Origin of the sequence: Paraburkholderia sp. J10-1 (assembly GCF_905220165.1) — a bacterium.
Taxonomy (GTDB): Bacteria; Pseudomonadota; Gammaproteobacteria; order Burkholderiales; family Burkholderiaceae; genus Paraburkholderia.
The window spans coordinates 1-57,671 of sequence record NZ_CAJMYW010000022.1; the positions used below are offsets into that span (position 1 = coordinate 1).

47 protein-coding genes (1 of these 47 running past the window's edge) are annotated in these 57,671 nt (G+C 56.8%); 29 read left to right on the forward strand and 18 right to left on the reverse strand.

Annotated features, from left to right (window positions below; genetic code table 11):
- Positions 1 to 252: 252 nt before the first annotated feature.
- From U5A65_RS36020 to U5A65_RS36025, 3 genes are all read right to left on the reverse strand, one after another.
- The gene (locus U5A65_RS36020) at positions 253 to 1,683 is read right to left on the reverse strand and encodes an APC family permease (RefSeq protein ID WP_321915925.1); all 1,431 of its coding nucleotides are present in this window, start codon (positions 1,681 to 1,683) and stop codon (positions 253 to 255) included.
- A gap of 63 nt (positions 1,684 to 1,746) precedes the next feature.
- Positions 1,747 to 2,412, reverse strand: coding sequence for a TetR/AcrR family transcriptional regulator (locus U5A65_RS41020; protein WP_408602553.1), 666 nt, complete (start codon positions 2,410 to 2,412; stop codon positions 1,747 to 1,749).
- 65 nt (positions 2,413 to 2,477) lie between these two features.
- Positions 2,478 to 3,836 (reverse strand): aspartate aminotransferase family protein, encoded by a 1,359-nt coding sequence (locus U5A65_RS36025; protein ID WP_321915926.1) that lies wholly within the window; start codon positions 3,834 to 3,836, stop codon positions 2,478 to 2,480.
- A gap of 649 nt (positions 3,837 to 4,485) precedes the next feature.
- Between U5A65_RS36025 and U5A65_RS36030 the strand changes: the two genes are divergently transcribed.
- Complete coding sequence (locus U5A65_RS36030) at positions 4,486 to 4,719, forward strand: helix-turn-helix domain-containing protein (RefSeq protein WP_321915927.1); 234 nt, start codon at positions 4,486 to 4,488, stop codon at positions 4,717 to 4,719.
- 124 nt (positions 4,720 to 4,843) lie between these two features.
- Here U5A65_RS36030 and U5A65_RS36035 read toward each other — a convergent pair whose 3' ends face one another.
- The 5 genes from U5A65_RS36035 to U5A65_RS36055 all read right to left on the reverse strand — a co-directional run bounded on the left by U5A65_RS36035 (position 4,844) and on the right by U5A65_RS36055 (position 9,267).
- A complete protein-coding gene (locus U5A65_RS36035; protein WP_321847144.1) occupies positions 4,844 to 5,611 on the reverse strand; it encodes an OmpW/AlkL family protein in 768 nt (255 codons plus the stop codon).
- A 526-nt stretch (positions 5,612 to 6,137) separates the two neighbouring features.
- A complete protein-coding gene (locus tag U5A65_RS36040) occupies positions 6,138 to 7,169 on the reverse strand; it encodes a helix-turn-helix domain-containing protein (RefSeq protein WP_321915928.1) in 1,032 nt (343 codons plus the stop codon).
- 206 nt (positions 7,170 to 7,375) lie between these two features.
- The gene (locus U5A65_RS36045; RefSeq protein ID WP_321847146.1) at positions 7,376 to 7,786 is read right to left on the reverse strand and encodes an ester cyclase; all 411 of its coding nucleotides are present in this window, start codon (positions 7,784 to 7,786) and stop codon (positions 7,376 to 7,378) included.
- Positions 7,787 to 7,829: 43 nt separating this feature from the next.
- Complete coding sequence (locus tag U5A65_RS36050) at positions 7,830 to 8,600, reverse strand: MBL fold metallo-hydrolase (RefSeq protein ID WP_321847147.1); 771 nt, start codon at positions 8,598 to 8,600, stop codon at positions 7,830 to 7,832.
- Between the two features lie 88 nt (positions 8,601 to 8,688).
- Entirely contained in the window at positions 8,689 to 9,267 is a 579-nt protein-coding gene (locus U5A65_RS36055; protein ID WP_321915929.1) for a TetR/AcrR family transcriptional regulator, read from the reverse strand.
- A gap of 891 nt (positions 9,268 to 10,158) precedes the next feature.
- Between U5A65_RS36055 and U5A65_RS36060 the strand changes: the two genes are divergently transcribed.
- From U5A65_RS36060 to U5A65_RS36120, 13 genes are all read left to right on the forward strand, one after another.
- The gene (locus U5A65_RS36060; protein ID WP_321915930.1) at positions 10,159 to 11,091 is read left to right on the forward strand and encodes a cupin domain-containing protein; all 933 of its coding nucleotides are present in this window, start codon (positions 10,159 to 10,161) and stop codon (positions 11,089 to 11,091) included.
- Between the two features lie 104 nt (positions 11,092 to 11,195).
- Complete coding sequence (locus U5A65_RS36065; RefSeq protein ID WP_415766253.1) at positions 11,196 to 12,722, forward strand: sigma-54 interaction domain-containing protein; 1,527 nt, start codon at positions 11,196 to 11,198, stop codon at positions 12,720 to 12,722.
- Positions 12,723 to 12,937: 215 nt separating this feature from the next.
- Positions 12,938 to 13,477, forward strand: a complete 540-nt coding sequence (locus tag U5A65_RS36070; RefSeq protein WP_321915932.1) for an OsmC family protein — start codon at positions 12,938 to 12,940, stop codon at positions 13,475 to 13,477.
- Between the two features lie 44 nt (positions 13,478 to 13,521).
- Positions 13,522 to 14,661: an acyl-CoA dehydrogenase family protein gene (locus tag U5A65_RS36075; RefSeq protein WP_321915933.1), complete on the forward strand. Its 1,140-nt coding sequence runs from the start codon at positions 13,522 to 13,524 to the stop codon at positions 14,659 to 14,661.
- Positions 14,658 to 16,013 (forward strand): FAD-dependent oxidoreductase, encoded by a 1,356-nt coding sequence (locus tag U5A65_RS36080; protein WP_321915934.1) that lies wholly within the window; start codon positions 14,658 to 14,660, stop codon positions 16,011 to 16,013. The genes U5A65_RS36075 and U5A65_RS36080 overlap by 4 nt, the downstream gene beginning before the upstream one ends.
- Before the next feature lie 59 nt (positions 16,014 to 16,072).
- On the forward strand, positions 16,073 to 17,467 hold the full coding sequence (locus U5A65_RS36085) for a CmpA/NrtA family ABC transporter substrate-binding protein (protein ID WP_321915935.1): 1,395 nt from the start codon (positions 16,073 to 16,075) through the stop codon (positions 17,465 to 17,467).
- Between the two features lie 15 nt (positions 17,468 to 17,482).
- Positions 17,483 to 18,352, forward strand: a complete 870-nt coding sequence (gene ntrB / locus U5A65_RS36090; RefSeq protein ID WP_321915936.1) for a nitrate ABC transporter permease — start codon at positions 17,483 to 17,485, stop codon at positions 18,350 to 18,352.
- Positions 18,342 to 19,271 (forward strand): ABC transporter ATP-binding protein, encoded by a 930-nt coding sequence (locus tag U5A65_RS36095; protein WP_321915937.1) that lies wholly within the window; start codon positions 18,342 to 18,344, stop codon positions 19,269 to 19,271. Before ntrB ends, U5A65_RS36095 begins: the two co-directional genes overlap by 11 nt.
- Before the next feature lie 35 nt (positions 19,272 to 19,306).
- Positions 19,307 to 19,756 (forward strand): cyanase, encoded by a 450-nt coding sequence (cynS, locus tag U5A65_RS36100; RefSeq protein ID WP_321890082.1) that lies wholly within the window; start codon positions 19,307 to 19,309, stop codon positions 19,754 to 19,756.
- Between the two features lie 19 nt (positions 19,757 to 19,775).
- Entirely contained in the window at positions 19,776 to 20,573 is a 798-nt protein-coding gene (locus tag U5A65_RS36105) for a sulfite exporter TauE/SafE family protein (RefSeq protein ID WP_321915938.1), read from the forward strand.
- Positions 20,574 to 20,585: 12 nt separating this feature from the next.
- Positions 20,586 to 21,449 carry an MBL fold metallo-hydrolase gene (locus U5A65_RS36110; RefSeq protein WP_321915939.1) on the forward strand — a complete coding sequence of 288 codons (864 nt, stop codon included), beginning with the start codon at positions 20,586 to 20,588 and terminating at the stop codon, positions 21,447 to 21,449.
- 57 nt (positions 21,450 to 21,506) lie between these two features.
- Positions 21,507 to 23,063, forward strand: coding sequence for a methyl-accepting chemotaxis protein (locus tag U5A65_RS36115; protein ID WP_321890079.1), 1,557 nt, complete (start codon positions 21,507 to 21,509; stop codon positions 23,061 to 23,063).
- 998 nt (positions 23,064 to 24,061) lie between these two features.
- Complete coding sequence (locus U5A65_RS36120; protein ID WP_321915940.1) at positions 24,062 to 26,020, forward strand: sigma-54-dependent Fis family transcriptional regulator; 1,959 nt, start codon at positions 24,062 to 24,064, stop codon at positions 26,018 to 26,020.
- A gap of 536 nt (positions 26,021 to 26,556) precedes the next feature.
- On the opposite strand, the gene U5A65_RS36125 is transcribed toward U5A65_RS36120, so the two are convergent.
- From U5A65_RS36125 to U5A65_RS36155, 7 genes are all read right to left on the reverse strand, one after another.
- Positions 26,557 to 27,705, reverse strand: coding sequence for a methyl-accepting chemotaxis protein (locus U5A65_RS36125; protein ID WP_321915941.1), 1,149 nt, complete (start codon positions 27,703 to 27,705; stop codon positions 26,557 to 26,559).
- 256 nt (positions 27,706 to 27,961) lie between these two features.
- A complete protein-coding gene (locus U5A65_RS36130) occupies positions 27,962 to 29,266 on the reverse strand; it encodes an OpgC domain-containing protein (protein WP_321915942.1) in 1,305 nt (434 codons plus the stop codon).
- A gap of 361 nt (positions 29,267 to 29,627) precedes the next feature.
- The gene (locus tag U5A65_RS36135) at positions 29,628 to 30,773 is read right to left on the reverse strand and encodes a porin (RefSeq protein ID WP_321916001.1); all 1,146 of its coding nucleotides are present in this window, start codon (positions 30,771 to 30,773) and stop codon (positions 29,628 to 29,630) included.
- 313 nt (positions 30,774 to 31,086) lie between these two features.
- Positions 31,087 to 32,403, reverse strand: a complete 1,317-nt coding sequence (locus U5A65_RS36140; protein WP_321915943.1) for an NAD(P)/FAD-dependent oxidoreductase — start codon at positions 32,401 to 32,403, stop codon at positions 31,087 to 31,089.
- The gene (locus U5A65_RS36145; protein WP_321915944.1) at positions 32,400 to 33,107 is read right to left on the reverse strand and encodes a S8 family serine peptidase; all 708 of its coding nucleotides are present in this window, start codon (positions 33,105 to 33,107) and stop codon (positions 32,400 to 32,402) included. Before U5A65_RS36145 ends, U5A65_RS36140 begins: the two co-directional genes overlap by 4 nt.
- On the reverse strand, positions 33,097 to 34,827 hold the full coding sequence (locus U5A65_RS36150; RefSeq protein WP_321915945.1) for an ABC transporter ATP-binding protein: 1,731 nt from the start codon (positions 34,825 to 34,827) through the stop codon (positions 33,097 to 33,099). Before U5A65_RS36150 ends, U5A65_RS36145 begins: the two co-directional genes overlap by 11 nt.
- A 375-nt stretch (positions 34,828 to 35,202) precedes the next feature.
- A complete protein-coding gene (locus U5A65_RS36155) occupies positions 35,203 to 35,514 on the reverse strand; it encodes a high-potential iron-sulfur protein (protein WP_321916002.1) in 312 nt (103 codons plus the stop codon).
- A gap of 706 nt (positions 35,515 to 36,220) precedes the next feature.
- Between U5A65_RS36155 and peaA the strand changes: the two genes are divergently transcribed.
- The 15 genes from peaA (at position 36,221) to U5A65_RS36230 (ending at position 54,380) form a co-directional block, all read left to right on the forward strand.
- On the forward strand, positions 36,221 to 37,819 hold the full coding sequence (peaA, locus tag U5A65_RS36160) for a quinohemoprotein amine dehydrogenase subunit alpha (RefSeq protein WP_321915946.1): 1,599 nt from the start codon (positions 36,221 to 36,223) through the stop codon (positions 37,817 to 37,819).
- 99 nt (positions 37,820 to 37,918) lie between these two features.
- Complete coding sequence (gene peaB / locus U5A65_RS36165; RefSeq protein ID WP_321915947.1) at positions 37,919 to 39,346, forward strand: quinohemoprotein amine dehydrogenase maturation protein; 1,428 nt, start codon at positions 37,919 to 37,921, stop codon at positions 39,344 to 39,346.
- Position 39,347: 1 nt separating this feature from the next.
- The gene (qhpC, locus tag U5A65_RS36170) at positions 39,348 to 39,671 is read left to right on the forward strand and encodes a quinohemoprotein amine dehydrogenase subunit gamma (RefSeq protein ID WP_321889423.1); all 324 of its coding nucleotides are present in this window, start codon (positions 39,348 to 39,350) and stop codon (positions 39,669 to 39,671) included.
- Between the two features lie 27 nt (positions 39,672 to 39,698).
- On the forward strand, positions 39,699 to 40,817 hold the full coding sequence (peaD, locus tag U5A65_RS36175) for a quinohemoprotein amine dehydrogenase subunit beta (protein ID WP_321915948.1): 1,119 nt from the start codon (positions 39,699 to 39,701) through the stop codon (positions 40,815 to 40,817).
- 483 nt (positions 40,818 to 41,300) lie between these two features.
- Entirely contained in the window at positions 41,301 to 42,494 is a 1,194-nt protein-coding gene (gene ccsB, locus U5A65_RS36180; protein WP_321915949.1) for a c-type cytochrome biogenesis protein CcsB, read from the forward strand.
- 590 nt (positions 42,495 to 43,084) lie between these two features.
- Positions 43,085 to 44,491 (forward strand): cytochrome ubiquinol oxidase subunit I, encoded by a 1,407-nt coding sequence (locus U5A65_RS36185; RefSeq protein ID WP_321915950.1) that lies wholly within the window; start codon positions 43,085 to 43,087, stop codon positions 44,489 to 44,491.
- Between the two features lie 4 nt (positions 44,492 to 44,495).
- Positions 44,496 to 45,716, forward strand: a complete 1,221-nt coding sequence (locus U5A65_RS36190) for a hypothetical protein (protein WP_321949244.1) — start codon at positions 44,496 to 44,498, stop codon at positions 45,714 to 45,716.
- A gap of 30 nt (positions 45,717 to 45,746) precedes the next feature.
- Positions 45,747 to 46,079 carry a cytochrome c gene (locus U5A65_RS36195; protein WP_321915952.1) on the forward strand — a complete coding sequence of 111 codons (333 nt, stop codon included), beginning with the start codon at positions 45,747 to 45,749 and terminating at the stop codon, positions 46,077 to 46,079.
- A gap of 324 nt (positions 46,080 to 46,403) precedes the next feature.
- Positions 46,404 to 47,339, forward strand: a complete 936-nt coding sequence (gene catA, locus U5A65_RS36200; protein WP_321915953.1) for a catechol 1,2-dioxygenase — start codon at positions 46,404 to 46,406, stop codon at positions 47,337 to 47,339.
- Positions 47,340 to 47,455: 116 nt separating this feature from the next.
- Positions 47,456 to 48,814, forward strand: a complete 1,359-nt coding sequence (locus U5A65_RS36205; RefSeq protein WP_321915954.1) for a Rieske 2Fe-2S domain-containing protein — start codon at positions 47,456 to 47,458, stop codon at positions 48,812 to 48,814.
- Positions 48,811 to 49,299, forward strand: coding sequence for a benzoate 1,2-dioxygenase small subunit (gene benB / locus U5A65_RS36210; protein ID WP_321938043.1), 489 nt, complete (start codon positions 48,811 to 48,813; stop codon positions 49,297 to 49,299). The genes U5A65_RS36205 and benB overlap by 4 nt, the downstream gene beginning before the upstream one ends.
- Positions 49,300 to 49,362: 63 nt before the next feature.
- Positions 49,363 to 50,385: a benzoate 1,2-dioxygenase electron transfer component BenC gene (benC, locus tag U5A65_RS36215; protein WP_321938044.1), complete on the forward strand. Its 1,023-nt coding sequence runs from the start codon at positions 49,363 to 49,365 to the stop codon at positions 50,383 to 50,385.
- Positions 50,382 to 51,158: a benzoate diol dehydrogenase BenD gene (benD, locus tag U5A65_RS36220; RefSeq protein WP_321938045.1), complete on the forward strand. Its 777-nt coding sequence runs from the start codon at positions 50,382 to 50,384 to the stop codon at positions 51,156 to 51,158. The genes benC and benD overlap by 4 nt, the downstream gene beginning before the upstream one ends.
- Before the next feature lie 694 nt (positions 51,159 to 51,852).
- Positions 51,853 to 53,301 (forward strand): sugar porter family MFS transporter, encoded by a 1,449-nt coding sequence (locus U5A65_RS36225; protein WP_321949245.1) that lies wholly within the window; start codon positions 51,853 to 51,855, stop codon positions 53,299 to 53,301.
- Positions 53,298 to 54,380: a LacI family DNA-binding transcriptional regulator gene (locus tag U5A65_RS36230; RefSeq protein WP_321915959.1), complete on the forward strand. Its 1,083-nt coding sequence runs from the start codon at positions 53,298 to 53,300 to the stop codon at positions 54,378 to 54,380. Before U5A65_RS36225 ends, U5A65_RS36230 begins: the two co-directional genes overlap by 4 nt.
- 52 nt (positions 54,381 to 54,432) lie before the next feature.
- Here the strand turns inward: U5A65_RS36230 and iolB are convergent, their stop codons facing one another.
- The 3 genes in view from iolB to U5A65_RS36245 are tightly spaced (at most 55 nt apart) and all read right to left on the reverse strand, a layout consistent with a single transcriptional unit that may run on beyond the window.
- Positions 54,433 to 55,230: a 5-deoxy-glucuronate isomerase gene (iolB, locus tag U5A65_RS36235; RefSeq protein ID WP_321915960.1), complete on the reverse strand. Its 798-nt coding sequence runs from the start codon at positions 55,228 to 55,230 to the stop codon at positions 54,433 to 54,435.
- Positions 55,227 to 57,191: a bifunctional 5-dehydro-2-deoxygluconokinase/5-dehydro-2-deoxyphosphogluconate aldolase gene (locus U5A65_RS36240; RefSeq protein WP_321938049.1), complete on the reverse strand. Its 1,965-nt coding sequence runs from the start codon at positions 57,189 to 57,191 to the stop codon at positions 55,227 to 55,229. The genes iolB and U5A65_RS36240 overlap by 4 nt, the downstream gene beginning before the upstream one ends.
- Before the next feature lie 55 nt (positions 57,192 to 57,246).
- Positions 57,247 to 57,671: the end of a sugar phosphate isomerase/epimerase gene (locus U5A65_RS36245; protein ID WP_321949246.1), read on the reverse strand. Its footprint extends 439 nt past the window's final position; 425 of the gene's 864 nt are visible here — the last part of the coding sequence; its start codon lies off the right edge, out of view; it ends in the stop codon at positions 57,247 to 57,249.

Here is a 57,671-nt window from a genome sequence, read left to right on the forward strand (position 1 = left end):
CAGTGCAGAGAGTGGAAGTGCAGCGATGAGTCTAATTTTCATCGAAATCTCCAATGCTAATTCGTAGTGCTAATATTTATTATAGAAAGCTCGAAAAAAGCGATACAAAATAGTATTACTGCGTCAGTGAACCAAATGATGTGGTGCAGTGTTGTGGACAAATCGCTCCTTGCGCATCAGATCGAACTTGTGAGCAAGGAGCAGGGTGTCCTCGTGACGAAGTGAGCGTTACCCAAATTCTGCGCATATCACTTATGAGGCGTTCTTTTCGGATCTACCTCTTCCTGTGATGCACCCGTACGCAAAAATCAGGATGAATACGAGTGGCATGGAGTTGATAATGGTCGAGCTGGATCCGGAGAGTACGTCGTAGTTGGAAAGGGTCAGGAAGAATGCTGAGCAGATTCCGATGAAGCCGATGAGGGGCAAGATAAAGGTAGTAAAGATGCGAGGATCTTTGCGTCGACGGAAGTAGAAGACCGTAGCGAAAGCCACGATACCTTGCAGGACGATGATGCCCGTTGTGCCCAGCGCAATGGTTGGCGCGAACGCGGTTACATAGTCAACGCGTGAGATGATTAACGCCAGCGTTACTACTGCTACAAACACACTGACCGCGATGCTTGCAGTTGCGGGTGACCCGGCCTTGGCGCTTGCGACACCGAAGCGGCGAGGCAAGATGCGCGCGTCTCCCAGCGTAAAGACGTAGCGCGTTGCAGCATTGTGGAGACTCAGAAAGGCGGCGAACGAGCTAGTCGCGATCATTAAGGAGATGATTTTTTCGGCAATCGGTCCAAGATTTTTTCCGAAGCTGTCAAGGAAAAGGCTCTGCTGAATATTGACGTCCGTCAGGCCTTTCTGTGCGATTGCAGCGACATGGTCAATCCCAATGTCACCGATGAACGCCCAGAAGGTAATGAAATAGAAGAGACCAACGAGGCCCACTGCGATGATAGTTGCTCGCGGGATCGCAGTCTTTGGATTCTTCGCCTCTGCGGAGTAAAGTGCTGCGGATTCGACACCGACAAACGCACTAAGCGCAAACATCACAGAAATTCCAAAACCAGGGGAAAATACCGTGGACGGCGAAACTGCTTCAACCGGAAAGGAATTTATTCCTTTATGAGCAACGATTGCAATAATCAATATTGAAAGAGCGCCAAATTCACAAATAATAAGAGGAACTACTACCTTGGCCGCGACATCAATATTCCTGATACCAAAGGCGGCAACTGCGATCATGGACATAATTATCCACGCCTGAGCGCCAATATGTATGCCGAATGACTGGGCGGAAAGGTCCACAAAATACCCGGTTAAAGTCGCGAGCGCCGCAGTCATCATTAGATATGATGCTAGGGACACGCAGGCGGTTCCCATGCCGACTCGATGCCCGAAGACAACGGTGGTGTAGCGATAAAATGCTCCATTGCCAGGTATCTCTGCCGCAAGAGCAGAATATCCCACTGCGAAGCAGAAGAGAAACAGTCCAGTTAGCAAAAAGGCGCCTGGAAGACCCGCCCCATTGCCGAAAATCACCGCGACGGGACCAACCGCTACAGTTGCACCAAGCGGGGCGGCCGCCGAGATTGTGAGTAGTGCCACCGCGCCAGTACCTAGCGTTCCGAACAGAGATGAGTCCTCGGGTGAACTTGTACCCGAAAGTGCCGACAGCTCTTCCATATTAGTACTCCAAATTGAATCGTCGCAGGAATGTGATTGATTTGTTGAGGCAAACGGCGTGTGCTACCTGCGTGGCATCATGTCAGGTAGGATGTTTTTTAAGTATGCGTTTCTTGCGTCTGAAGCTCGTTGTCTGGCCAGCTCAGATATTTCTCCATGACGATGAAGATGTAGGGTCCATATAGAATCGCTAATGGATATCGACTCCGATACTCTGTCGCAAAGATCGCTTACCTCAGGAACTACGAAATGACTTCTTAGTGCCTCGAGAAGGTAGTTTGCAGCGATTCGATTGTTGTCTATGTCTAGCCTGCGTATCTCAGGCGTGTAACCTAAGCCAAGAAGAACTTTCCGCATGGCCGGTCTCGTTCGGTAGAGCATCAAGACGCGATCAAAATAGGCGTCAAGCAATGTCTCCCATCGAACGAAAATCGTTGCACTTCCCACTGCGCAAACTTCCGTGATTTGCTGAAGGTACCGTTCCGCCAAGGCCACGAACACCAATGAAACGTCGGGAAAGAAGTGGTACACGCTGGGCGGTGCGGTGTTCAGGCTGTAGGCGATATCGTAGATACTTATGTCGCCAGGTTCGCGGAACTCCAGGAAGCTCTCCGTTACTTGGAGTATCTGTTCGAACTTCTTGCGTCCGCGCTCTTGAACAGGCCGCCGGATCGCCGAGCCTTGACGTCGCCAATCGGTATGTCGGGATGTAAGTTTCGGGGTGTCCATGGTCAAGAGCGGCTGAGACTGATGGGGCTGCCTAACCGAACGGTGCCAGCAGCCACGGCAAGTGCTTACACTTTTGCCTCTGCTACGGTGAGAGCGTATGTAGCGTCCAAGGACGACTCCAGAATCGCCATGCACGCGTTGAGCTCGTCAACCGTCGTAATAAGAGGGAAGATCATTCCCAGGACCGGGCCGATCGCCCTTGCAATGAAGCCTCGATTGCGTGCTTCTTGACTCACTGCCTCGCAGAAGGCAGTTTGTTCCTCTTCGGTGTGGCCAAGCGAGAAATCGAGAGCCGCAATGACACCGACCGAACGTGCTTCGCCTACGGCAGGATGACGAGAGAACTTCTGCATCCATGAGTTCAGTGCGGGATGGAGGTCCTTTGTCACATGTTCGAGCAGCTTCTGCTTCTCGATGACATCAATGTTCGCCAGAGCAACAGCGGCTCCCACGGGGTGGCCGCTATTTGTGAAGCCATGAACAAACATCTCATCTGCGGCTGTCAGAACATCGGCGACCTTGGCGCCGAGCCCGACTGCGGAAAGCGGGAAGTACGCCGATGTAATGCCTTTTGCCACGACCAGGATATCGGGCTGGAACCCGTAATGCTGGTAGGCGAACATCGAGCCGGTTTTCCCGAAGCCAGTGATTACCTCGTCAGAAACGAGGAGAATGTCGTGGCGTTTGCAGATCTCGGCAACCTGCTTCAGATAACTTGCGGTCGGCATGATGATACCGCCGGCTCCCTGGATAGGTTCAACGAAAAATGCGGCAACATTTTCAGCACCGAGTTCAAGGATCTTGCGCTCAAGCGACGCCGCAGCTTCGGCCCCTTGTTCTTCCGCCGTTTTGCCATTTCCGTAGCGATACCAGTACGGGGCATCAACGTGGTGAACAACACCGCTGATGGGCAAATCAAATTGCTCGTGATAGTGGTGAATGCCAGAGAGAACAGTTGTCAGGACGGTGTTGCCGTGATATGCATAGTTTCGAGCCAGCAGGATCTTACGCGTCGGCTGGTTGCGCAGCTTCCAGTAGTAGTAGATGATCTTGATGGCAGATTCGTTTGCGTCGGATCCTGTCGATGCAAAGAAGAAGGTGTCGAAGTCTCCATTGGTAAGCTCGGAGAGCTTCTTGGAGAGGAGGGCTGCGTCAGGATTCCCTTGACCCCAGAAGCTATGGCAGAATGAAAGACGCTTCATCGCCGAGTAGGCCGCAGCGGCAACTTCTTCGTTTCCGTAGCCGATAGCTGCGCAACCAAGCCCAGCGAAACCGTCGAAGAGCTCGCGCCCATCAATCGTCAAGCGAATACCCTCGCCCTTTGTCACGAGCGAAGGCCCGTCGCGTCTCAGCTCCGTCGGGCTGGTAACGGGATGGTAGTGATGTTGAATGTCCGCCGTGCGGGCATTGTTGCTCGAATCCATGTCGTGTCCTGTTGGTCTGGTAGTGTGCAACCCAGCACGTCCTCGTGCTGTGCGTGGAAGTTGATAGGCAGTTAGATATCGCTAAGTCAACGTCTCCGTGTTTAACTAGTCTGATATGGGGGCAATCTGACGATTTGAATTGTTAGCGTCCGACTCAGCCATGACCCACTAACCCTGATAGCTTGGAACTTGTTATATTTACCAATGCAACCGGCAACGAGATTTCTCTCACGCGCGGTATATGTTCTTGGTAGACACTCGCGCGCGCTTCTGTGGTGTGCGGCCTTGACGTCTCCCAAGGAAAATTCAATTTCGAAGTCGTTAGGATTCGAGAAGAATATATATTTGTACAAATAGTAGTTGCACCTATCTTCACGAAAAACCCACGCCAATAAATGATCGTTATAGATGGATTGAATAACACCGCGAACGCCTCATCAGCCGGGCATCGGACGCGAATCTAGGTGTTTTCCAGTACGCTGCACTCCTAGCCAGCAGCCCCCGGGGGAGCCCTGGCTGGCAACTTCCGCAAAAAGGCCTCATGCTCGCCCGCAACCGCTTTCGATATCATCTTCCGCGAGAAGTAGTGCGCTCAAGGCGTGCTTTTTTGAGGTTTTCGCGACCTCTCGCAAGTTCCGTCGGATTGAGGTTGGCGAAAGACTTCGTCATTGGGCGGGTGCGCAGTTCGTCTGATATACCCGTTGAACATTCCGGTGATAGCTGCGATGAGCAGAGCGCACTCCAGTACCTGCATCAGCGGCGGCTGCTCGAGGCGAAGCGGAATCTCGTATATACGATGACGACAGTGGCACAGATTTTTGACCTGCTTGGCTTTTCCGAAATCGCGTACTTTTCGCGTTTTTTCCCCCTCTGGAAGGTGTGAACTCCAGGGAGTTCCGCCGACAGCAAGCAGATTGTCAATGAGGCACTTATTGAAGTGCGCCGCGGTATCCGCGGCGCATCCTCGCGAGTTATTGGCACTCACTGAAAGCATTTCCATTCCGGCCTCAGAAGCGATAGCCAATCCCGACGAAAACTGCGATAGGGTCACCTGTGATCTTGCTTGAGTTTGTCAGGGTTGTTTGACCGGACTGAGATACAGCATTAAAGTGTGCATGCGTTACAAGCGGAAGATAGGTCGCGGACGCAGTCATATACCAGCGATCGGAGATCTGATATGACGCACCAAGGGAGAAAACTGGATTCCACGAATTGCTCAGCGACCCTTCGGCATGCCCACCCGGGCCGCCAAACTGGGTCAGCACGCCAGCAATGTTCGGGTTCAACTGGACTGCGGAAAACCAGGTGTAGTTCACGCCTGCACCGATGAAGGGGCGAAACCGGTTGTTAGCGGCACCGAAGAAATACTTGGCAAGAAGAATCGGTGCCCATGCTCGGGCCGTTGCGAAAGGGTGTAGGTCACCCATTTGAAGTGCCGGACCGCCCGAACCCAAAGGAGTTACGTTGCCTTGCGCGTATAAATTCAGTTTTGGCGGCACGCCCAGAATCGCTTCGAGGGCGATGTTATCCGTCACGAAATAGGAAAGCGTTAGCTCGGGGGTGACGACATTGTGTACTTGCGCATCTGTTCCTGCTGACGTGAAGGTTCCAAACGGCGACTGACTTTGAAGTTCCGTAGCACGTGATCTTCCGAAGTCAATCCACGCCGGACCTAGCGACGCGACAAAGCTCCCCACGCTTTGCGAGAATGCCATCGGCGAGGCCGACATTGCGAGCACCATTGCCGGGATGCTCATATTGAAACGCTTTAGCATACTTGTCTCCGATACCCATCGATTGATTCAAACTATTTGGCAGTTGTGGGTCTTTTGATTCTTCTGTCTACATTGTCGAATGCCCCAGATATTTCGAAAAGCGCAGCCAATATTCGAGAGAGCATGTGGACGTGACTATGATTTTCGTCACACCGAATGCAGTGTCGACGACCAATTTCGTGCTGTCTTGTCTGGAAGGGACCAGATTGTTGATGTTTCGTGCCATGCTGGCGGCTAAATCTGGTCTGCTCACTTGCGGAAAGAGAGTGCTCAGTGGCACTCAATTGAAGCGTTCGATATCTTGGCGGCTTATCGTAAATCGCTTGCTCGGTGACGCAACTCAAATTCACTACGGCTCTTCAAGCGACTTTTGCGTAATAGTAGAATCGAGGCGGGCGCATCGCGCGTTGTCCGCAGCATGCCCATATCACAGTGCAAGACCGCGAACCAGTCAACCGATCTTTAGCAATCAAGATCGCGAGCTGAAACGCGCCGCCCAAAGTCCGGCGGCTAGCCTTTCGAGTGTTCACCCTAGTTCGCGCGATTGAATGTTGATCTTATTTGCTATTGACTCTGCGCATGTAATTGAGTTGTCGCCAGTATTCAATCCTAACGTCCGGTACTCGCGTGCCGACATTCCGAAGTGATGTCGAAAGAGTCTGCTGAAGTGAGCAGCGTTGTTGAAACCCCAACTCATGGCGATGTCGGTGATTGATCGATGATGCCAAGCTGGTTGGGCAAGCCAATTCGCACAGCCATCGAGACGCTTATGGAGGATAAAATCGCTGATAGATTTGTCGCTATTAGCAAATATGCGATACAAATAGCGTTGCGATATACCGAGCGCGGCTGCGACTTGGGATGGGCGCAGAGCCGGGTCGCGAAGATTCTCGGAGATGAAGACGTGAGCGCGGCGCAAATGCATTTCCCGAACGTCCGACACGAGTACTGGAGACGTGTTGAAATATTCGGACAGTGCTGCCGAAATGAGATCAGCGGTAGTGCCGCAAAGGTGTTCGATAACTGTTGGGGAGCGTCGAATGTGGCCGAACTCACGATAGATGGTACTGACGTGTTCGACTGCGATGCGCCCGAGACCGCTCTGTGCAGGCACCCGAATGGCAGTATGTCTGCGATCGCAAGGCCCGCGAGACGACAAAAGTGCGCGACGGAAGCGCACTGTGTATTGCTGGCCGGAGAAGTTCCATATGAACGGACGGGAGGCGTCATATATCACCATGTCATTCGGACCGAGCTGGGCAGTGCGGCCATCTTGGAGAATCGTACTGATTCCGCTCAATTGCACGGACAAGAGAACGTGCTCCCCATCCTTGCCTTCCGAAAGACCTTGGCGATGATTTGCTACATGGTCGGTCGCCTGGAGGTGTGAAATGCAGAACGGACCATCATCTATCATGTCAACCCGTGCTTCAAAATGCTGCCGTTGCACATTCTCAGCTGACATTGACATTGGTGCGCAATAGTCCGTGATCCACCTTTCCCATGCGGCAAGACGATCACTGGGCGCGAACTCGGATGTCGTAAATGAACGCCTCATGGTTTGTGTGCCTCATTCGTCGGATTTCGTAGCTATCCGTATTCTTGAAGAGATTTCTGGCATGGCCCACTCGGTTGCGTCTTGAATACCACCCGGGCGGGAAGTGGTGCGCGAGCACCCCTCCCGACGCAGGCTTATCCTGCGCCTGACTGCCCCCCGGAGACAAGTCAGGGGGCACTACACTCGGCTATCTTTAACGACGTGGATTAGACCTGTGCGCCCAGTTGTCGACGAATGTCGAATCGATCAAAGTGTGCCCGTTTCTCGATGATTTTGCCGTCGGCAACTTTCAGGAGCATCATCAGCGAGAAGTGCACCGTCTTGCCAGTAGGTTCCACACCTTCGATCGGTCCGGATTGTTTGCCCTCGAACGTCAAATAGGCGGCGACTTGGTCACCTTCGGCAAGCAACGCCTCAATCGGAAACCGGAAACCCTTGAAGGCGTCGAAGTTCTTCTTCTCCGACTGGACGAAGCCGTCCGTACCGTAGATTGGCGTATCAACCTGCGTGTAGAACACAAAGTTCGGATGACAGAGTTCAGCGGCGGCGACATAGTCTTCCCGCTGGAGTGCGGCGTAGAATTTACGGACAAGGTCCTTGTTCGCTTCAACAGACATGATATTGATCCTTCTAAATAATTTGAGGAGTTTTGTCCGCGGTTTAGAGGACGCAAACCTCGCCGTCTTCCGGGACGAGCAGGTAGTTGACCATGCCTTTCTCTGCCGAGAATTCGCGCAGTTCCTTGCGTGTCAACAGAGCATGGTTGACTGCTTCCATGTGAGTCGCAATCAGAGTGGCGTGCGGCGCTGCCTGATGGACCTTATAGACATCCTCCTTACCCATGATGATCGAACCGAGACCGGGGACTTGGGCATCGCCGCTATTTAGGATGATGGCATCGGGCTGATAGGTTTCTACGCAGCTTTCGACATATTTATTCCACACCGTGTCGCCGGCCAGATACAGCGTTTTTTCTGACGGATGCTTGAAAACGACGCCACTCACCTGACCCAGTAGATCACCAATGGCGTGAATTGCTTCGTCCGACCCGTGTTGACCGGGAGTCTTGATGAGCGTCAGCCCGTTGAATGACGAGTCTTCCGTCAGCAAGCGAACATCTGAAAACCCTGATGCTTTCACAATCTCAGCATCTTCTTCATGCTGGACGAAGATCGGCATGTTCTTCGGGATCAAGGATTTGGCGCCGTCGTCCCAGTGATCCAGATGCGTGTGGGTAACGATGATGGCGTCCACGTCGAGAATCTGCTCGACGGAGATGGGCAACTCCACCGTTGGCCAAAAGAGATGGCTGTTCGCAGTGCCTTCGAATCCGGGGTAAGTGCCTTTCGGGGAGAGTACGGGATCGACCAGGAACCGCGTGTTGGCGAATTCCACGATGACGGTTGCATTGCGGATTTGCTGGATCTTCATGAGGACCTCCTTGTGCGTGGAGAAATTGTTACGGAACGATCGTTACATAACAAAGGAAAAAAATGCATGCATAAAAGCATGCACATCTTCAATCGAGATTCGAGAACAACAGCCTTAAAGCATCGTTCAGCCGCTCGTTATCGTAACCAGCGCGGACCATTACCTGAAGCCCTGGGAATGCCACGACGAGCAGCTGAGCAATGTCTCGCGCGGGCTTTGAGGACCTCACCGAGCCATCTCTTTTACCGCGCTCTATCGCACGTCTCAGCGCGTGCTCAATATGCTGAAAATCGTCCTGCACGCGCTGCCGGACCTCAGGGTCGTGCGGAGCCATCTCAACCGCTTGATTGATGCTCATGCATCCATTCGAAAACTGCGGCGAGTGGGCGTCCGTGACGATCATGCGAAAAAACGTCTCGATGGAGTGGCGTGCCGGTCCATGCTCAAGAATGTTGCGCATGTCGCGAACGCGGTCGTTTCGGTACGCATCGAATGCCGCCAGAAAGAGCTCGTGTTTTCCGCCAAATGCTCCATAGAGGCTGCTTTTTCCGAGGCCGGTCGCCTCTACCAAATCAACGACTGAAGTGCTCTCATAGCCCTTATGCCAGAAAACCCCCATCGCTTTGTGCAAAACTTCTGCGGCATCGAACTCCCGTGGCCGCGCCATAAACTACCCTCGCTTCAATTGCGGTTACGTCTCGCAGTAGGTGCTATTATGGAACATCCGTTACGGAATGTCAATCAGACTGACCGGAGTCCTCGTCGGGAGAGTTTGTGCTGTTCTGACGCCAAACGGGCTGGCGTTCGGGGGTCTTTAACGTCCCTCGTTGGGAACACACGGGGGTGTGCCGTTTCGCGTTTGCGGCAGGTATGGGCGCCCTGCCATCGTGAGCCGCCCCGAATGAAAGGCCGGTCGCATATCCGCCGCAGATGCGAATGTGGTACAGGATCAGTTGCGCTTGGGAGGACGGTGCTGGAAGGCGTGTGTGGGAGGAGGTCGAAGCGGACCGGTGTCGAAGCATCGACTGAGCGCTCACTGGTGCGACCGTCCACTCGTGGGCCTTCAGGACTCAAAGAGTCAGGAAGTGGGAGGAAGACCGGTAGCGCGTCGCTCCCGAGTTGAGCGTTGCTCCACTCAAAAGGTTGCAACCTGCACCCATGCCGACGCAATCCTGAAGTGTGCTTGTTGCGTCACGCCGTTCTATTCAGGAAGCGTACTGGAATTCGCGAGGTGATGCATGTTGGGGGGGGTCTCAGATCTTCCCCCTGGCTACAAACATCGCCGACATCATTTCCATGGAGCGGTCAGCCAGACCGCCTGCATTCTCGCAGCGAGCGAGTCTGTGGGCCGCCTACACGGCCGGGTGAAATACGACACCATTTGCTGTGGGGGGGGCACGCATGTTCAGACTGCCAATGGCCTAAAGCACGTTGTCTGGTCTGTCAGATAGATGCTGTGCTGGCATACAAATTGCTTAATCTTGCCCGATCGCGCGCCGCAGGTGCTGCAGTGCGCTGCGCGGGGAGTCTAGCCCTAAATACTGGACATGTCGGCCGGGTGTCCCAAAGCTTTGGTGATCAAATGAGATTTTTAGCTCATCTCTTGGATGTGATGCATGTGCGCGGTGTGTGCGAATTGCGTCGTTCAATCACGAAATCCGCACAGATCGAAGTCAATGAATACTGCAATGTGCCGGAGCTCAGTTGGCATTATGTCGTCCAGGGGGGCGTGCGTGTCGTTGACGCGGCAGGACGTCGTCGTTCAATGGTCGCTGGCGACATTGCGGTGATGGTCGATGCCTGCGGGCACCGATTGGAGCCATTAAATGCCCGGGATGCTCTTGAACGGAGCTCAGCGGTTGAATCTCGGCCGACGGAGGTACTTAGCGGCAGGTTCTTCGTATCGTCGCTTTATCTCGTACTTCTGCGTCGCTGCCTGCCCTCAATCGTGGTCTTTAGCGTGCAGGGGCAAAGTACACCGCAATTGCGCCTTTCTCGCCTCATTGCACTTATCTTGGACGAAGCCTGCGATCCAGAGACGGGTGGTTCCTATTTCGCAAGCAATCTCGCATCAGCGCTCTTTTTCATGACGTTGCGTTGTGAGCTGGCGAACCAGCATTCCGGAGGTGGTCGGGCGTGCGAGGAGGGGTATCTCGAGCCGGCGTTCGATCACATGTTCTCCAACCCGTCGCATGATTGGACGGCTCACGAACTTGCCCTTGTCTGTCAAATCCACGAGAGTGCCTTCCTCGAATTATTCATGTCCTTCACTGGAGAATCTGTATCTGATTTTCTGGGCGGGATACGCATCGTGTCGGCGATGAAAATGTTATTGGAATCCGATGATGTAGGGAAGGTGGCGTCGAGGGTGGGTTGCAATGATGTTGAGTTTTTTGAAAAACTACTTGTCAATAAATCAGGTTTCGACGTATCGAGCTGGAAAATATGGGGTGGTAATAGGTTGAAGAATTCGTCCGGCGAATATGTTTGATGTACGAGTAGATATCAATGAAGGAACGTGTTTTGAGAAAGGGTAGATAGATGAATTCCCTGCACAGTGAAAGCGATTCGCCCGGATTTTGGAGGGAGCAGGAGATGCTCCTTCTCCAGCAAATCATGAGTCTTGTGGGGAAAAGTCTTTCGACGGACATAGTCCTACGTGAAACGCTCCATCTTATGTCTGAGCTCCTTGGGCTGAACAGAGGGCGTATTGTGCTCATGGATGAAGCGACTGACAGTTGCAGAATCCGCTATGCGTATGGCCTCAAGCCCGACGAAATAGAACGGGGGTGCTACAAGATTGGTGAAGGAATAACGGGGCATGTGCTGCGCCACGGTCAGTTAGTCATCATACAGGATATCGATCGGGACGACGTTTTCCTCGCGCGAGCTGTTCCACGGGATCGCCTTCCGCCGGGCCCCGTTTCATTTATTGCTCTGCCGATCCGGATAGAGGATCGCAGTGTAGGCGTTCTTGCGTGCCATCGAATTCGCGCCCGGAATCGCGCTCTATCGAGCGACGTTTCTATTTTGCGGATCCTGGCGATACTGGCCGGACATCTTCTCCATCTTGATTCGATGATGAGGGCGAGAACGCGGGCGCTTGAGGAGCAGAACGAAATGTTGATGCACGCGCTCGAGCACGAGAGTGCAAAGTACGGAATCGTGGGCACCTCGCCTGCACTGTTGAGGGCCATCTCGGAGTTGGAGCGGGTCTCGGATGCTTCAGCGAGCGTCTTGCTGCTTGGTGAATCTGGAACGGGCAAGGAGTTATTCGCCAGAGCTCTGCACCTGTCCGGCCAACGGAGTGACAAGCCGTTCATAAAGGTGAACTGTGCGGCAATTCCCGACTCGCTTTTCGAGTCCGAATTGTTTGGCTACGAACGTGGTGCGTTTACGGGGGCCACGGGTGTGCGAGAGGGACTTTTCGAACAGGCGACTTCGGGCACTATATTCCTTGACGAAATTGGTGAACTGCCGCTCGCGTTGCAAGGAAAGCTGCTTCGCACATTGCAGGAAGGCACAATAACTAGGCTTGGGGGAAAGCGGGAAATCAAGGTGGACGTCAGGCTTGTTGCCGCGACCAACAGAAGCCTGGAGATAGATGTTGCCAACGGCATGTTTCGACAGGATCTCTATTACAGACTCAACGTTATTCCTATTCGTCTGCCGTCGTTAGCAGAGCGCAAAGGCGACATTCGACCTTTGGCTTTGCACTTTCTTAGCCGTACAAACCAGGCAAACCAACGCAACGTCAATCTTGCGCCTGACGCGCTTGCCAGGCTTGAGGATCATCAATGGCCAGGCAATATCCGGGAGCTTTCGAATTTCATCGAGCGCGTCGTGCTGCTCGCCGACAAGCCAATACTTCACTCGGAAGATGTCGAACGGTTTATGCCCGCAGCTGAATTGGTGCCAGCGCTGGAGACCTCAAGGTCGACGCAGCAGGCGAGAATTCAAGTCCCGGAAGGAGTGCGCCAGTACATGGCGAACGACTCGCATTCTGCTGACGAACTTCGACAAGCGTTGCGGACGGCTGGCGGTAACAAGTCGCGCGCAGCGCAACTGCTAGGTTTGACGACACGCCAGTTTTCGTATCGCTGGCAGAAAATCTGCAGTTAGGGTGAGATGACAATGTTCGACAAAATGTCGACATTGTAAACAATCTGGTATTTGACCGAACTGGCTGGTCGGGCGGGTGGTGACGAAAAACACAACCAATACAAAGCAGTAAAGGGGTTTTTGTGTCTTGGCACGGTCGTTGCTTAGTCTGATGTGCGATCACGCAGATCGTTTTATCCGGCTTTTATGGCACGTCTGTTACCAGGAGAAATACCTTGAGTACCGAAACCGTCACCACCTACCTGCGCCCCATCGACCGCGAAGGCCTTCTGAAATTTGCCGCCGCTGGCCGTGAGAACCCCGAGCGTAAGGGCAGCAACAAGGTCCACACGGTAATGCAGGGGCAGTTCCGCTCGTGGAGCTATGTGGGCACGCACAACCCGGTCGTCGTGGATGAGCCGGTCCACCTTTTCGGCGAAAACACAGTCCCCGCTCCGGGTGAGATCGCATTGTCCGCACTGGGTGGTTGCCTGAGTGTCGGCATCACAGCCGTTGCAACCTACCGCGAAGTCAAACTTTCGCGCCTAGAAATCTTCCTCGAAGCCGATATTGGCAATACCGCCGCGTGGGGCGCCGGCGGCGCCGAACGTCAGCCTGCGCAAATGGGCTTCCAGGCGATTCGCGTAAAGGTCCTCATCGAAGGCGATGCCACGCGTGAGGAACTGGACGATATCGTCAAGCACGCAAACTACTTTTCGCCCGTCGCCAACACGATGCGCAATCCCGTCCCGTTCAGCATCGCGCTCGCTGACTAAGCCGCAGCACGCTCCATCACTCTGATAAACGGGAGTATCGCATCATGATAGCGGTTGATTTTCCTGGCGACCGGATCGATTCGACGTGGACCGATTCGCAGGTCATGTCAAACGTGACGGCCGTCGCCGATGGCCCGCTTGCCGAAGCCGCGCATCGCATTGACGAGGGACATTACCCTCTCGAGATCATGGGGTCGCTCGGCGCCGCAGGCGCATTCGGTGCGCACCTCGAGCGAGGTGGTCGTCGGGTTGGCTTGGCACTGGATGCCATGCGCGCTGTGAGTCGCCGTTGTGGGTCGACCGGGTTTCTCACGTGGGCGCATGACGTCTGTGGGCTTTACATGGAGCAATCCGATAATCCCGCACTGACAGGCGAACTGCTCAATGATCACGCGATGGGGCGTACTTTTGGGGGCACGGCGCTTTCAAATCCGATGAAAGCGCTGGCAGGTATAGAAAAGATGTTGTTGCGCGCAGTGAGGGTGGCCGGGGGGTATCGCGTTAGTGGCGCACTGCCGTGGGTGAGTCATATCGCCCCCGGACAGTACTGCGGTGCCATGGCGGGGGTGTTCCGCGACGATGGCTCACTGTCGCACGAGATCATGTTCCTGTTGAAGTTCGCGCCCGAGGTCGTACTGCGCCAATGCCCCGAATTTTCGGGCATGGAAGGAACGAGCACTTGGGGCATACGCTTGGACAACTACTTTGTTGGAGAGGACGCGATGATTGCAGATCCTGCGCGCCCTCTCATTGCAAAGATACGAGCGGTATTTGTGCTACTGCAAGCTGGAATGGCGATCGGGATTGCACAGGGGAGTATCGACTCCATCCGCGAAGTCGAGCCTGTGCTTGGTCACGTCAACCAATTCCTTGAGGATGGCGCCGCGGAGCTTCAGGCGGAGTACGACGAACTGGGGGGGCGAGTTGCTCGGCTTGCGGAGACGCCTTATGACGGCAGTAAAGACTATCTGCTCCATGTGCTTGACGCACGTGTGCAAGGCGCGCAACTGGCGCTGCGCGCTGCAAATTCTGCGCTTATGCATCAGGGAGCTCGCGGCTACCTCATGAGCGCCGCTCCGCAGCGCCGTGTGCGCGAGGCCCAGTTCGTAGCGATCGTCACCCCCGCCATCAAGCACCTGCGTTGGGAGATGGCTCGTCTGTCGAAAGAGGAGGTCCCCGAATGAACACGCCGACCACGTTGCCGTGGAGGCAATTCCTCTGCCGGGCCTGTGGCTTGATTTATGACGAAGAACTGGGCGATCCAGATAGCGGGCTCGCGCCAGGGACGCGATTTGACGATATTCCGGAGGACTGGGCTTGTCCGCTCTGTGGAGTCGTGAAGGCGGATTTCGAGCCTTATGAGCCGCTTGAGCGAACGGCACTGCAGACTGACGCTGCTGCCGTTGCTCCTTCGCGTGAGCTCGGGGTCGTCATCGTGGGCGGCGGAATCGCAGGGTGGAGCGCGGCTGAAGCGTTGCGAGCGCTCGATCCCGCAGTACCTATCACCCTCGTGACCGCATGCAACGGCGACAGATATCTGAAGCCCGAACTGTCCGTAGCGCTCGGGCGCTGCTTGAAACCTGCAGATCTGGTTCGTGAGTCTGCCGTAAATGCAGCCCGGCGCCTCAACGTGCGGCTGATGACTGAAACGTTCGTCGTCGGTATTTCCCCGTCGCTCAATCAGGTTCGGACGACGCGAGGGGCGATTCGCTATACGAAGCTCGTAGTCGCACAGGGGGCGCGTCCGGCACTGCCAGAGCAGATGCCAGCTTCACTCTGCTGGCGTGTCAATGATTTGGCGGGGTGGTCAGGGCTTCAGGCACGATTGGATGGCGCGAAAAAACACGTCGCGATTGTCGGTGCCGGAATGATTGGATGCGAACTCGCAGAGGACTTTGCGCGCGCAGGTCACGCGGTGTCACTTATCGATGTGAACCCCGGTCCGTTGGCCAGCCTGGTTCCGGCAATAGTTTCTGAAAAGCTCTTGACGAGCTTGCAGGATGGGGGTGTCAGATTTTTGGGGGGGCGTCACATCGAGAAGATCGAGAAAGCGGAAAACGACCAAAAAGACATTCTGCTGCAAGGCACTGAGCAAATTCGCGTTGACGAAGTCGTTGCCGCAACAGGACTCGTTACCGAAACGCGGCTCGCGAAAATGGCAGGACTTGCGTTTGACCGAGGCATTGTTGTCGATCCGTTGTCGATGCAGACAAGCGTCGAAGACATTTACGCGATCGGCGACTGCATCAGTGTCGCCGGGGTGCCGTGCCGTTTCATCGAGCCGATCGTGCGCCAGGCGGGTGTTCTTTCGCATCACGCGCTCAATCGGGAACATGCCGGCTATGTCCACAGCACGCCTATGATCCGCCTGAAAACGAAGGCATTTCCCGTCGTTCTCCACGGGGTCCCACGCTCAGATGGCACGTGGAGCGCTCCGGAGGATCGAGATGGGCAGATTTGCATGGAGCAGAGCCTTGATGGTCGAGTGATTGCACGTATCGAAGCAGGCGTCACTAAGCAGCGGCTTGTTGCTTGAACGTCCTGCCGCCCGTAGGGCGGCTAACCCAAGTCCGGATTGAAGCAGGTGCGTCGAACATGAAAGATGAGAATCCGTATCGTCCGTATAGCCCGGACCACTCGCTGGAGCGCTGTTCATGTGGCATGCACGGCAGCCAGGACGAACACACTGCACGCAGCGGCGCTGCGTCGCGCCCCCAGGGGCAGGGTGACGAAACTCAGTCGCGTCATTTCATCGAAATGGCAGCCGTCCGGGCGCTGTTCCCCCACGATGCGCTGCGCCGCCGATTCCTGCGAGCAGTCGGCGTCAACGCTGCGCGTGCCGCTATCGCAAGTGTGCTTCCCTTAGCTGACCTTCAGGCGATGGCTGAGGAAAAGCGCCCACTGGAGAAGAAAGACCTGAAGATCGGCTTCATCCCGATTAATTGCGCCACGCCGCTGATTACAGCGGAACCAATGGGGTTCTATCGGGAGCAGGGCCTCAACGTCACACTTAGCAAGACCGCTGGGTGGGCCCTGGTTCGCGATCAGATGCTGAATCATCAGCTCGACGCATCGCATTTCCTGGCGCCGATGCCGCTCGCCATTTCGATGGGGCTTGCGTCTGCTGCCCAGCCGATGCGAGTTGCCGCCATTCAGAACGTCAATGGCCAGGCGATTACGCTAGCTCTGAAGCATAAGGACAACCGCGATCCGAAGAACTGGAGGGGCTTCAAGTTCGCCATTCCGTTCGAGTACTCGATGCACAACTTCTTGCTCCGCTACTACCTCGCAGAGCACGGACTTGACCCCGACCGCGATGTTCAGCTGCGAGTGACTCCGCCCGCGGAGATGATTGCCAATTTGCGGGCAGGAAACATTGACGGATTCCTAGGGCCGGATCCCTTCAATCAGCGTGCTGTGTATGACCAGGTGGGCTTCATTCATATCCTGTCGCGCGACATTTGGGATGGGCACCCTTGTTGTGCGTTCGGTGTGGCGCAGGACTTCATCGACAAGAATCCAAACACGTTTGTGGCGTTATATCGTTCTCTGCTGAAGGCCTCCGCGAATGCCCACAAGCTGGAGAATCGTCCTGCGATTGCGCGTGCTATCTCGACGCCGAATTATCTGAACCAGCCGGAAACAGTCATTTTGCAGGCACTCAACGGTCACTACGCCGATGGTCTTGGGCATGTGCGCGATCAGCCAGACCGAACGGATTTTCAGCCGCTGCCGTGGTATTCGATGGCCACCTGGATGCTCACACAAATGCAACGGTGGGGCTACATCAAGAAGCCGATTTCCTACGATGACCTTGCAAAAAAAGTGTTCTTGCTTACGGACGCGCGCGTGCAAATGAAGGCGCTGGGGCAAGAAGCCGACCAGGATGCGATAGCTACGGGGATGCGGAAATTCTCAGTGATGGGCCGTGAGTACGATCCCGCGGACCCTGCCACGTACCTCGCACATTTTGCAATCAAGCGGACCTGACTCAAAGGATATGAGATGAAGTCTTCAATTCGGTTGCAGGCTGCATTTGTGTCACTTGCCATGGTGGCCATCCTGCTTGTTTGCTGGCAGTTCGCAACAACTGCGGGCACGCAAGTTCAGCAGGCACCTACGACACCAGAGCAAAAGGAGTATGCCCGGTTGATGGGGCAGGCTCCGGGCGATCAATCGGCTGAGCCAACAAGTGATGGTTTCCCCACGCCAGCGCAGTTCTTGTCCGTCGCAGCGAAAAACCTCGCGCACCCCTTCTACGATCATGGTCCGAATGACAAAGGGATCGGCATCCAGTTGGGACATTCCCTTTTGCGTGTCGCTGGCGGATATCTGCTGGCTGTCGTCGTGTCGATACCGCTGGGTTTCCTGATTGGCATGTCACCGCTTCTATATCGCGCTTTTGATCCGTTCATTCAACTACTGAAGCCGATCTCTCCGCTCGCGTGGATGCCAATCGCGCTGTACACGATCAAGGATGCTTCTGTTTCCGCAATTTTTGTGATTTTCATCTGCTCCCTATGGCCGATGCTGATCAATACGGCATTTGGCGTCGCAAACGTAAGGCGGGAGTGGTTGAACGTTGCTCGCACCCTCGAAGTTTCGCCGTTGCGCAAAGCGCTCCAGATTGTCTTGCCTGCCGCTGCACCCACAATTATCACGGGAATGCGGATCTCGATGGGGATTGCATGGCTTGTGATCGTGGCTGCTGAAATGCTGGTCGGCGGGACGGGCGTTGGCTATTTCCTCTGGAATCAGTGGAACAATCTTTCTCTGACAAATGTCCTGTTCGCGGTAGTCATCATCGGAGTTGTGGGAATGCTCCTCGACCAGCTTTTCGCGCGCCTGCAAAAGAAGGTGACCTATGCAGAGTAACGACAGTCGCAGCACAATCGGCGGAGCATTCATTGAGATTGACAACCTCTCGAAACGTTACCGCGCCGACCTTCCACCGGTCTTCGAGGACGTGACTTTCAAGATCGACCGTGGAGAGTTCATTTGCGTAATTGGTCATTCTGGCTGTGGAAAAAGCACGATTCTGAACGTGCTTGGTGGGCTTGAGCAGGCAAGTGGTGGCAGTGCCGTCATGGGCGGACGGGAGATAGCTGGCCCAAGCCTTGATCGCGGCGTAGTGTTCCAGGGGCATGCGCTGTTGCCTTGGCTCACAGCGAAACAGAATGTCGAATTTGCCGTCCGGTCACGGAATCCAGACTGGACACGGCAACAGATTCAAGACTGCGCGATGCGCTTTCTCGATATGGTTGGGCTCACGCGAGCGATCGACAAAAAGCCATCGGAGCTATCGGGTGGTATGCGCCAGCGCGTCGGGATTGCCCGCGCGTTTTCCGTCGCGCCTAAGATGCTTTTGATGGATGAACCTTTCGGGGCACTCGATGCGTTGACGCGTGGTGTTATTCAGGATGAGCTTTTGCGCATCTGTCTGGCTACGCATCAGACCGTTTTCATGATCACACATGACGTGGACGAAGCAATCTTGCTTGCTGACCGAATTTTTTTGATGAGTAATGGTCCGCGTGCTCGCCTTGCAGAGATCGTTGTGAACACGATGCCCCGGGAGAGGACACGAGAATCGCTGATTCACGATCCTCAGTTCTATCGGATCCGAAACTATCTCATCGATTTTCTCGTCCGACGGTCCGCAACGATCCAGCAGGATATCGAACAAGGGCGCGACATGCATCAAATGACGCAGATTGTTCGTCCCGGTCTGTGCCAAGACAACGTTACGGAGCTTGAACAGGGTCGCGTGCTCCGTACCGGAAATATGGCTTAATTTTTCTAGTGGTAGATTTTTTTAAGGATAGTCACATGATTTCGAGTCGCACGCAGGTTACCGAGATGATCGTTTCGGCGAAGGTTCGCAAGGGCCTCAAGTGGGCAGATGTCGCTGAAAAAGTAGGCATGGCGAAGGAGTGGACTACCGCCGCATGCCTCGGTCAGATGCAGCTGAGCAAAGAGCAGGCCGCCATCGTTGGTGAAATCTTCGAGTTGTCCGATGAAGCCATCGCGTGGTTGCAGATTGTTCCATACAAAGGTTCACTGCCGACGGCTGTTCCGACGGATCCGCTGATCTATCGCTGGTACGAAATGGTGAACGTGTACGGCACGACCATCAAAGAGTTGATCCACGAAGAGTTCGGTGACGGGATCATGAGTGCAATCGACTTTTCGATGGACATCCAGCGCCAAGCGGATGCGAAAGGTGACCGCGTAAGTGTGGTGCTCTCCGGCAAATTCTTGCCGTACAAGTCCTACTGACCGTAAAAGGGAAGGACCTATGATGTTCACCGGGGCCGTCTACGGCTTGGCAATCGGCGCCGTCCTTGGACTGACTGGAGCTGGCGGCGTTATGGCCGTGCCGGCACTGATGCTGGGTCTAGGGTTGACGCTGCATGATGCAGCGCCAATCTCCCTGATTGCAGTCTCATCTGCGGCCGCAATTGGCGCGGTAACGGCTTTAAGGCGTGGTCATGTGCGCTATAGGGCGGCCATTGCAATGTCCCTTGCGGGAGCAGTCGGCGCGCCAATTGGAGCGCATTTAGCACACGAGATGCCACAGCGATGGCTAACGTTCATATTTTGCGGAGTGATGCTGTTCGTAGCGGTCCGGATGATTGCTCAGGTGCTAGGAAACGCTAACCAGCGCGAACAGTCCAGCAAAAATCTGCTCTGTCGGGTGAATCCTGAAACCGGGCGATTTCATTGGACAGCAGGCTGTGCCGCGTCGATGGCAAGTATTGGTGCCTCGGCTGGGCTGTTCACTGGCATGCTTGGTGTAGGGGGCGGCTTCGTCATTGTCCCGGCATTGCGGCAGTTTAGCGATTTGCCGATGGTTGGTGTTACTGCGACGTCACTGGCAGTCGTAGCGCTCGTAAGTTCCTTTACCGTAGTCGGGTCACTATTAGGCGGCGCTCACATTGCGTCTGTTGGCTGGGTCTTTACCGGGGCGATGGTCGTCGGACTTGCGGGCGGCCGTATAGCGACGCATCGGTTGCCATGGCAGTGGGTCCAGTCGGTGTTCGCTTTGCTCGTCCTCAGCGTCGCTGTGCTGTGGCTAAAGCAGACATTCGCCTGAGGGTCAGAGAAGATGGAAGTTAGAATTGAGCCGTTCTTCGACCCGGCGACGTCGACATTCAGTTACGTCGTGAACGCGAAGGGCTACCGCGAATGTGCAATTGTGGATTCTGTTCTCGGCTTTGAACTGAGGGCTTTGAGAGTCTCGACGGAAGCTGCTGACAAGATCGCAAGTTACATTAGAGAGCACGACCTGCTGGTTCAATGGCATCTCGAGACGCACGTACATGCTGATCACTTGTCCGGCGCAGACTATCTGAAACAAGAACTTGGCGGTCAGATCGGCATTGGCTCGGGCATAGTCGAAGTGCAACGAGTATTCCGGGAAATATTCGATTTTGGGTCCGAGTTTGAGCCCAACGGAAGTGACTTTGACCATCTCTTCGAATGTGGCGAGAAGTTCAACGTCGGCCCTTTGGTCGTTACGGTGATGCACGTGCCGGGCCATACTCCCGCTGATGTGGCATTTCTATTCGGGGAATCTGTGGCATTTGTTGGTGACACGATATTCATGCCAGACGTTGGCTCTGCTCGTTGCGATTTTCCTGGAGGAAGCGCCGAGAACCTGTACAAATCAGCTCGCCGGATCCTCAAACTCGGGGAAGAAACGCGTCTCTTTTTGTGTCACGACTATCCTCCTGACGGACGCGAGCCGATTTGCATGACCAATGTTCGACACCAGAGGCACGCAAACATCCATGTTCGCGACGGAATCAATCTGGCGACGTTCAGAGACATGCGCAACAGGCGAGACCAGAGCCTGTCCTTACCGGGGCTATTCTTCCCTTCCATCCAGGTTAATTTGCGCGCAGGGAAGCTTCCAGTGCAGAACTCGCGTGGGAGGAGATTTATGCAGTTTCCCATCGACTCGATCTGATTGTGTGCGGCTGAATCGCGATTACGACATCTATAAAAATCGATTAAAGGCAAGCCATTGAGAACGATCATCAACAATATGAGAATCGGAGCCCGTCTCGGAGCTGGCTTTTTCGTCGTTCTCTTTCTTTTGGTTGTCATTGTTGTTGTCGGTGCGTACAAGCTCGTCAGCATTGACCGAGATACGCAGTTGCTGGTTGACAGTGACTTTCGCAGCGCAACTGCGGCGCATGCTATAGACAAGCGAACGCAAATGAACGCGCGATACTCGCTGCAACTAATTCTGGCCCGAGACGATGCATCGGTGAATGCTCTTCTGGACAAGATTCACACGAATCAGAAGGAGAACGCGACTTTCCTCGACACGATTCAAAGATCTGACACATCTGATCGGGCAAGAGAACTGCTTGCCACTCTGCGTGAGCGTCGCGATACACTAATGTCGGCGCTCTCGAGCGTTAGCATCGCACTTGAACAGCATAATCAGGATGCCGCAGTCAAAATTACGACGGATAGAACAATCCCTGCCTTGACCGCGTTGAGTGAGACAACTGACCAGCTTGTTGCACTGGAAAAAGCACACGCAGATGTTCGAAGTGCGACCGTTGTCGACAAAATTCGTTCCTCCCTTCACTTCATGTTGGCACTCGGCGCAATTACATTGGTGTTTGGAGCTGCCTTTTCACTCCTGCTAACACGAACAATCACTCGCCCAATCATCCAGGCTGTGGACGTGGCGAGCACGGTTGCATCGGGTGATTTGTCTTTGCACGTTACCGCTCAATCGCTCGACGAGACTGGGCAACTTCTTCGCTCGCTTGATGGCATGAGCAGGAGTTTGGGGGGCATAGTGGCACAGGTGCGTGTGGGTACGAACGCCATCGCTACGGCCGCAACACAGCTGGCCTCTGGAAATACAGACTTGTCATCTCGTACAGAGGAGCAGGCTGCGTCTCTGGAGCAGACCGCTGGGGCAATGGAGGAGTTCACCGCCACCGTAGGCCGCAATTCAGATAGTGCAGAACGTGCGAATAGTCTCGCGCGTAAAGCTGCGGAGGAGGCCAGACGCGGAGGAGATGCCGTCGAGCGAGTGACGTCGACAATGCGTGGGATTTCTAGCAGTTCGCAGACTGTCGAGAGCATCGTTGAAGTTATCGAGGGAATTGCGTTCCAGACGAATATCCTTGCCCTCAATGCTGCAGTAGAGGCTGCGCGGGCCGGAGAACAGGGTAGAGGATTTGCAGTGGTGGCAGGAGAGGTGCGCGCCTTGGCTCAACGCAGTGCGAGTTCAGCGAGAGAAATCAAAGCGCTGATTTCAGAGTCCTCCGCGCGTGTCAGAGAAGGGGCGAAGCTGGTCGAAGATGCCGGTCAGATCATAAGCAGTATTGTACTGTCGGTTGGAGACGTCGCGACGATCACGGAGGAGATCTCGATTGCATCTGCTGAGCAACTGACCGGAATCCAGGAAATGAGTCAGGCGGTCTCCCAGATGGACCACGTTACGCAACAGAATGCCGCATTGGTTGAACAATCGGCGGCCGCGACGCATGCGCTCGCGTCACAGGCTCGCTCGCTCCTGGATGCGGTTGGATTCTTCCGTTTGTCAGAGCTTTGAGCGCTTTTGTGCATCCCTCGGTTATTCCTGCATGGAGGCACCGCTCGCACTACGGATGGGACACGACAAGGAGAAGAAGTGACACCTTGCATTCTGGTCGAGCAACGCCCTGATAACTGAGGTGGGGACTACACCCACGCGACGCAGATATCGTTAAGCGCAGGCACGTCGGTTAAACACGGCGATCAAACACCTGACAAGCGAACCAGTTCTACGCGCTTGAGTGGCCGCATTTCCGTCAGTCCAAACGCTGTGGAGCGGGGCATATGGGAGCGCTGCCGGGCAACACACAACGTCGCGATCGACTGTAGTCGACCGAAGACGCTTACGCGAACGTGCCGAGATGTGCGTCCGGTAGGCGCGACATACGCTAATTCATACGGGGTTGCATGACGCCCTGGAGTGCCTGCTGAAATAGTGGTGCAGCAAGTCGGTGACATTGCCATCCGGTGCGCGCGTTGTGGCAATTCGGACAACACACGCACGAGGTATGCGTAGGTCTCGGCAATGCAGGTCAGACAACACGTAAGCATCTGGCTGTAGATGATCGCACTCGCTTTCGCTGCGGCGATTGTGTCACTGACTACCCTTGCTTCAATTGCGGCGGCACTACGCCGTGTGTGCTATTATGGAACATTTGGTACGGAATTTCAACCTAGCCTGCCGGGGAGTCCTTCGGGCGATATTTGCTTTCTGGGGGGCAGTGGGGAGAGGCTTGCGTGCTTCAAGCGGCACTACGGTGGCGTAGGGCCGCGCGTCGTCTCGCGGGCACGTCGAGTTCAGGGAACTGCCTTGTAGGCCGTGAGGTTTGTGTTGAAGGGCGGCTCTCTAAAGAGCCATCGCGGGTGTGAACCGAAGTCACCGAATTATTGAACAAGTTCGTGTCACTAAGAAGAATTCGGCAAGCTTGTCCTTGAGGCTGAAGGGGGGGTTGCCCTAGTTGTGTGGCTCTGGCGATCATGACAGATTTCGTTCAATAAGCGATAGTGGGATTTCAATTGGCTGCTCAGCTCCTTAGAGCCGTGGTAGGAGTTCACGGCACCACTCATGTCGAGGCATCAGTCGCGTACCAGTTGCAAATTGCGAATTTGGTGCGGGATCAGTTGCGCTCGGACGGGGTGTTGCCGGAGGGCGTATTGCGGGAAGATATCGAAGCGTCTTGGCGTCGAAGCATCGACCAAGGTGTCCGTTGGTACGACCGTTCGTTATTGAACCTCCCGGACGCAAAGAGCCAGGAAGAGATGCGCGAGGTGAACAGCGCGTTACTTGATGCGGCGACTCCGGAACTTCGATTTCTAGCTGAACGTTGCTCGTCTCAAGAGATCGTGATCTTGACTGATGCCGACGCGGCTATCCTGAAGATTGACGGTCATGTAACGCCGTTCAAAGATCACATTGGAATTCGGGACATACGCCCTGGTGCATGTTGGAGCGAGTCCGTGCGTGGAACCAACGCTCTTGGTATGGCGCTCGTCGAAGGCCGGTCTGTACTCGTAAATAGTGGTGAGCACTTCCTTGACAGTTTGAACCGTGTTTCCTGCAGATCGATGCCCATTGCGGATCCGTACGGCAAGATTCTGGGAGTGCTTGACGTCACTCGCGACGGACCTCTGCCGCTACAAGACACTATGTTCATGCTGATGAATACTGTGGCGCGACATATTGAACGCCGCTTGTTCGCTGCCACGTTTCCCGAGCATGTTCTTGTTGCCATACATTCATACGAACAATATATTGATTCAATTTGGGCCGGGCTACTGGCCATTACGGACGAAGGCATAGTCGCTGGCGCAAGTTTCCAGGCGTGTGAACTGTTGAATCTCACGAGAGAGCAAGTTGTTGGCCTCCAGTGCGGTAATGTGCTGCAAATGCGTGGCGCGCCGTTTATGACTGTTCTTGAACAAGCTCACGGACTCAAGGTCGCCGGCCTGCAGCAGGAATACCGGTTTAAGGTTCTCGCGTTGCCGCGGAATCCGGTGGGGGGAAATATTCTCAGTGCCGCACAGGCAACGGAGGCGGTAGCCGATTCTCATTCCCCTTTGGGCGCACTTGCCTGCGGAGACCGCCAGTTGTTGCGTGCATTGCAGCAGGCATGCCAGGGTTTGAACAAGGGCGTGCCAGTCTTGCTCCAAGGAGAGACGGGCACGGGTAAGGAGGTGATCGCGAAGGGCCTTCACGATGCCAGCGCGCGTTCCGGGAAGCCATTCATTGCAGTGAACTGTGCAGCCATTCCCGAGGGATTGATCGAGTCTGAACTGTTCGGCTATCGCGAGGGCGCTTTCACCGGCGCTCGAAAAGGGGGAGTCGTTGGGCGCGTGATGCAAGCGCACGGCGGTACTCTCTTCCTGGATGAAATCGGAGATATGCCGGCCCCTTTGCAAGCGCGCCTTCTGCGTGTCCTGCAGGAGCGCAAAGTCGCTCCCTTGGGTGCTGGCAGTGAACACGATATCGACGTGGCTGTGATTTGTGCGACCCATCGCGACCTGAGTGTACTGATACGCGACAAGACGTTTCGGGAAGATCTCTACTACCGAATCAAAGGCTTCTCGATAAATCTTCCGGCGTTGCGTGAGAGGCCGGATATCGATCTGCTTGTCGTGACGATTCTGAAGAAGCTTGGAGCCCCTGAGGTGCGCATCAGCAAGGAGCTGGCGGACGTTTTTCGCCGACATCCATGGCCGGGAAATATACGCCAACTCGAAATGGTGTTACGCACGGCATTGGCTGTTCGGGGTGATGGCGAGACCGAGCTAGGGTTGGACCATATGTGCGCTGGGTTTGTTGGCGCTGATACCTGTGTGAATTCAGCTCGGCCTGTTGGCTTGATTCGCGAGCAGGAAGCCCAGTTGATTCGCAATGCGCTCGAAAAGCACAACGGAAACGTGGGCGAGGCTGCGAAGATGCTGGGAATTGGGCGATCTACGCTTTATCGGCGGATCAAAGAGTTGGATGAGTGACCGCGGATGGCGTGACCGGTCCACGCTATCACCGTATGTTGAGGCGGAGAAAGTATCCTCGGCAACCGAGGCTTCGTATGAATCGGGAAAGGCGCAGAGCGGTTGGTGAGATGGAAGAACGATAGTCGAATCATGGTGGCTTCTGATCAATTCTGGAGTTCCGGAGGCATGACTGCTTTGACGCGTGGGTGACGTGGCAGACTTCTGCATCGGCGCATTGTGGGGCGCTGCGAGGAGCGAATGCGCCTCCACGTTGAAGTGTGTATCTGCAAAGTCATGGCTGAACTTGGCTGCAATGAAAAGAGAAAAATAAGCCATCATTCGACTGGCTGCCCCCACCAAGATCGCAAGGGGCTTACAAAAATCTTTCTCGACATCGTAGCGATAGTCTCGCTATGAAACTTCGGTGGCCACGAAAGCGAGTTCGGGTTTCCTGACTTATCGAGCAATCCGAAGATCGAACGTTCCACGGCCAATCGGTTGGAGTCAATTCTTGGTCGTTGCGAGCACATTGGCGACCGAGCAATGAAGTGACTTCAGTGGTCGCCTACCGCCGTATCGGCCAGCGTAAACGCCGAAACGGCTTCCTGCAATTTCATCGCATGCGTCTCAAGAGAATGCGCAGCAGTAGCTGCTTGCTCTACCAGCGCTGCATTCTGCTGCGTAACTTGATCCATCTGAACTACCGCCGTGTTTATTTGCTCGATTCCACGGCTTTGCTCTTCTGAGGCAACGGCGATCTCATCAACAATCCCTGCAACACGCCGTGCATTCGACTGCATCTTATCCATTGCCGAACTTACTTCCAGCGCGTGTCGCGTACTCTCATGGACCGTTGAGACCGAGGACGCGATCACTTCGTTGATCTCCCTTGCTGCCAGCGTACTCCGCTGGGCGAGTACGCGCACTTCTGCTGCTACAACCGAAAATCCTCTGCCTTGTTCGCCCGCGCGAGCTGCTTCCACTGCCGCGTTGAGTGCAAGAATATTCGTCTGAAATGCAATCGATTCGATAACACTCGTGATTTCGGATACCTTCTTTGAAGTGCTATCGATACGTTCGATTGCGTCCAGCATGACTCTAACAACCTGACCAGCCGCGTCGGCCATGACGTGCGCGTCTGATGCAAGGCCATTTGCTGTTCGTGCGCTGTCTGTGTTACGTTTTACCGTCTCTGTCAATTGAAGCATGCTCGCGGCAGTTTCCTGTAGTGAAGCAGCTTGTTGCTCAGTACGTGCGGATAGATCGAGATTACCGAAGGCTATTTCTTTAGCGGCCGTAGATACGGAATTCGACGAGACATGAACAACGGCCATCGCCTCTTCAACCCGCCGCATTAGCTTGTCGAAGGCAATCGCTGCGCGACCGAATTCGTCGGCTCGTGGACTAGCTGAACGTCTGGACAAATCCAGCGTTGTCGCGACTTCCTCAAATTTATGAGCCATGCGTAGCAGGCCACCGCAGACCACGCGATGGAGATGAACCGAGAAGTACACCGCAATCACTGCTCCTGTCGATGCGACCGCGATTATAATGCCCAGCCAAAGTTGGGGGGGCGACTGTGAGCCGGCATCAAGCTTCTGAGCCGCCAGTGCCGCGAGAACCGCACAAATTGCTAGTATCGCTGCCAAGAGGCCGAACGTAAGAAGCAGTTTGAATTTGATTGTCACAATTTTCTTTTTCATCAGTGCTCTCTCATTATTATCTCGTGAACTAACAGACTTATAGCGGGTGAAAAAAGTAGTTTCGATTAGGTGCGATCGCAATTAATAATATTTCATGTCGGCTCGCTAGCGATCACTGATAAATAGTCTCGCGCACGTTCCACGTGCGCGACTGCCATCCTATATGTAGTGGTGAGCGCTAGACTTTGTTCGCTTCGAGGGTTTCATCGATAATTGGTTTGTCCGCGGATTCAATCGATGTCTGCAGCGCAGATTTCTATCGTTCGTCGGATGCATGTATGAAACCCAAGACATTTTGTTTGATGGAGTGATATTCACGAGATCGTTCGATGCGAGTCGCGACGGTACCGATTAATAACAGCGCCGCGATCTCTATGCAGTCACCAGCGAGCCGAATCGGCCAATCCGTCGCCAAGTGCAATGTTCGAGTGACGAGTTGAAGACCGACGTCTGCAAATATTGAGACAATGGTGCCACCGACAAAACAAGCTAGGCCCTGACGCCCCACTATAACGACAGGCCATAGTCTTTCCGCGAGCAGGCGAATCCATCCGAGTCGCACCGCTTGCGCGCAGAGCCACGCGATCGACAGAAAGCTCACAATCCGCACGCTCGCGAGATTCTGCTTCATGTACCCGGGAGAAGCGTGCGCATCTATGCACAGCTTGATAAACGCGATGACTAGCGCAACGCCAATCGCGATCTTCGTCACTTGTCTGCCCCGAAACGATGCGTGGAATTCCTGAGAAACGGGGTGTAGGCGGGACAGTTTGCCTAAAGTGAACATTAGTTGCCACGCGAAGGGATTGAACGGCCAACCTTCGCCGGTCGAGCTGGGCAATCCGGTACCGAGCCACGGGGCGGCGAGCCAAACTGCGAGGCTGGCAAAAAGAGCAACTGAGGGTGACCGCCGGAATAATGGTACTGTGAACGGTACGCCGAACGCGAACAGCACGTACATTGGAAGCACGGCAGACAGGAAAGGTTGCTGACGAAAAAGTGCGAAGTCGAGCAACGTCCGTACCGGATGTGCGGCAAACATCGGCCACGTCTGATGGATTGCGGCTAACGGCACATTGACGAATCTCAGAGCCGCGCTGCAAGCGAGCATCAGTGCTGCCGTGATCAGGTAGGCGCGGTAGATGTCGCAGGCGCGCTTTAGGAAGCGTCGACGCGCAACAAGTTTGCCTCGGCGTGTGGCAACACCGACGTATGCAGCCGCCGAGGCATAACCACCCAGAAAGACGAAAACCTCAGCTGCGTCGCAATACGCGTAGGTATGCAACGTGACATGTCGAAGGACGCCGCTCGTGTTGTGATCGAGGGCAATAACGAGTAAAGCGACACCTCTAAAAAAATCTACCTCGACAGAACGTTCCGTGGACGAACCCATGCCCTCACCTTTTTTTGAGGAGGTGCTGTCGCTCGAGATGCGGGCTAATTTCTTGCCGCAGCAACGGTGAAAGGTGAGCCCATCGACATGGGCCAACGCATCCTGAATTCCGCAGGACACCCGCCCTTCAAGGTCGGGTTGCCTGGATGGAACCTGTGTCTCGATCACATTGGTGCACTTACTCGTCCGGTTCTTCGAGCTTCGTGTTAGAGAGGCCTGACGAGAAAACCGGTGTCACGATCGGAAACCGCTCGGTCAGGTATGCAGTGATTGCCAAGACAGCCAGGGCGACAACGAGACGTTTCATAGGAGGGTCGAAGCTCACTGTGGCGCTGTCGTAGGCCGGCGTTCTCACCTGCGGGCGACTTGTGGCATAACAGGAACGGTGAGCGCTCTCTGTGCTGGTTCTGGCTTTGATTGACCGGCGAGCGTCTTGTCTTAGTCGTGAGACTATCGTTCCATCCGTGGAACGGCCAGAAGTGCTCCTCCGGCCGCCGTCGTCTCCATAAGACGCGTCGTACTCGGTGCCTTAGAACGAGTGATTTATGCCAATTCGAGCGACAACCTGATGCCCGTTGGACGAGGGACCGGACAAACCAGGGATGTATGCTACGTCTAGCGGTGTACCGGTTGTGCCGCCCGAAACATTTTGATAGACGACTTGGCTGTAGACCGACGTTCGCTTCGAAAGTAAGTACTGAGCCAATGCGCCGACCTGGTTCCAATGAAGGGTCTGCTTGGCACCGCCCTGACTCAATCCGCCACGAGTGTAGGTGTACATACCGCCAAGGATGAACGCCGGTGTGAGACTGTATCTTGCGTTTACTTCGATATTGTCGAACGTGAGATGTGCGTTATCTAGTCCAAGATTGCCAACATATATTGATGAGTCGGGTTGGCCCACATTGACATGTGTATAAACTGAACCGAGCGTGACCTGCCCGATGCCGTAGTTCACGCCGATACCATAGATCTTTTGGTTCGCTGCGGAGAAGCCAATATCATCGGTAGCTATGGCGCCTCCAGGCGTCGATCCTGGGCTGGAGAGGTCTTCGTAGACAGCAGCAACGGAAAGTGACTGGTACGAATAGTTCAGCCCGACGCCGTACATGCGGTTTCGGGCGAACGCGCCTGCCATATTCCCAAACCCATACATGGCAGTTGCTGAGAGACCAGCGTAAGACGGGCTTATGTATTTGACAGAGTTGCTGACATGGAACGTGGCGTCCGTGTTGTCGTTGTCCAGCGGATGCGAGAACAGAAATCCAGCCCAGCTGCCATTGGCAGTCAATGGCCCAATCGTATCGGCAACAGTGTCAAACTGACGGCCCGCAGTCAGGGTGCCGAGACTGTCAGATTGCAGGCCAACGGAGGACTGAAAGCCAAACAGACGGCCGCCGTACAGGAGCTGACCGTTTTCCAGTGCAAAACCACTTTCGAGGTCGAAGACTGCGTGCAGCCCACCGCCCAGATCTTCGGTGCCCTTGATGCCCCAACGCGTTGTCGACAACAGGCCACCGGCAACTTGCCACGCTGAATGTCCGCCGACATTGTTCGTGTAGTTGATGCCTTCGTCGAGGATCCCGAACAAGGTGACTGAACTTTGCGCATGTGCATGCATGGAGAACATCAGGAGTGCTGCGGAGAGGACGTGGGGTTTATGTCTCTTAATCATAGTCATTGTTGAGGTGCGTTGCAGTCAGGGGCCGTTGGACCATCTCTGGCATCTTCGAGATGCGTCTAGTACTAAGCAGATGTCGTGCCATACGTGCCGAGAACCGTCGGACATAGCCAAGGAGGCCGTCTGCCGGTCGTTCCTTGAGTGCGGAAATCACAGGAGGTGGGATAAGTGCGCGTGATTCCCGTCCCATATCGCGACAGGAATCCCACTTTGGGACGAGGACTGCGAGGTGTTTGGACTGCCCGCTAGCGCGAGGCTAGTGAACCGAAACTAAGATCCGCTCAATTGATGACGAGAAATAGCAGAACTAAGCTAGACCGCTGGAAGGGTATCCCTGACTTTCGAGCCATTGCTGAACTCGCACAGCATCCTCCGACGGGAGTGTCGAGAGGACCTGATGAGCGCTTTTATAGCGAAGAGCATTGACAATTGGTGCAAGCGGAACACCATGCAGATGCCAAATGCCAAGAGGCTGGTCGGGGCAGGTGACTACTTCCGCTTCGGATATCAAGTGGCCGTCTAGTACCGGCGCCTTTTGTATCTTTAGCTTGCTGAAGTCACGCGGATGGTGAGCGGGCTGGTTATCGGGCCACACGCTTCGTGTGCGCCAGAATTGTCGGTCTGGCCACTGCTGCTCGAGCGCATAAAAATCTCGTCCAACTCGTGCGAATCGTCCGAACAACTCAGCAATACGGCGCTGATGAAACCGCAATGCGAGTGCCGCGCGATCGGGATGAGCGAGCAGCGTATTGATGACGGCTGGCGCCTGTAGGGCGGACGACAGCGATTGGAAGATGCCGTTTCCAGAGAGAGGGTCCACAGCCATCGCCGCGTCGCCGACACGTAACCATGTTTCCCCGCCGGTTTCGTCGCTCAAGACAGCGCTGCTACTTCTGGCGTATACGCGCACTTCGCTGTCGTGTCTGTCAAAAAATCTTCGGGCAAGATCGGTCTCCCGCATGGAGGTGCACCAAGCTGCCAGCGCGTCTCGCGCCGGGAGCGTTGTGCTCGCGATGTCGAGGGTGACTTGCCAGTAACAGCGGCCGTCCGGTAGTTTGGCCATCCACGCCCAACCATCCGGGAGGCTTTCAATTGCCGATGCCGGATTCCCAGGCCGGCCTTGCCAGATGTTCAACAGACTTAGTGATTGCGGGCCGCGCGAAGCGTTTCGAGAAATTGGTGCACGACGGCCGCGTGCTTCCACCAAAAATGTTGCATCAAGTGTTTCGATACCCGCCGGTGTGTTGATGCAGATGGAATATCTCTCCCCGACTTGACGCACTTCGCGGACTGTTGCCTCATGAATCTCGATTCCGGCCGCTGTCATATCATCGCGCAACGCATCGTCAAAGCGGCGTCGGTCAATCAAATATTCGTGATTCAGTTCGCGCTCTTCGCCGTTCCAGCATGTCGTGCGACCACACGGCGGTAGCGCACATGCCGCCGCTCGTCGAAGACCGGCGTGTTGCAGTCCTTGCAGCACGCGAGCGGATACGCCCTCAACGGCATCGAAGCGACGTCTTTCTCCTACGACCGCCACGCTGTAGCCTAGCTGGGCTAGTCCAATGGCGACTGTAGCCCCTGCCGGGCCGGCGCCGAGCACGACAATACGCGGTACGGTCATGATGAGAGTGCTCTCCGCTCCCTGCCGATGAACGAGGCATTCGCGCGGAGATAGGCGAGCAGATCGGCGCGATCCGCATCTCGATGTTGTCCGAGCCACCGCGCGGCGTGTCCGCTAAGAGCAGCACACGCTATGCTGGCGCCGGCGGGCGATCCAGCCGCCTCGATCGAGACGATTGCACCGAAGTCTGCCTGCTCGCTGTCGAGCGACGACCACTGACATGGCGAGCAGCGCGCATCACCGGTGACTCTTATGACCTCGGGGTAGCTGGCTGGAAACACGGGATTTCCTCTCGCCGGACTGGCTGCAAATATGATGATCCCTTGAGCGATTGCGCTGGCACAGGCTTCGCGCAGCGCTGTCCGATCTGTGCGCACACCGAGACTCAGGTTAATGATGCGCACGCGTTGAACCACGAGCCACTGGATCGCATGAGCTATCTGCGGCGCGCTTGTCACACTGCGCGAATGAAAGACTTGCGCGATGTGCAGACGTGCGTTTGGTGCGGCTGCGGCGATAGCAGCACATATGGCGGTGCCGTGTCCAATGCGATCCCGCTCCGCGGGGCCGTAGCGCAGCCTATCCTCGGTTTCGAACCAGAAGCGCAGTGCAGCATCAACCTGCGGTGCCAAAGCATCGGAGCAGCCACTATCGACGACTCCGACGCTAACATTATTCGCGAAGCCGGGTGCGCTAGCACTCATTGCTTGGACTCCGGGAAGTACGACTCATGATGCGACCGTTGGATAGCTCGAAATGCAGGTCTGCACCAGCGAGCGTCGATGCACGATGACTGATGAGGATTCGAGTACGGTCACCGAAAAGTACGTCGATCTGCGCGATGATTTGCCGTTCCGTCATTTCGTCGACAGCGGAAGTTGCTTCGTCGAGCACTAGGACCGCTGGGTCCTGTAAAAGTGCACGGGCTATGGCAATCCGTTGCTTCTGACCGCCGGATAGCTGCTGACCGCGTTCACCCACTGGCGCGTAGAGTCCGCCCGGTAGCGAACTGATTAGTTCGTCAAGCTGTGCCGCACGCGCCGCGCGCACGATCTCTTCGTGTCCCGCCATCGGAAAGGCATAGCGTATGTTATCTGCGAGGCTTCCACGAAAGAGGACGATATCCTGACTTACAACGGCGATGCGTCGTCGCAAGGCGTCAATGCTGACGAGGCGTAAGTCGACCCCGTCGAAATGAATGCTGCCTTGCTGGGGATCATAGAAGCGTTGGAGGAGATCAATCAGTGTCGATTTCCCACTTCCCGACACGCCGGACAACGCAACTTTGGCGCCGCGCGGGACGCGCATGGTGGCACCTTGAAGAATCGGCCCCTCTCGTGCATCGTGCGCGAACCAGACATTGTTGAATTCGACGTCGCCACGCGTGGGAATACTGCGGGTCACGATTGCCTGTTGTACGGAAACGGGCGCGTGTTGCAACTCGGTGACGCGTCCGAGGCTTACCGTCATTCGCTGCAGGGCAACGTACAGACCCAGAAGGCTCCGTACAGGACCAATGGCCATACCTAGATAGCTCGAAAACGCTATTAGTGAGCCTAGTTGCCAAGTTCCCTGAATTACCCAATAACCGCCAAGAACAAACGCGCCGGCGCGGGTGATCGAGGTGAGCGTTGCGGGAACCGACTGAGTGACAAATTCGGTCACCTGAAGCTTGAGCAGCTTCCCCAAGTAGTGCTCGCCAAGCTCGTCGAGACGGCGTACTTCCAGAGACTCTTGCCCCGCGGATTGAATGAACTTCATTGCGGGGAGTGTCTCGACGAGGAACGCCGATACATCTGCGGCGCTCTCGCGCACTGTGCGCGCACCTGCCTCAACCTTTCGTCGCATCATACGAAGCCACACAACTTCGAGAGGGATCAGGACTAGCGCGACCAGCGAAAGCTTCCAGGACAGCGTAACCAGAAGTGTAAGTGTGCCGACGAGACCGATTACGTTGGAGACCGCCGAAAACAGTCCGTCAAGGGCAAAACGCTGAATCTCGGCGACGTCGCCATCGAGGCGCGATAGCAAATCGCCGATCCGCCGCTCTGCATAGAACGATGGTGACAGGCGCTGGAGGTGTGCATAGACCGCGGTGCGCAACGAGAAAAGAACGCGACCGGATAACCGTGTATAGACGTATCGATTAAATCCGCCTAGTAGCGTGCCGACGAGTCCGACTCCAACCATTGCGAGCGAAAAGCCAATGAGCGCGGAAGTATTCCTGCTCACCAGACCGCGGTCGATGAGCTCCTTGGTTAGCCACGGCTGCGCGATGGCCAGCAGTGATGCGCACGCGGATAGCGCTAGCAACCCCGCTATCGCGAGCCGGTGTGGCCGCACGAAGCTGTAAAGCCAGGCTAATGAGCGTGCTAACTGTGCCCGGTCGTCAGTTTGCACGAAGCGCAGAATGAAACTCAACATGGACCTAGCTACGTTGGCGCCGAAGAGCGTTGCCGCAATTCGAAGTGTTGGGAGGAATTTAGGTAAGAATAGACCAGAGCAAAGAACAAGTCATTCAGGCCCAGACGTTGACCTGATCTGTGAACTCTTGTATTTACGCGGCCGAAGCGCGACGTCTGACTTTCGGTCTTGTCAGACTTGCTCAGGGCGCAAGGTATATCCATCTAGTGAAACATGCTCTGAAATAAGTGCTTCGCAGCGGTTCTCAGTATCTTTTTCGATACCAGCCGAGGAGTCGACGGGAGAATCTCCCGCCGGGTACGGAGGTTGTCGGCGTTGCAGCCGAATCAACCTATTGGGTATCGCGACTGGCGCGCTGGAACATCGCGTGGATGATCAAGCACGTTTGTTGTAAGCGCTGCACCAGCCTTTCCCAGACACTCGCTTGACGGCGAAGAGGGGGCAAGCAGCTGCTGGGTCTGTGGGCTTTCCTTGATAGAAGCTGCAGTTCCCGCAGTCTTGCCCGGCCTCGTATCGGGGGTATTTTGCTTTTTCAACGTTCGCAGCGTTAATGCGATATCCCAGTCCCTTTGCAGCGGGGTCGTTCTCATCCAGCATCGGCGCCTCTGCCTGCGCAGTGCGGGCAAGGGCTAGTGCCGATACAGTGCCGGCAACTGCGATGACAAAGCTGCGTCGGGAGCGATTCAGTTGATGCTTCATGGGGATTGCTAGTCTCAAAGTATTGATGAATGAATCAGGTCGCGCTGTCTGTCCGATCGGTGGGAATTGCATAGGCCGTTCCGACGATCTTCGCCCGACCACCAACCCCACCCGATGCAGGATCGGACACTTGAGCCACTCTCAGTGGCGCCGCTTGACCAAGCGCACGACATGCGTGCGAGACGCGCCGCCCGCACATCGGTTAAACGCCTGCAGAAGCCACCGGCAGAGCAGCCAGGAGGGTACCCGCGGCGTATAGACCGTACGAGCAGAGCGCGCATGGTCCGTCAATACATAAGCACATCGCATGCCAGCTCAAGGCTTTTTGTCCCTTTGAGTTCTGCGAGGTTTCCCATCCTTTTGCCTGCGAGCCTTCCGACGCATTATCAGGCAATGTCGTTGACGCTCAAGGTCGACCCTCAGTCCCATATTGGGAATTCTCGCGGGACGGGAATGGGACGCGAGAACAAGAGCCCGTGTCAGCTCTCAGGGATGCGGCGTTGATGCGGTTTCAAGCAAAAAATTGAATAGGGATTTCCCCGGAATATTTGAGGCGCAGGCCCGCGTTTTAGCGCGATTTTTGAATGCGCGCGGGGCTCTCTCCAGTTGGCATGGAACCTGCTTATTGCGATGGTCCCACGCCAGTTCCCCTCGATCCTCGGCGAATTAAGACCCCTCTCAAAGGAGCAGCGCTTTGTTAAAAACGTTCATTCGACGCAGCAGGTTGATGGGCATCATGGCGGCGGCCATGCCGGTCGCGCTGGTTGCGGGTGTGGCTCATGCCCAAGCGCAACCGCCCCGCGACGCGCGAGCGATTCTGAGTCAGACCTGTGCGGCGTGTCACGCCGCAGAATCAAAGGACTCGTGGAGTCGTATCAGCCATCAGCGCAAGACCCCGGAGGGTTGGTTGCTGACAATCGGGCGAATGCAGACGATGCACGGCCTAACTATTAGCGACGAAGAGCGGCGAATTCTCGTTAAGTATTTGTCGGATACGCAAGGGCTTGCGCCATCGGAAACAAAAGATCTCCGGTATGCACCCGAGCAACGCCTGAACACCCAGGAGACCGCCGGTTCGGATGAGTTCAAGCAGATGTGCGCGCGTTGTCACTCGGCCGCACGACCATTGCTGCAGCGCCGTCCCGTACAGGAGTGGGAGCGGCTCGTGAACTTCCACGTTGGGCAATTCCCGTCGATTGAATATTCTTCGCTCGGGCGCGATCGCGACTGGTTCAATATCGCGCTGACGGACATCGCGCCGTACCTCGCGAAGAACTTTCCATACGACAGCAAAGCGTGGGACGACTGGAAGAAAAGCCAGCCGCCGGCGACTGCGCTTGCCGGCACGTGGAGCTTCAGTGGGCACATGCCTGGGAAAGGCGATGCATTTGGCTTGATGACCGTGACGGGCGGCGACAAGGATAGCTTCAAGGTGGAATTGAAGGGGCGCTTTGCAGACGGCAGTCCGTTAGTCGGTACTGGAACCGCTACCCTTTACACTGGCTACGAATGGCGCGCGAACGTTAATGTTGCGGGCGTGCCGATGCACCAGGTACTCATGGCCGGGAATGGCGAATTGAGCGGCCGCATGTATGAAGACGAGCACGACGAGCGAGGCATGGATTTTAGCGCGGCAAAGCAGGGCAACGCGCGTGTCCTCGCCGTTCAACCAGCTTATGTGAAGGCTGGCGGTGAGGCGACGGTGACAATTGTCGGTCCGAATCTTGAGGGAACTCCGGCTTTTGGCTCAGGTGTAACGGTTACATCTGTGCTCGAGCGCACGCCTGAGTATCTGCGAGTGCGAGTCAAATCCAGCAGCGATAGCGTCGCGGGACCGCGACAGGTCTCAGTCGGTACGGCACATTCCGATGGATTCGCAGTTTATCGTGAGATCAAAGAAGTCAAAGTTTTGCCCGACTACGCAGTTGCTCGGATCGGAGGCAACGGCGGTCCAATGCCGAAGGTGCAAGGGCGATTTGATGCGGAGGCTTGGGGCGTGGATTCGGCCGGCAAGCCGTTCCGGATCGGCTATATGCCGGCGCTATGGTCAGTTGCACCGTTCGACGACCAGGCGAAGAACGATAACGACGTCAAATACGCAGGCGTGATGCAGAGCGCGACTGGCATTTTCACACCGGCAAACGCTGGGCCGAACCCTGAGCGCCGCAGGTCCAACAACAATACAGGCAACCTGAAAGTCATTGCATCGGTCGCTGACGGCAGTCGTACTGTCACTGGCACTGGGCAGATGATCGTTTCAGTTCAGCGCTGGAACAATCCGCCGCTGCCGTGATTTGTGATGTCTCTTTGCCGTCGGGCCGCGTCAGCGGCCCTGGCGGCATGCTCCAGGGCTTCGGTCCGATCCAAACTTAGAGATTGCTAGGAGATTCCCATGGGCGCGCTGTTGAATGTAGTCGAGCGCAATGTGCATGAAGTACGTGTCGAAGACGAGCGTCTGATGTTCCACGTGCCGAGCAGCTCACTCTTTGCTGCCGACGAGCTCACGGCGGCCATCATCGATTCATTGCGCGCTAATACTTGCACCGCTGAAGAACTATTTGATCGGCTAGGTGCATCCCCGCGTGGTGCCGTATCCGAAACGCTTAGCGAGCTGATGGCACTTGAAGTGGTTAGTGATGGTTCCCCGTTGACACCGGAGTTTGCCACCAAGCGCATCGAGCGCACCGCGATCAATACCGTCGTGCTCAACGTCAACACCGGTTGCAATCTGAGTTGTACGTACTGCTACAAGGAGGATCTCGATACGCCGTCTGCCGGACGTCGAATGGATGTCGAGACTGCGAAGGCATCGGTCGAGATGTTGCTCAAAGAGTCGCCGGATGAACCGCGATACACAGTTGTTTTCTTCGGCGGCGAGCCACTCAGTAACCGCAAGCTGATCGAGCACGTGGTCGAATATTGCGAGCTTCGTTTCCGAGCGCTCGGAAAGCAGGTCGATTTCGTAATGACGACCAACGCCACGCTTTTGACCGAGGAGATCATTGATTGGCTCGACTCTCATCGCTTCGGTCTGTCAATCAGCATTGATGGACCGCGGAAGATCCATGATTTGAATCGCCGAACTGTTGGTGGTTCGGGTACGTATGACGTCGTGCGCCGCAAGGTCGAAATGCTGCTGAAGCGCTACCGCAGCCGCCCTGTCGGCGCGCGTGTGACGTTAACAAGCGGGGTGACGGATATCGAGGGGATCTGGGATCACCTGTTTAACGAGCTCGGCTTCGCGGAAGTCGGCTTTGCACCCGTCACCTCGGGTCAGCTCGACACGTTCAATTTGGGACCCAACGAGCTCGCGGACGTCTTTGCGAATATGAAGGCGCTCGGTCGGCGCTATCTGACGGAGGCGCTCGAGAACCGCAACATCGGATTCTCGAACTTGCACCAACTGATCACGGATCTGCACGAAGGGCACAAGAAGTCGCTTCCGTGCGGCGCGGGGCTCAAGATGCTCGCAGTGGACCACAAGGGCGATCTGAACTTGTGCCATCGTTTCACAGGCTCAACATTGCCGACGTTCGGCAATGTGCGCGATGGTGTCGCACAGGAGCAACTCAATGACTTCCTGTCGCAACGCCTCGACCGCAGCGGCACAGGCTGCGATAGTTGCCGGATCCGCAACCTGTGCTCGGGCGGCTGCTATCACGAAAGCTATGCACGCTACGGCGACCCAGCGCACCCGACCTATCACTACTGCGAGCTAATGCGTGATTGGATCGATTTCGGCATCGAAGTCTATAGTCGCATCATCGCAGGCAACCCGGCATTCATCGATAACCACATTACTCCGCGGAAGGCGCACTGACATGAAACATCTAAAGCCGCTCAACAACAAGGCAAAGCAACTTGAGCAAGCCGCGCAGGAAGACCGGCTCGAAGAAGTCGTCGCGATGACGTCTGTTGCAGGGTGTACTGCTACAACCGACCCCGGCTGGGAGACAGATGCATTCGGTGGCATTGCTTCGTTGTGCCAGCCAATGGAGGCGGATCTTTACGGTTGCTCCGATCCGTGTTGGTGGCCCGCGCAGGTGCCGGACACGATGATAACTTACCCGAACTGGAACAAATCCGACTCCGTAGCCAGCGCCGACTGGCGCAAGCTCGGTAGCGTGTTTCCGAAGGGTAAGTAATCGACGCCGCACACACTGGGGAAAAATATGTCAATTAAGAAGTGTTTTGGTATCACTCTGCTATCGGCAATTCTGTCGACTGGCTCGTTGGTGAGTGTAGCTGCGGCCAGTAGCGCGTTGCAAAGAGGGCACGAGTACCTCGCAATTGTTGGCTATCCGAATACGCTGACTGTCGTGGACGCATTCACCGATGAGATTTTTAAGACGTGCTCGATGCCAGACGCGTTTAATCCAGGGACGGTAACGATTAGTCCAGATAAGTCACACGCATATGTTCTGAACAATCGATACGGCGATCTCTACGGCGTCGAGCTTGATACATGCAAGGTCGTGTTCCATGCGGATCTCTCGGACCGACCCGGTGAACGCGTCAAATCGATGTTCTCCATAGCTGTGAGCCCTGACGGAAAAGAGGTATACAGCGTCGTCAACCCGACCAAGCTCAATCGCGACACCTATGAAGTTCAGACTCCGCGTCTACAGGTGTATTCGACCAGTGGTGGCATGGATGCGAAGCCGATCCGAACGTTCCCGGTACCGCGCCAACTCGGGGTTATGTTCGCAGCGGATGACGGCTCTTTGTATATTGCAGGTGCCGACATCTACCGCATGGACGTGAAATCTGGGAAGCTCGACGTCGCTGTTGCGGTCCGGAACTGGAAAAGACCACTTTATGGGCAACCAGACGTATTGAACGTGTGGCCGCAGCAACTACCACAACATTCGTTCGATTCTATATACACTGCTGATCGCTTCAAAGATGAGAAGAAGGCTCCAGGGACGAATGAGACGATGTATGGCTACATTGACGTCGATCTTGCGACCGGCAAGGCGTCGCTGAAGGACTTTGCCCCCGTCACGGAAGTGTTTTTCAGCGGTGTACGTTCTCCGACAAATCCGGATATTGTGTATGTTGTCGGAAATCGTCTCGCGAAATTCGATTCAAAGACAGAGAAGCTTGTGGGGGAAGCGCCGCTTGATCACACCTACTACGTGTTGACGCTAAATAAGTCTGGCAACAAGGTATATGTAGCAGGAGCGGCCAATTCAATTAGCGTATTCGACGCAGCGACCATGAAGAAAATCAAGGAAATCCGACTGAGCGGAGATACCGCTCAAGCTACTCCGCAAATTTTTGTCCGATAGATTGATGGAGTAGGCTCGTACTGCGATCGCTTGTATGGCAATCGATGGTCTGGCCGCGCGGGCGGTGCGATCTCACTTGCACTATGCCCGTGCGAGCAGTGTTCGACGAACGGAAGCGCATGGGCATCGGGGGTATTTCGTCACCTTGCGCAGGGGTCACCGGAAGCGTATTCCGCGCACCGCTTCTTTGCTGGTGAGAGTGCCCTCGATGGCTTGCGCGAGCCAATCTGCGATGCCCGTGTGTCATGTCGACTTCGCACCAATGTGTTGATGAGCTGCTAGCGGTGCGGCGCGGCGGTCTGTTGCCGGCCGAAAGCCACAGGCGCTCGCATCGGAGTGATGGTGTCGTCGCCAATGCGCGCCTGCAGGAAGTTCAATCTCGAGAAGTAGATCGCGCAGACGCGCGATCTACATGGCAGCGCATCAGTATCCAGAGACGCAGTCCTTTACGCGATAGGCACGAAGAGTTCACACGTTAATATCATGGAACAGAACCAGGTTTATTTGCCGCCGGCGGCAGCGTGCGCCGCAGACACGGCGGCCGTGCCGCACTTTGACGACCGTGCATTTTTTCTGCGTCTCTCAATCGTAGACTGGCTGTTCGCACTTGCGCTTGTCGGTGGCGTGGGTTTCGCACTTGTGCACTACTACGCGCACATGGACGTTTACGATCGCATGGTGATGATTGGTACATTGCTCGCACTCGTCGCCGTTGGCTGGTATTGGAAGCCTGCGCGACTGCTGACGGCTGGCGTCGCGGTGCTGTCGTTGCTGTCAATCCATTTGTACGACGGTGATCTAAGCCGTGCGGATTCGACGTTCATCCTGCGTTATCTCCTGTCGAGTCAGTCCGCGATCCTGTGGATGAGCACATTGTTCGTTTTAGCGACCATTTTCTACTGGGTCGGCATGCTGAGCCGTTCGGAGGCGGGCGGCGCAATCGGCCAGAAAATGACCTGGGCTGCGGTGCTGATGGGTTTTACCGGGATGATGGCGCGCTGGTACGAGTCGTATCTGATTGGTCCGGACGTTGGCCACATTCCAGTATCAAACCTATACGAAGTCTTTGTGCTGTTCAGCCTAATCACCGCTTTGCTATATCTGTACTACGAAGGGTATTACGGTACCCGATTGCTCGGCGCGTTCGTGCTACTGGTAATCAGTGCGGCTGTCGGATTCCTCACGTGGTACTCGGTGACGCGCGACGCACAGCAGATTCAGCCATTGGTGCCAGCGCTGCAGAGCTGGTGGATGAAAATCCACGTGCCAGCGAATTTTATCGGTTATGGAAGTTTCGCTTTGTCGGCGATGGTCAGCGTGGCGTATTTGCTGAAGTCACGCGGCGTGCTGGCCGACAGGTTGCCTGCGCTCGACGTGCTCGACGACGTAACGTATAAGTCGATCGCGGTTGGATTCATGTTCTTCACAATTGCGACGATACTCGGCGCGTTGTGGGCTGCGCAGGCGTGGGGTGGATACTGGAGCTGGGACCCGAAGGAAACCTGGGCGCTAATCGTCTGGCTCAACTATGCGGCATGGCTGCACATGCGCTTGATGAAGGGGATACGCGGGACTATCGCCGCTTGGTGGGCGCTGACAGGGCTCTTGGTCACGACGTTCGCGTTCCTCGGGGTGAACATGTTCCTGTCGGGGTTGCATAGCTACGGCAAGCTTTGATTATCCGTGAAGATTGCTGCGCTTTGCTTTCAAAATGGCCTGCGCCCTGTAAACGGCGGAGCGGGCGGCCAACCGTTCCGGCGCCAGACGTTGCGAATTGGGTAGAAGCGGGGCGCATGCATCGAAGAGCGCTTGAAGATAGCTAATTGTTTCGCTGAAGCTATGTGCCCCCGCTTTGTGAGATCTTGTGTGAAGCGACGAGTCTGGACGTGCGCAGCGCCGTGAGGGCGGAAAAGTCCGATGACGCAGGCGATTTTCTACGCACATCAATCCAACGATATGGCCACAAGTCGCCCAAAATGTGGCAGCGGTTCAATCGACAAGCGCAAGGCCTGACACTCACGTCGCGCGCGGCCACGCAATCACGTGTACATCAAACAGTTCTTAAAGCCGGCTGATAGAACGAAGCCGCGGAGCGGGTTGCGCCATAAGGCACGCGCAAGCTCATTCGAATTTGAACGCTGTGATCGATCGAGGTCGGTTTCGGGAGCGGGATATTGAGACGCGGGAAGCGGACGCATGATGCGACGCTGAGAAACTGTCGGTCGATTGGCTTTATTGGTTATTTATTTAGGAAGAGGAATATTTGTATGGCGGTACTCGGCATGTACCCGACTTTCTACGTTCCAGGCATCGGCACAGCTTGGGTAATGGGCATCATTGGTGTGATTCACGTCGTTGCGTCCCATACGTCGGTCGGTGCATCGTTTCTGTTCGCGCTGCTCGAGACACGTGCTTATCGCAAAAACGAGCCGCGACTGATGGAATTCATCAAGAAGTACGGGATGTTTCTGCTTGTGTTCTCGTACATTATCGGCTCGATCACAGGCCCCGGTATTTGGTACGCGATTACAGTTGCGAGCCCGCGCGGTGTTAGTGGTCTGATCCACAACTTCGTCTGGGTTTGGGCGACCGAGTGGGTCTACTTTACGGTGGAGGTGATCGGTGTATACGCGCTCGTCTACCTGATCGGCAAGGTCGACCCGAAGACCCACCTGAAGCTGACTTGGTCGTTCGCGCTCGCGTCGTGGGCGACGATGCTCCTGATTGTCGGGATCTTGTCGTTCATGATGTGGCCTGGCAGCGATCGTTGGTATCAGACCGGCTCGACGAGCGATGCATTCTTTAACGTCAACTTCTTCGCTCAACTCGGCACGCGGACCGGCGCTATGTTCGTGATGGCGTCTGTTGTCGGCCTGCTAGTAGCGAGCCGAGTGAGTGACCGCGAGCTACGCCGCGGCGTCGTACGCCTGATTGCCCCTGTCGGGCTTGTCGGTGGATTCGTTGCCGTGCTGATGTTCCTGTATTACCTGCGCACACTGCCGAATAACGCCATCGTGATGCTCAACGCGAATCTGCTGCCAGTCTATGGCAAGGAGATGATCTGCGTGTTCGTCGTCGCTACGCTGTGGCTGTTGTTCGCGTGGTGGCGCCCGCAGAAGGTCTATACGTCACTTGCGGTGACGATGTTCCTGTTTATCGCGGTGTTTGGCGTCTGGCCCGAGGAGCGCATGCGCGAATCGATGCGCAAGCCGTACGTGGTCGGTCAGTATATCTACGGGAACCAGGTGATCGCGCGTGATGTGCCGGCGAAGGGGATCAAGTCGGAGGTCGACGCGATCGCCGCGCACGGCTTGTTGAAGCTTAACCCGTTCGTGCCGGACGGCCTGCGCGCGGTGACCGAAGCGAACGAACTTGAGGTAGGCCGTCTGTTGACAAAGATGGCCTGTGCGAATTGTCACTCGCTAGAGCCTGGCGGCCCGCTGCGAAATCTACCCGGCAAGCTTCAGTACTCGCACGATGCGGACATGATCGCTGCCTTCATGCAAGGCCCGCTGAAACACGGCACACAGCCATACATGCCGCGCATCGATCTGCCCGATGACGAGATCCGCGCGATCGCAAGCTACCTCGCGGCGGTGAATGCCGGCAAGAACGTGAACCAACTGATTGAACAGCAACGAATGTCGATCGTACTAGCATCGACAAGGAAGTAAGGCCATGGATATCGGAGTTGTAATGAATGCGATGCGCGATCCTGCCGGGCTTCCCGCGCAGCCGGTCGTGTTTCAGGTGCTGATGGTGACTACGTGGGTGCTGCATATCGCATTCGTGCATCTCGCGCTCGGCAGCGCGGGGCTCGCTATTATCGCGTTTCACCGCCGCGGCGCCGGCCCGTATTGGGAGCGATTGTCGTTCGGGTTGACCAAGGTTGCGAAGGTCGCAGTGTCGCTACTGATCGTGCTCGGGGTCGGGCCGCTGCTGTTTACGCAAGTGATCTACGACCCGCAGTGGTATACGTCGAACGTGCTGTCCGGGCGTTGGGCGATTGCATTCATCTTTACCCTCATCGTCGGGTACTGTTGCTGGTTCGCGTTCTACCAAGTCAATCACGCGGGTGCGAAGAAGCGCATCGGCCTTTACGCATGGGTTGCGCTTGCGCTGTTCTTTCTTGACGGCCTCATCATGCACGCACTGTCCTATCAGGAACTGCTGCCGCAGCAATGGACTCAGTGGTACGCGCCGGTTGGGGATGTGGATACGCGTGGAGCTTCGCTACACGCGATCGAATGGGCGCGCTACATGTTCATCATGGGCCTGTCGGTGCCGGGCGTCGGCGTTTTCCTGCTCGTCTACGCGCAATACTTCGCCGGTCGTACTGATCGTGAAGCGGCATATCTTGCATTCGCACGTGGACTCGGCCAACGTATAGCTCAATGGGGATTCGCGCTGTCGGTCCCGACGCTGCTTGCATGGCAAGCTGACCTGCCGCACGCGAGTGGGCTCGCACTAAATCCGGTTGGATGGCTCCTCGTCGCTGGTCTAGTTGCGATGGCGTGGTGGATGCATCGCCTCAACCCAGCAACGCATGGTTACCTGCCGGCCGTCGCGAGCATTGCGTTGCTCGGATTGCTCTCGCTCTGGCGCGAAATCATCCGCACTGCCTATCTTCGGCCATTTGGCTATGACGTATACACCTACCCCGTGCACTTCGACTGGCCGTCGACTTTTCTATTCTTCATAACGCTCACGGGCATCGGTGGGTTCGTTGGCGGCTTCTATCTGTTGCTGCTGTACCGTTCGGGCCGGGTCCAAAATTGCTACACGGCCGAGCGCCCGGTCGCGCGCCTTGGCACCGGAGCGCTCGCGGCGCTCGGACTCTGGATCGCCGTGTTCCTCGCCTACGGTATTGCGATCTCGTATCGCGACGGCTTCATCTGATTCGCGGTAAATGCTGCAGAAATTACTCTCATGAAATCGACTCTTCTTGCTGGTCTCACGCTGCTGCTTACTCACCACGCCGTACACGCGCAGGCTGTCGACCCGGCGCCAGATGTCAATGCCGGTGCGCGGCGCGCGGCCGTCTGCTTCGCCTGCCACAACGCAAACGGAATTGCGAGGTTGCCGGGCGTGCCGAACCTCGCGGGTCAGCACTCCGACTATCTGGAAATTGCATTGCACGCGTACCGGGATGGGCAAACGCGACAGAGCCCAACGATGAATGCGATGGCAAAGCCACTGTCGGACCGAGACATCGTCAACATCGCCGCGTATTTCGGTCGCTTGCCGCGCGACGCTGAATGAGTTGCACCATAAGGGCTTGGATCAACTTATCTCTCACCTAAATCTGCTGCTGGCGGCTCGGTCTGTGCGATATCCCGTTGCCAACCCGCATGCAATACCCGAGTGATATGGAAATCTGTTATCCAAAGTATTGGACGCTGTTACCGGACGAGGCGTATAAAGCAACTCAACGAACTTCACCATTGCGGTTTGCGTCACGGCTCGAGTGGCGATTGAACGCGTAGGAACTTTCCTTCTCGATTCGCTAACAATTCCCCCGTGCGTGATTCCGGGACAGTGGGCGTAACCCCAGTCATTTTCGATTACGAAGTGGAGACTGTAACTATGAATGTCAAAGTATTCAGAACAAAGGAAGTACAGGATCTTTTGAAGGCCGCAGTCAATATCGACGATTTGAGCGGAAATCCCCGGCTCAAGGAGATTCTTAATCGTTTGCTGGGCGATCTCTTCAAAGCCATTGATGATCTCGATATCACGCCTGATGAGGTCTGGGTCGGAGTCAACTATCTGAACAAGCTCGGCCAGGATGGAGAAGCGGCTCTTCTTGCCGCCGGCTTGGGTCTGGAGAAGTATCTCGACATCCGCATGGACGCCGAGGACAGGGAGATAGGTATCGATGGCTGCACGCCGCGGACCATTGAGGGACCGCTCTATGTGGCTGGCGCGCCCTTGCGCGATGGCGTATCGAAGATTGACATCAATACTGACACAGACGCGGGCCCGCTTGTCATCCACGGTACTGTCACGGGACCAAGCGGTGAGCCAGTTGCAGGGGCAGTCGTCGAATGTTGGCACGCCAATTCGAAGGGTTTCTACTCGCATTTCGACCCGACGGGTGCCCAGAGCGAGTTCAACCTGCGCGGCGCAGTTAGAACCGGTGCCGACGGCAAGTACGAATTCCGCACGCTTATGCCGGTGGGTTACGGCTGCCCGCCGCACGGCGCTACGCAGCAGTTGTTGAACGAGCTTGCCCGCCATGGAAATCGTCCGGCGCACGTGCACTTTTTCGTCACGAGTGCGCATCACCGCAAGCTGACGACGCAATTCAACATCGAAGGTGATCCACTAATCTGGGACGACTTCGCGTACGCCACCCGTGAGGAGCTAATTCCGCAGGTGATCGAGAAGACTGGAGGTGCGGCGTTGGGCCTGAAGGACGAAACGTACAAGGACATCGAGTTCAACTTTGTTCTAACGCCGCTGGTGCAGGGAAAGGATAACCAGCTCGTCCATCGCCTTCGGGCTTCCGCCGCGGCGTAACAGCCCGATCTGGCGGCGGTGGGTAAGCACCTCCGCCTGGCGAGAGCCCATAAGAATCATTCGACGCCAATGCGCGAACTCCGTGCAGGATCTTGAACGCGCTTAGGAGAGGAAACATGTCAAACATTTTCGGCAAAGCCAAAGAACTGGATCAGCTACTTGTCACTGCAGTCCAGGATGACAAGGAGGCAGGCATATTCCGTTGCCGGCGCGATATCTTCACCAACGCCGATCTGTTCGATCTGGAGATGAAGCACATCTTCGAGGGTAACTGGGTGTACCTAGCTCACGAGAGCCAGGTTTCCAGCAACAACGACTACTACACCACGTGGATTGGTCGTCAACCGGTGGTCGTCACGCGCGATAAGACCGGAGAATTGCACGCGGTCATCAATGCCTGTGCGCACAAGGGGGCGATGCTCTGCCGGCGCAAGCACGGCAACAAGGGCAGCTTTACGTGCCCTTTCCACGGCTGGACCTTTTCCAATGCCGGAAAGCTGCTGAAGGTGAAGGATGAGAAAACGACCGAATATCCCGTGCAATTCAATACGGACGGCTCTCATGACCTGAAAAAAGTCGCGCGCTTCCAGAACTACCGTGGGTTCCTCTTTGGCAGTCTCAATGCGGACGTTCTTCCGCTGGAGGACTACCTCGGCGAAGCGAAAGTCATCATCGACCAGATCGTTGATCAGTCGCCGAACGGGCTTGAGGTGGTGCGCGGTAATTCTTCGTACGTATACGAAGGCAATTGGAAGATGCAGATGGAGAACGGTTGCGATGGCTATCACGTGAGCACTGTTCACTGGAATTATGCCGCGACGATGGGACGGCGAAAGGAAGAGGGCACGCAGGCTGTGGATGCCAACAGCTGGAGCAAGTCGGTGGCGGGCGTGTATGGCTTCGACTACGGCCACATCCTGCTGTGGACCAACACGATGAATCCAGAAGTGCGTCCGGTCTATCGACAGCGCGACGAAATCAAGGCGCGTGTCGGCGAAGTGAAGGCGGATTTCATTGTCAAGCAGACGAGAAATCTGTGCCTGTACCCGAACGTGTTCCTGATGGACCAGTTCAGCACGCAGATCCGCGTGGTGCGCCCGATCAGCGTGGACAAGACGGAAGTCTCGATCTTCTGTTTCGCGCCCAAGGGTGAGAGCCAGGCTGACCGCGCTACGCGAATTCGTCAGTACGAGGACTTCTTCAACGTGTCCGGCATGGGTACCGCAGACGATCTGGAAGAGTTTCGCGCCTGCCAGAATGGGTACGCCGGCACCACAGCGCTTTGGAACGACCTGTCGCGAGGCGCGCCGTTGTGGGTCGATGGCCCGGACGAAAACGCAAAGAAGATGGGACTTAAGCCGCTGATTTCGGGCGAGCGTAGCGAAGATGAAGGCCTGTTCGTGTGCCAACACGAATATTGGGTGCGCGTGATGCGCGACGCGCTCAAGAAGGAACAGGAAGGAGCACAGGCATGAGTTTCGACTACCAGAAAATCTGCGCCGTGCTGTACCGCGAAGCGCGCCTGCTCGACGATAGGCAGTGGGAAGCGTGGCTCGACTGCTATGCCGAAGACGTCACGTACTGGATGCCCGCGTGGGACGACGACGACCAGCTCACCGACGACCACCAGTCGCAGATCTCGCTGATGTATTACCCGAATCGCGGCGGCCTCGAAGACCGCGTGTTCCGCATCAAGACCGAACGCAGCGGGGCCTCGATGCCGGAGCCGCGCACGAACCACAACGTCACGAACGTGGAAGTGCTGGCGGGTCGAGGCGACGAAGTGGATGTGCGCTACAACTTCCACACGCTCAGTCATCGCTACAAAACCACGGATAGCTTCTTCGGCACGATGCTCGTCACCTTGCGCAAGAGCGGCAACGACTTCCTCATTGCCTCTAAAAAGATCGTGCTGAAGAACGACTACATCCGTCAGGTGCTCGACGTTTATCACGTTTGAAGGCTCGCCTAATTGTCGTTTGACAGCGAGACCCGGTTTCAACATGGAAAAGAAGGGGACACCATGTCCAGCTACAAGATTGCACTGAATTTCGAGGACGGTGTTACCCGTTTCATCGATTGTAAAGCGGGCGAGAAGGTCCTCGATGCGGCCTTCCGCGCGAGGATCAACCTGCCGATGGATTGCTCCGACGGCGTGTGCGGCACCTGCAAGTGCCGTGCAGAAAGTGGCAGCTACGACCTCGGCGAAGACTATATCGAGGACGCGTTGACCGAGGACGAAAAGGACAGAGGCCTCGTGCTCACCTGCCAGATGGTGCCGGAAAGCGATTGCGTGATTGCGGTACCGGCGTCTTCCATCGTATGCAAAACGGGGCAGAGCAAGTTTGCCGCTACGGTGACAAAAGTCGAACAGCACAACGACGCCGCGATTGTGCTCGAACTCGATGTGGATACAGCCGAGCCCGCGTTCCTGCCGGGCCAGTACGTCAACATCAACGTGCCGGGCAGTGGCCAACACCGTTCGTATTCGTTCTCCTCTGCGCCGGGCGAATCGAAGATCAGCTTCCTGATCAAGAAGATTCCTGGCGGCGTGATGAGCACGTGGCTCGAAGCCGCACAACCGGGCACGAAGCTCGATTTGACGGGGCCGCTCGGCAGCTTCTATTTGCGCGACGTACAGCGGCCGCTGCTGTTTCTCGCAGGCGGCACGGGTCTGGCGCCGTTCCTCTCGATGCTGGAAGTGCTCGCGCGCACCAACGCGCAGCAGAAGGTGCACCTCATTTACGGCGTGACGCGTGACCTCGATCTTGTGCTGGTCGAAGCCATCGACGCCTACGCAGCGAAGCTGCCGAACTTCAGCTTCGCTACCGTCATCGCCGACGTGGATTCGAATCATCCGCGCAAGGGCTGGGTCACGCAGCACATTCCCGCCGACGCCTTGAACGATGGCGACGTCGATGTGTACCTGTGCGGCCCGCCGCCGATGGTGGACGCCGTACGCAGGTATTTTGATGACGAAGGTGTGAAGCCCAACAGCTTCCACTACGAGAAGTTTACCCCGAACGTCGTTCCGAAGGCGGCATGAACATGCAACGATTCGCAGGCAAGGTCGTCGTCGTCACCGGTGCGGCGCAGGGAATTGGGCTCGGCGTCGCGCTACGTGCGGCGGTCGAAGGCGGCAAGGTCGTGTTCGTCGATCGCGCGGATTTCGTGGCTGAAGTCGCGGCCGAGGCGAAGGGCGCTGAAACGGCGGGATTCGTCGCCGACCTCGAAACGTATGACGGCGCGAAAGCGGCCATGGATTTCGCCGCGCAACGATTTGGCGGAATCGACATTCTCATCAACGGTGTGGGCGGCGCTATCCGCATGCGTCCGTATGCGGAATTCGAGCCGGCACAGATCGATGCGGAAATCCGCCGCTCGCTCATGCCCACGCTGTACACGTGTCACGCCGTGTTGCCGCATCTGCTCGAGCGCGGGCGCGGCACCATCGTCAACGTTTCTTCGAACGCCACGTGCGGCATTCGCCGGTTGCCGTATTCGGCAGCGAAGGGCGGCGTGAATGCGATCACGCAATCGCTGGCTATGGAATACGCGGAGGACAATATCCGCGTGGTCGCCACGGCGCCCGGTGGCACCGTGGCACCGTCGCGCCGCATCCCGCGCAATGCCGCTGGTGACAGCGAGCAGGAAAAGGTCTGGATGAGCGAGGCGGTAGCGCAGGTTACCGAATCGACCTTCTTCAAGCGCTACGGCACCCTCGACGAACAGGTCGCGCCGATCCTGTTTCTCGCTTCGGACGAAGCGAGCTACATCACGGGCTCCGTATTGCCGGTTGCCGGCGGCGATCAGGGCTGACTCGCAAATGCCAGGCGCGGGTTGGTTAGAGATCGCTCGCTAATCCGAGTCCCGTTGCCTGGATTCGCGCGAGTCAAGAAGCCCAGGTTTTCCCTCAGACGTTCGTAATCAAGCTGCACAGGACGTTATTTCCATTGTGAACCGCGTCCACGGCCTTCAGACGGCACTCCCCTGATGCTGTTCATTCTTTCGTCCGCAACGGAAATATGACGGCCAACTGCTTGTTTACAAAATGTTTACGTCTGTCAGTTAATCCGCGGAAATCCTGCTTTCCCGTGCGCAACGCAAGATTAAGTTGACCAAAAATGGTCAAAATTTGCGTTGTCGCTGGGGTAAAGTTTCACTACTTTCCTCCATACAGACTTGCGCGAAGCGCGGCAAGGGCCACGGCCGGCTCCCCGCGCGGGATCGTGGTCGATAACGTCGGAGACACCGTCCATGCAATCCTGCTTCTCACGAGACGACTCGTCCCGTGTTCGCCCGGAACCCGGGCTCCGTCCCTGAACGATCCATTTGCATAATCGCGGTTGCGCGAGCGACCGTGCATGGTGAGCGGTGCAAAAGCAGGATCGATGCGTTCCATCGTCGAATGCGCCGGATCAGGAACAGCGAACTGGTGGTTGCGAATCTTTGCCATTGCGGCAAGGATCCGCATTGCAAGAAAGCGCTGTCGAGAAAGAATACGGAGACAAAGATGCGAAACGCTTACGAAGCGCCCATTCCCGGCGACTTTGACCAATCCGATACGAGCGAAGCTACGCGCATTGCCCGCTTCGTCCGGCTCGTCACCATCGTCGCCACGTTTGGCGGCCTGCTGTTTGGATACGACACAGGCGTCATCAACGGCGCACTCGGCTACATGAAGCGTGATTTCGGGCTCACTCCTGTAACTGAGGGGATGGTCACGAGCTTCCTGCTGCTTGGCGCCGCAATGGGCGCTGTGATTGGCGGCCACCTTGCCGATCGATATGGTCGCCGCACGAGCATCATGACGCTGGCGGTCACTTTTCTCGTTGGTACGCTCGCCTGCACATTCGCGCCCACCGTGACGGCCATGGTGATCGCGCGCTTCGTGCTGGGTCTTGCGGTTGGCGGCGCATCGGTGGCGGTTCCGACCTATCTGGCCGAGATGGCGCCCGCGGACAGACGCGGCCAGATCGTGACGCAGAACGAATTGATGATCGTCTCCGGGCAGATGCTCGCGTTCATTCTCAACGCCGTGATCGGCAACCAGTGGGGCGCGACGCACGGCATCTGGCGCTGGATGCTGGTGATCGCGACGTTGCCGGCGGTCGCGTTGTGGATCGGTATGCTGGTGATGCCCGAAAGCCCGCGCTGGCTCGCGTCCAAGGGGCGCATTGGCGATGCGCTCCGCGTGCTCAAGCGTGTTCGGGAACAGCAAAAGGTCGCGGCTGAACTCGCCGAGATCCGCCATGCGGGCGCGCAACATCGCCAGACGGGCCGCCGTGTGATTGCCGAATTGTCGACGCCCTGGATACGTCGTGTGTTCTTCATCGGTCTGGGCGTTGCCGTGGTGATGCAGGCAACCGGCGTCAACTCGATCATGTACTACGGCACGCAGATCCTCACGAGTTCCGGTTTCGGCCGGGAAACCGCGCTGATCGCCAATATCGCCAACGGTGTGATCTCCGTGCTGGCGACGTGCGTGGGTATCTACGCGCTGGGCAAGATCGGGCGGCGGCCAATGTTTATCCTCGGTCTTTCAGGGACCACGCTGTCCCTGTTAATGATCGGCCTGTTCTCGGATTGGTTGCCCGTTTCCCACTTGCGCGCGGGCTTGATCCTCTCGGCGATGGTGTGCTTCCTGAGTTTCATGCAGGCGCTGATCGCTCCGGTCAGCTGGGTGCTGCTGTCCGAACTGTTCCCGCTGAGGATTCGAGGGTTTGCGGCAGGTGTCGCGGGCTGCACACTCTGGCTCGTCAACTTCGTCATTGGCCTGTGCTTTCCATCTCTCGTGGCGCATGTCGGAATTTCCAGTACCTTCTTCCTGTTCGCCGCGTTGGGGCTCGTCTCGATCACCTTCATCACGCGTTGTTTGCCGGAAACGAGGGGCCGGAGCCTCGAAGCCATCGAGGCCTGGTTCCAGGCCGGACACGACCGGTCGTCGCGGGCGGCTAGATGAGCGACTCCGCAACAGGGCAACGCGCTGGGACGGGCGCGCGTCGCAAACGCGACGCGCGCTTTGTCGAGATCGCGCTGGAAGCGGGTGTCAGTGAGTCGACGGTCAACCGCGTGCTCAACGAGCGCGGCAGCGTGTCCGAATCCGCGCGCGAGCGGGTGATTGCAGCGGCACGTCGACTGGGCGTGCGGCGCGTGTTGCCTGATGTGCGGCATGGGCTCATCCACATCGACGTGTTGCTGTCGCACGGCGATACGCCTTTCTTCCGGCGTCTGCTCGCAGCGTGGCAACGTTCGGCGCAAATCATCGACAAGCGCATCGTCCTGCACCGGACGATTCTCCCGGAGTCGGACGCCGCGGTGGTCGAGGCCATCGCGCGCTCGCGCTACAAGCGCGCAGGGCTCGTCCTGACTGCCCGGGACACCGTGCCTGTGCGCGAGGCGCTTGCGGCCGCCATTGAGCGAGGCGAATCAGTCGTGACGCTGATGACGGATATCACCGGCGTGCCGCGCGTGCATTACGCGGGCATCGACAACGTGCGCGCGGGCCGCACGGCCGGCTATTTCATCGGGCGACTGGCGCGGGCTCCGGGCCGCGTGCTGAAGCTGTGCGGCGGGTTGAGCTTCGGCGCGCACCGCGACCGCATGGCCGGTTTCCGCGAGGGTATGGCTGCCGCGCACGCGGACCTCGTCTATCAGGGCGCGGAAATCGAAACGCAGGACAACGCCGACGCCTGTTACCGCGCCGTGTCTCGCGCACTGAAGCAAGGCGATCTGGCGGGCATCTATAACAGCGGCTATGGTTCGCCCGGAATCGCTGCGGCCCTCAGGGAGTTCGGTGCAGCGGGCAAAGTCGTATGGATCGGTCACGAGATGCTCGACGAGCATCGGACCTTCATCGAAGAGGGGACGATGGATCTCGTGATCGATCAGAACCCCGACGCGCAGGTCATATCGGCACTGCAACACCTGCTGCATGCGTGTGGTGTGCTCGCCGATTCTCCTCCGGTTGGCCCGGTCGAATTCGGTGTGTTTTGCCTCGCGAATGTGCGCGAGGCGCCTTATCTTCCAGCGACGCTCTGAACGCGGACGGCGGGACGGCATGCACCGTCCACGCCGCCGCGTTCAGACGCACCTATTTCGCCAGCATCCATTCGTGCGCGGGATCGTTCCTGAAGTGCCAGACGCGCTTCGGCCCCGCCATCACGTTGAGGTAATAGCTGTTGTAGCCGTGTGGCGCGACGACCGGGTGGTATCCGCGCGGCACCATCACGACGTCGTGATTCTCGACCGCATACGCCACGTCGATGTCGCGCGAGTCGGTGTACACGCGCTGGAACGCGAACCCTTGCGGCGGATCGATGCGGTGGTAATAGGTTTCCTCGAGAAAGCTCTCTTCGGGAATGGCATCGACGTCGTGCTTGTGCGGCGGATAGCTGGACGAATGCCCGGCAGGTGTCACGACTTCGACGACCAGCAGCGACTCCGCCGGTTCGCTTTGAGGAAGAATGTCGCATACGTAGCGCGTATTCGTGCCCGCGCCGCGAACCGATCGCGCGATGGTCGCCGGCTCGATCAGGCGCGCTTCGAAGCGGCCGGTCGCCGGCGCGGTGCAAAGCGCAATCTCGACGTCATCGTGCGATTCGATCGACACGCTTTGGCGCGGCGGAACGTACACCGCATACGGAGACTGAGCCTCGAACACGCTGCGCCGCCCGCCGATCTCGCGCCAGCAATGTTGGGGCGTCGACACCGTGACGACGCCGGTCAGCACGACGACACACAATTCCACGGCGCCCGTATTGAACACGATACTTTCGCCCCTGCCCAAGCGCTTCGCGGTAAATCCCACGTGGCGCCAGCCCGCGCTTTCGGGTGTCACTGTCACGATGCCACGACCCGTTTGCTGCCCCTTGACGATCAGGTTGCTCATGCGGCCTCCTTCTGCGTGCGAGACTGTCTCCAGAGGCGGATCAGCGCCTCGAAGTTCGCGCGCACCTGAGCGACCAGGGTCTGGTCGTCGATTTCACCCGCGAGCCATGCGCGGCTCGGCTCGTAGAAAATCGTTCGGCCGACGGTGAATCCGCGGCAGGTTCGGCTCGCGCTGGCTTCGACGAAGCCGTCTGCGAGTCTTTCGATGGGGGCGTTCAAGCCGAGCAGCACCACGCCCCTGCAATACGGATCACGCTTTTCGATCAGCGCGTCGATGTCGCGCCACTCGGTCGCGCGCGGCGACTCGAGTTTCCACCAGTCCGGCTGGATGCCGAGGTCGTACAGTCTCTCCAGCGCGCGAACGATCAACGACGGTGGATTCGGTCTGTTTTTCGGCGGAATGACTTCGAGCAGCAGTTCATGACCGCTCGCCTGCACGGCGTCGTAAAGCGAGCGCAGTTGCTGCTCCTGTTCGATCCGGTGCTCGGCTTCGTCGTCGGGGTGATATTGCACGAGGCACTTCACGATGTGCTCGCGCGGCCACAAGGCGAGCGCGGTGCCAATCGAGCGGCCATGCTCGAACTGCAGCGGATTGGAGCCCGGAAGTTCGACCGGCCGGCCGATCCACCAGCCGCGGCCCGTCGCGGCGTTGAGCGCATCTTGGCCATAGCGATCGTCGATCAGCACGGCGATCTTGCCTTGCACGCCGATCTGCGCCTCGGTTTCCGCCACGGCCGCCACGAACAGTTGCTTGAGCGTCGAAATGCGCGCTTCGTCCACGCCTGCCTGCTGCGCGAGTGCGAAGAGCTGCTCACGATGATCGAACGCGAAGCCGAGCACTTCGTCCCATTTACGTCGCGCCGGGGTCACGCGATGAAGATGCGTGAGCGTGGCATCGCGATCGGGCCGCTTCATTTGCGCGGCGTTGGCGAGGAAGTAATCGAGCTCGGCCGGCGTGGGCATGGCGGGTGCGCACGCATGCCGCGAAACGACCAGCGCGCCGCAGGCATTGGCGAAGGCGCAGCAGGTCGTCTCGTCGGCGCCCGTGAGCCAGCCTTTGAGGAAACCCGAGATGAACGCGTCGCCGGCGCCAAGCACGTTGAGCACTTCGACCTGAACGCCGCGATAGTTGCGCGCGTCGTCGAGCGCAGCCGGAATCGGTCCGTCGATGATCGCGCATCCGAGCGGCCCGCGCTTGACCACGAGCGTGGCGGCCGTCAAGGCGCGCACCGCACGCAGGGCGTCGAGCAGATCGTCGCAACCGCCTGCAATGCGGAATTCTTCTTCCGTGCCGACGATGAGGTCGAACATCGGCACAATGCCGCGCAGATGCTCGCTCACGCTGCCGTTGGCGATGAAGCGGGTTTCGCCATCGGCCTTGCCGGTAAGTCCCCACAGGACAGGACGATAGTCGATATCGAGCACGGTGCGCACGTCATTGCGACGCGCATATTCCAGCGCCTTCATGCTCGCGCGATGCACCTGCGGCGTAGAGAAGTGCGTGCCGGTGATGAGCAGCGCGCGGCTCGAGGCGATGAACGACTCGTCGAAGTCGGCTTCATCCAGCGCCATGTCGGCACAGTTCTCGCGGTAGAACACAAGCGGGAACGTTTCGCGATCCTTAAGACCAAGTAGCACGAGAGCGGTCAGGCGTTGCGGGTCGGTGACGACATGGCTCACGTCGCAGCCCTCGCGCGTGAGCGCGTTCACGAGGAATCGCCCCATGTGGTCGTTGCCGACACGCGAGAGCATGGCCGACTTCAGACCGAGCCGTGCGCAGCCGAAGGCGATGTTGGCCGAGGAACCGCCAAGATAGCGGGCGAAGCTTGAGACGTCTTCGAGCGGGGCACCGATCTGTTGCGCGTAGAGATCGACTGCGAGCCGGCCGAGGCAGATCACGTCGAATTTTCGGTCGGGCGCGAGCGTTGGATTTTGCGCGGCGTTTTGCACCGGGTTTTGCACGATGGGTGCTCCTGTTGCGTTGTGTAGTGTCAGGCGAAAAGCATGGACTGGCGGGTCACTTCAGGCCGAGGCCGCGCTGGACGGCGTCGAGCATCATCCGGGACGACTCGTCCGCGCGTTCCTCCCAGGCGAAGACCGCGACGGTCGCGATGCCGTCGAATCCGATGTCGCGCACGGAGCGGAAGAACGTGTCCCAGGGAATCTCGCCCTGCCCGATGTCGAGATGCTGATGCACCGTCGCGGTGACGCCTGGAGGATTCACGATGTAGCGCAGATTCGACGATGCACGGTGGTTGTGCGTGTCGGCGATGATCAGGTGAGTGAGCTTCGGCTTCGCGTAGTCGAGCATGGCCGCGATGTCGCCTTTGCCGTCATCGTAGAAGTACGTGTGCGGGACGGCGTAGAGGTAGTTGAGCCACGGTTTGTCGAGGCCGCGGATGATGTCTACGGACTCGTTGTTGCGCTCGCAGAAGTCGTAAG

Bases quoted from the DNA above. Each gene is read 5' to 3' on its own strand.
- U5A65_RS36095 (WP_321915937.1), top strand. From the start codon at position 18,342: ATGCAGAGTAACGACAGTCGCAGCACAATCGGCGGAGCATTCATTGAG.
- U5A65_RS36125 (WP_321915941.1), bottom strand. From the start codon at position 27,705: ATGAAAAAGAAAATTGTGACAATCAAATTCAAACTGCTTCTTACGTTC.
- U5A65_RS36075 (WP_321915933.1), top strand. From the start codon at position 13,522: ATGATAGCGGTTGATTTTCCTGGCGACCGGATCGATTCGACGTGGACC.
- U5A65_RS36110 (WP_321915939.1), top strand. From the start codon at position 20,586: ATGGAAGTTAGAATTGAGCCGTTCTTCGACCCGGCGACGTCGACATTC.
- U5A65_RS36230 (WP_321915959.1), top strand. From the start codon at position 53,298: ATGAGCGACTCCGCAACAGGGCAACGCGCTGGGACGGGCGCGCGTCGC.
- ntrB (WP_321915936.1), top strand. From the start codon at position 17,483: ATGAAGTCTTCAATTCGGTTGCAGGCTGCATTTGTGTCACTTGCCATG.
- U5A65_RS36085 (WP_321915935.1), top strand. From the start codon at position 16,073: ATGAAAGATGAGAATCCGTATCGTCCGTATAGCCCGGACCACTCGCTG.
- U5A65_RS36080 (WP_321915934.1), top strand. From the start codon at position 14,658: ATGAACACGCCGACCACGTTGCCGTGGAGGCAATTCCTCTGCCGGGCC.
- U5A65_RS36050 (WP_321847147.1), bottom strand. From the start codon at position 8,600: ATGAAGATCCAGCAAATCCGCAATGCAACCGTCATCGTGGAATTCGCC.
- catA (WP_321915953.1), top strand. From the start codon at position 46,404: ATGAATGTCAAAGTATTCAGAACAAAGGAAGTACAGGATCTTTTGAAG.
- U5A65_RS36145 (WP_321915944.1), bottom strand. From the start codon at position 33,107: ATGAGTGCTAGCGCACCCGGCTTCGCGAATAATGTTAGCGTCGGAGTC.
- U5A65_RS36135 (WP_321916001.1), bottom strand. From the start codon at position 30,773: ATGATTAAGAGACATAAACCCCACGTCCTCTCCGCAGCACTCCTGATG.
- U5A65_RS41020 (WP_408602553.1), bottom strand. From the start codon at position 2,412: ATGGACACCCCGAAACTTACATCCCGACATACCGATTGGCGACGTCAA.
- benD (WP_321938045.1), top strand. From the start codon at position 50,382: ATGAACATGCAACGATTCGCAGGCAAGGTCGTCGTCGTCACCGGTGCG.
- U5A65_RS36205 (WP_321915954.1), top strand. From the start codon at position 47,456: ATGTCAAACATTTTCGGCAAAGCCAAAGAACTGGATCAGCTACTTGTC.
- ccsB (WP_321915949.1), top strand. From the start codon at position 41,301: ATGGAACAGAACCAGGTTTATTTGCCGCCGGCGGCAGCGTGCGCCGCA.
- U5A65_RS36020 (WP_321915925.1), bottom strand. From the start codon at position 1,683: ATGGAAGAGCTGTCGGCACTTTCGGGTACAAGTTCACCCGAGGACTCA.
- U5A65_RS36105 (WP_321915938.1), top strand. From the start codon at position 19,776: ATGATGTTCACCGGGGCCGTCTACGGCTTGGCAATCGGCGCCGTCCTT.
- qhpC (WP_321889423.1), top strand. From the start codon at position 39,348: ATGAAACATCTAAAGCCGCTCAACAACAAGGCAAAGCAACTTGAGCAA.
- U5A65_RS36065 (WP_415766253.1), top strand. From the start codon at position 11,196: ATGCTCCTTCTCCAGCAAATCATGAGTCTTGTGGGGAAAAGTCTTTCG.
- U5A65_RS36150 (WP_321915945.1), bottom strand. From the start codon at position 34,827: ATGTTGAGTTTCATTCTGCGCTTCGTGCAAACTGACGACCGGGCACAG.
- U5A65_RS36140 (WP_321915943.1), bottom strand. From the start codon at position 32,403: ATGACCGTACCGCGTATTGTCGTGCTCGGCGCCGGCCCGGCAGGGGCT.
- U5A65_RS36195 (WP_321915952.1), top strand. From the start codon at position 45,747: ATGAAATCGACTCTTCTTGCTGGTCTCACGCTGCTGCTTACTCACCAC.
- benB (WP_321938043.1), top strand. From the start codon at position 48,811: ATGAGTTTCGACTACCAGAAAATCTGCGCCGTGCTGTACCGCGAAGCG.
- peaB (WP_321915947.1), top strand. From the start codon at position 37,919: ATGGGCGCGCTGTTGAATGTAGTCGAGCGCAATGTGCATGAAGTACGT.
- peaD (WP_321915948.1), top strand. From the start codon at position 39,699: ATGTCAATTAAGAAGTGTTTTGGTATCACTCTGCTATCGGCAATTCTG.
- U5A65_RS36035 (WP_321847144.1), bottom strand. From the start codon at position 5,611: ATGCTAAAGCGTTTCAATATGAGCATCCCGGCAATGGTGCTCGCAATG.
- iolB (WP_321915960.1), bottom strand. From the start codon at position 55,230: ATGAGCAACCTGATCGTCAAGGGGCAGCAAACGGGTCGTGGCATCGTG.
- U5A65_RS36225 (WP_321949245.1), top strand. From the start codon at position 51,853: ATGCGAAACGCTTACGAAGCGCCCATTCCCGGCGACTTTGACCAATCC.
- U5A65_RS36185 (WP_321915950.1), top strand. From the start codon at position 43,085: ATGGCGGTACTCGGCATGTACCCGACTTTCTACGTTCCAGGCATCGGC.
- U5A65_RS36190 (WP_321949244.1), top strand. From the start codon at position 44,496: ATGGATATCGGAGTTGTAATGAATGCGATGCGCGATCCTGCCGGGCTT.
- U5A65_RS36055 (WP_321915929.1), bottom strand. From the start codon at position 9,267: ATGGCGCGGCCACGGGAGTTCGATGCCGCAGAAGTTTTGCACAAAGCG.
- benC (WP_321938044.1), top strand. From the start codon at position 49,363: ATGTCCAGCTACAAGATTGCACTGAATTTCGAGGACGGTGTTACCCGT.
- U5A65_RS36045 (WP_321847146.1), bottom strand. From the start codon at position 7,786: ATGTCTGTTGAAGCGAACAAGGACCTTGTCCGTAAATTCTACGCCGCA.
- cynS (WP_321890082.1), top strand. From the start codon at position 19,307: ATGATTTCGAGTCGCACGCAGGTTACCGAGATGATCGTTTCGGCGAAG.
- U5A65_RS36025 (WP_321915926.1), bottom strand. From the start codon at position 3,836: ATGGATTCGAGCAACAATGCCCGCACGGCGGACATTCAACATCACTAC.
- U5A65_RS36040 (WP_321915928.1), bottom strand. From the start codon at position 7,169: ATGAGGCGTTCATTTACGACATCCGAGTTCGCGCCCAGTGATCGTCTT.